At 73.5% G+C, this 55,653-nt stretch carries 50 protein-coding genes, 2 tRNA genes and 7 pseudogenes (1 of these 59 only partly in view); 28 read left to right on the forward strand and 31 right to left on the reverse strand.

Annotation, left to right across the window (positions count from 1 at the left end):
* The 3 genes and pseudogenes from VSR01_RS37840 to VSR01_RS18965 all read right to left on the reverse strand — a co-directional run.
* Positions 1–560 (reverse strand): annotated as a pseudogene (locus VSR01_RS37840) (hypothetical protein); its annotated part reaches 13 nt to the left of the window's first position; the annotation flags it as partial.
* 1,360 nt (positions 561–1,920) lie between these two features.
* Entirely contained in the window at positions 1,921–2,541 is a 621-nt protein-coding gene (locus tag VSR01_RS18960) for a DUF6879 family protein (protein ID WP_326450391.1), read from the reverse strand.
* Entirely contained in the window at positions 2,534–2,803 is a 270-nt protein-coding gene (locus tag VSR01_RS18965) for a hypothetical protein (RefSeq protein ID WP_326450392.1), read from the reverse strand. Before VSR01_RS18965 ends, VSR01_RS18960 begins: the two co-directional genes overlap by 8 nt.
* A gap of 304 nt (positions 2,804–3,107) precedes the next feature.
* Between VSR01_RS18965 and VSR01_RS18970 the strand changes: the two are divergent.
* The 6 genes and pseudogenes from VSR01_RS18970 to VSR01_RS18990 form a co-directional block, all read left to right on the forward strand.
* A pseudogene (locus VSR01_RS18970) lies at positions 3,108–3,887 on the forward strand (NB-ARC domain-containing protein); the annotation flags it as partial.
* A 677-nt stretch (positions 3,888–4,564) separates the two neighbouring features.
* A pseudogene (locus VSR01_RS37845) lies at positions 4,565–4,696 on the forward strand (tetratricopeptide repeat protein); the annotation flags it as partial.
* Positions 4,697–4,783: 87 nt separating this feature from the next.
* Positions 4,784–5,404 (forward strand): tetratricopeptide repeat protein, encoded by a 621-nt coding sequence (locus tag VSR01_RS18975; RefSeq protein WP_442785686.1) that lies wholly within the window; start codon positions 4,784–4,786, stop codon positions 5,402–5,404.
* A 139-nt stretch (positions 5,405–5,543) separates the two neighbouring features.
* Positions 5,544–5,813: a hypothetical protein gene (locus VSR01_RS18980; protein WP_326450394.1), complete on the forward strand. Its 270-nt coding sequence runs from the start codon at positions 5,544–5,546 to the stop codon at positions 5,811–5,813.
* A gap of 120 nt (positions 5,814–5,933) precedes the next feature.
* Complete coding sequence (locus tag VSR01_RS18985; protein WP_326453710.1) at positions 5,934–6,428, forward strand: DUF6879 family protein; 495 nt, start codon at positions 5,934–5,936, stop codon at positions 6,426–6,428.
* Between the two features lie 128 nt (positions 6,429–6,556).
* Positions 6,557–7,192: a DUF6879 family protein gene (locus VSR01_RS18990; RefSeq protein ID WP_326450395.1), complete on the forward strand. Its 636-nt coding sequence runs from the start codon at positions 6,557–6,559 to the stop codon at positions 7,190–7,192.
* A 5-nt stretch (positions 7,193–7,197) separates the two neighbouring features.
* Here the strand turns inward: VSR01_RS18990 and VSR01_RS18995 are convergent, their stop codons facing one another.
* The 4 genes from VSR01_RS18995 to VSR01_RS19010 all read right to left on the reverse strand — a co-directional run bounded on the left by VSR01_RS18995 (position 7,198) and on the right by VSR01_RS19010 (position 9,507).
* Positions 7,198–8,040 (reverse strand): hypothetical protein, encoded by an 843-nt coding sequence (locus VSR01_RS18995; RefSeq protein ID WP_326450396.1) that lies wholly within the window; start codon positions 8,038–8,040, stop codon positions 7,198–7,200.
* 193 nt (positions 8,041–8,233) lie between these two features.
* Positions 8,234–8,341 (reverse strand): DUF397 domain-containing protein, encoded by a 108-nt coding sequence (locus tag VSR01_RS19000; RefSeq protein ID WP_326450397.1) that lies wholly within the window; start codon positions 8,339–8,341, stop codon positions 8,234–8,236.
* Between the two features lie 99 nt (positions 8,342–8,440).
* A complete protein-coding gene (locus VSR01_RS19005; RefSeq protein ID WP_326450398.1) occupies positions 8,441–8,644 on the reverse strand; it encodes a DUF397 domain-containing protein in 204 nt (67 codons plus the stop codon).
* Positions 8,641–9,507 (reverse strand): helix-turn-helix domain-containing protein, encoded by an 867-nt coding sequence (locus tag VSR01_RS19010; RefSeq protein ID WP_326450399.1) that lies wholly within the window; start codon positions 9,505–9,507, stop codon positions 8,641–8,643. Before VSR01_RS19010 ends, VSR01_RS19005 begins: the two co-directional genes overlap by 4 nt.
* Before the next feature lie 133 nt (positions 9,508–9,640).
* On the opposite strand from VSR01_RS19010, the gene VSR01_RS19015 reads away from it, so the two are divergent.
* The 3 genes from VSR01_RS19015 to VSR01_RS19025 are packed head-to-tail and all read left to right on the forward strand — an operon-like array spanning position 9,641 to position 10,598.
* The gene (locus VSR01_RS19015) at positions 9,641–10,075 is read left to right on the forward strand and encodes an ATP-binding protein (protein ID WP_326450400.1); all 435 of its coding nucleotides are present in this window, start codon (positions 9,641–9,643) and stop codon (positions 10,073–10,075) included.
* Complete coding sequence (locus VSR01_RS19020; protein ID WP_326450401.1) at positions 10,072–10,194, forward strand: hypothetical protein; 123 nt, start codon at positions 10,072–10,074, stop codon at positions 10,192–10,194. The genes VSR01_RS19015 and VSR01_RS19020 overlap by 4 nt, the downstream gene beginning before the upstream one ends.
* 50 nt (positions 10,195–10,244) lie before the next feature.
* Entirely contained in the window at positions 10,245–10,598 is a 354-nt protein-coding gene (locus VSR01_RS19025) for a hypothetical protein (protein ID WP_326450402.1), read from the forward strand.
* 62 nt (positions 10,599–10,660) lie between these two features.
* On the opposite strand, the gene VSR01_RS19030 is transcribed toward VSR01_RS19025, so the two are convergent.
* Complete coding sequence (locus VSR01_RS19030; protein WP_326450403.1) at positions 10,661–11,050, reverse strand: VOC family protein; 390 nt, start codon at positions 11,048–11,050, stop codon at positions 10,661–10,663.
* A gap of 187 nt (positions 11,051–11,237) precedes the next feature.
* Entirely contained in the window at positions 11,238–11,651 is a 414-nt protein-coding gene (locus VSR01_RS19035; protein ID WP_326450404.1) for a winged helix-turn-helix transcriptional regulator, read from the reverse strand.
* A gap of 144 nt (positions 11,652–11,795) precedes the next feature.
* On the opposite strand from VSR01_RS19035, the gene VSR01_RS19040 reads away from it, so the two are divergent.
* The 5 genes from VSR01_RS19040 to VSR01_RS19060 all read left to right on the forward strand — a co-directional run bounded on the left by VSR01_RS19040 (position 11,796) and on the right by VSR01_RS19060 (position 16,812).
* Positions 11,796–12,443 (forward strand): FMN-dependent NADH-azoreductase, encoded by a 648-nt coding sequence (locus VSR01_RS19040; RefSeq protein ID WP_326450405.1) that lies wholly within the window; start codon positions 11,796–11,798, stop codon positions 12,441–12,443.
* Between the two features lie 175 nt (positions 12,444–12,618).
* Positions 12,619–14,484, forward strand: a complete 1,866-nt coding sequence (locus VSR01_RS19045; protein WP_326450406.1) for a phospholipase C — start codon at positions 12,619–12,621, stop codon at positions 14,482–14,484.
* Between the two features lie 110 nt (positions 14,485–14,594).
* Positions 14,595–14,759: a hypothetical protein gene (locus VSR01_RS19050; protein WP_326450407.1), complete on the forward strand. Its 165-nt coding sequence runs from the start codon at positions 14,595–14,597 to the stop codon at positions 14,757–14,759.
* A 233-nt stretch (positions 14,760–14,992) separates the two neighbouring features.
* Positions 14,993–15,796 (forward strand): RNA polymerase sigma factor SigF, encoded by an 804-nt coding sequence (locus VSR01_RS19055; RefSeq protein ID WP_326450408.1) that lies wholly within the window; start codon positions 14,993–14,995, stop codon positions 15,794–15,796.
* A gap of 167 nt (positions 15,797–15,963) precedes the next feature.
* Positions 15,964–16,812 carry an RNA polymerase sigma factor SigF gene (locus VSR01_RS19060; protein WP_326450409.1) on the forward strand — a complete coding sequence of 283 codons (849 nt, stop codon included), beginning with the start codon at positions 15,964–15,966 and terminating at the stop codon, positions 16,810–16,812.
* A gap of 93 nt (positions 16,813–16,905) precedes the next feature.
* On the opposite strand, the gene VSR01_RS19065 is transcribed toward VSR01_RS19060, so the two are convergent.
* Positions 16,906–17,103, reverse strand: a complete 198-nt coding sequence (locus VSR01_RS19065; RefSeq protein ID WP_326450410.1) for a hypothetical protein — start codon at positions 17,101–17,103, stop codon at positions 16,906–16,908.
* Between the two features lie 75 nt (positions 17,104–17,178).
* Between VSR01_RS19065 and VSR01_RS19070 the strand changes: the two genes are divergently transcribed.
* Entirely contained in the window at positions 17,179–18,114 is a 936-nt protein-coding gene (locus VSR01_RS19070) for an aldo/keto reductase (RefSeq protein WP_326450411.1), read from the forward strand.
* A gap of 17 nt (positions 18,115–18,131) precedes the next feature.
* On the opposite strand, the gene VSR01_RS19075 is transcribed toward VSR01_RS19070, so the two are convergent.
* The 6 genes and pseudogenes from VSR01_RS19075 to VSR01_RS19100 all read right to left on the reverse strand — a co-directional run bounded on the left by VSR01_RS19075 (position 18,132) and on the right by VSR01_RS19100 (position 27,169).
* The gene (locus tag VSR01_RS19075) at positions 18,132–18,596 is read right to left on the reverse strand and encodes a PPOX class F420-dependent oxidoreductase (RefSeq protein WP_326450412.1); all 465 of its coding nucleotides are present in this window, start codon (positions 18,594–18,596) and stop codon (positions 18,132–18,134) included.
* Positions 18,597–18,784: 188 nt separating this feature from the next.
* Positions 18,785–20,338: an MDR family MFS transporter gene (locus VSR01_RS19080; RefSeq protein ID WP_326450413.1), complete on the reverse strand. Its 1,554-nt coding sequence runs from the start codon at positions 20,336–20,338 to the stop codon at positions 18,785–18,787.
* Between the two features lie 293 nt (positions 20,339–20,631).
* Positions 20,632–23,055: an ArnT family glycosyltransferase gene (locus VSR01_RS19085; RefSeq protein WP_326450414.1), complete on the reverse strand. Its 2,424-nt coding sequence runs from the start codon at positions 23,053–23,055 to the stop codon at positions 20,632–20,634.
* On the reverse strand, positions 23,052–24,467 hold the full coding sequence (locus VSR01_RS19090; RefSeq protein WP_326450415.1) for a bifunctional glycosyltransferase family 2/GtrA family protein: 1,416 nt from the start codon (positions 24,465–24,467) through the stop codon (positions 23,052–23,054). Before VSR01_RS19090 ends, VSR01_RS19085 begins: the two co-directional genes overlap by 4 nt.
* Positions 24,468–24,492: 25 nt before the next feature.
* A pseudogene (locus VSR01_RS19095) lies at positions 24,493–26,213 on the reverse strand (sensor histidine kinase).
* A 152-nt stretch (positions 26,214–26,365) separates the two neighbouring features.
* Positions 26,366–27,169 (reverse strand): response regulator transcription factor, encoded by an 804-nt coding sequence (locus VSR01_RS19100; RefSeq protein ID WP_326450416.1) that lies wholly within the window; start codon positions 27,167–27,169, stop codon positions 26,366–26,368.
* A gap of 218 nt (positions 27,170–27,387) precedes the next feature.
* On the opposite strand from VSR01_RS19100, the gene VSR01_RS19105 reads away from it, so the two are divergent.
* From VSR01_RS19105 to VSR01_RS19130, 6 genes are all read left to right on the forward strand, one after another.
* On the forward strand, positions 27,388–28,248 hold the full coding sequence (locus VSR01_RS19105) for an MEDS domain-containing protein (protein WP_326450417.1): 861 nt from the start codon (positions 27,388–27,390) through the stop codon (positions 28,246–28,248).
* 220 nt (positions 28,249–28,468) lie between these two features.
* Complete coding sequence (locus VSR01_RS19110) at positions 28,469–30,409, forward strand: sensor histidine kinase (protein WP_326450418.1); 1,941 nt, start codon at positions 28,469–28,471, stop codon at positions 30,407–30,409.
* 141 nt (positions 30,410–30,550) lie between these two features.
* Positions 30,551–30,964 carry a roadblock/LC7 domain-containing protein gene (locus VSR01_RS19115; RefSeq protein WP_326450419.1) on the forward strand — a complete coding sequence of 138 codons (414 nt, stop codon included), beginning with the start codon at positions 30,551–30,553 and terminating at the stop codon, positions 30,962–30,964.
* Between the two features lie 131 nt (positions 30,965–31,095).
* Positions 31,096–31,509 (forward strand): DUF742 domain-containing protein, encoded by a 414-nt coding sequence (locus VSR01_RS19120; RefSeq protein ID WP_431056553.1) that lies wholly within the window; start codon positions 31,096–31,098, stop codon positions 31,507–31,509.
* Positions 31,481–32,083: a GTP-binding protein gene (locus VSR01_RS19125; RefSeq protein WP_326450420.1), complete on the forward strand. Its 603-nt coding sequence runs from the start codon at positions 31,481–31,483 to the stop codon at positions 32,081–32,083. Before VSR01_RS19120 ends, VSR01_RS19125 begins: the two co-directional genes overlap by 29 nt.
* Before the next feature lie 14 nt (positions 32,084–32,097).
* Positions 32,098–32,658, forward strand: a complete 561-nt coding sequence (locus VSR01_RS19130) for a GAF domain-containing protein (protein WP_326450421.1) — start codon at positions 32,098–32,100, stop codon at positions 32,656–32,658.
* 174 nt (positions 32,659–32,832) lie between these two features.
* On the opposite strand, the gene VSR01_RS19135 is transcribed toward VSR01_RS19130, so the two are convergent.
* Together VSR01_RS19135 and VSR01_RS19140 are read right to left on the reverse strand one after the other, a co-directional pair.
* Positions 32,833–34,047: an acyl-CoA dehydrogenase family protein gene (locus VSR01_RS19135; protein WP_326450422.1), complete on the reverse strand. Its 1,215-nt coding sequence runs from the start codon at positions 34,045–34,047 to the stop codon at positions 32,833–32,835.
* Between the two features lie 311 nt (positions 34,048–34,358).
* On the reverse strand, positions 34,359–35,387 hold the full coding sequence (locus tag VSR01_RS19140) for an MBL fold metallo-hydrolase (protein ID WP_326450423.1): 1,029 nt from the start codon (positions 35,385–35,387) through the stop codon (positions 34,359–34,361).
* Between the two features lie 448 nt (positions 35,388–35,835).
* Here VSR01_RS19140 and VSR01_RS19145 point away from each other — a divergent pair, with 448 nt between their 5' ends.
* Entirely contained in the window at positions 35,836–36,138 is a 303-nt protein-coding gene (locus VSR01_RS19145) for a hypothetical protein (RefSeq protein WP_326450424.1), read from the forward strand.
* A 172-nt stretch (positions 36,139–36,310) separates the two neighbouring features.
* On the opposite strand, the gene VSR01_RS19150 is transcribed toward VSR01_RS19145, so the two are convergent.
* Complete coding sequence (locus tag VSR01_RS19150) at positions 36,311–36,478, reverse strand: hypothetical protein (protein ID WP_326454017.1); 168 nt, start codon at positions 36,476–36,478, stop codon at positions 36,311–36,313.
* 370 nt (positions 36,479–36,848) lie between these two features.
* Positions 36,849–37,262 (reverse strand): annotated as a pseudogene (locus VSR01_RS19155) (NAD(P)-binding domain-containing protein); the annotation flags it as partial.
* Between VSR01_RS19155 and VSR01_RS37850 the strand changes: the two are divergent.
* Positions 37,234–37,818 (forward strand): winged helix-turn-helix transcriptional regulator, encoded by a 585-nt coding sequence (locus tag VSR01_RS37850; RefSeq protein ID WP_442785489.1) that lies wholly within the window; start codon positions 37,234–37,236, stop codon positions 37,816–37,818. The pseudogene VSR01_RS19155 and the gene VSR01_RS37850 overlap by 29 nt on opposite strands.
* Before the next feature lie 150 nt (positions 37,819–37,968).
* On the opposite strand, the gene VSR01_RS19165 is transcribed toward VSR01_RS37850, so the two are convergent.
* From VSR01_RS19165 to VSR01_RS19180, 4 genes are all read right to left on the reverse strand, one after another.
* Positions 37,969–38,586, reverse strand: a complete 618-nt coding sequence (locus VSR01_RS19165) for a histone deacetylase (protein WP_326453713.1) — start codon at positions 38,584–38,586, stop codon at positions 37,969–37,971.
* A 158-nt stretch (positions 38,587–38,744) separates the two neighbouring features.
* Positions 38,745–39,545 (reverse strand): hypothetical protein, encoded by an 801-nt coding sequence (locus VSR01_RS19170; RefSeq protein WP_326450425.1) that lies wholly within the window; start codon positions 39,543–39,545, stop codon positions 38,745–38,747.
* An 86-nt stretch (positions 39,546–39,631) separates the two neighbouring features.
* Positions 39,632–40,288 (reverse strand): class I SAM-dependent methyltransferase, encoded by a 657-nt coding sequence (locus VSR01_RS19175; protein WP_326450426.1) that lies wholly within the window; start codon positions 40,286–40,288, stop codon positions 39,632–39,634.
* An 80-nt stretch (positions 40,289–40,368) separates the two neighbouring features.
* Complete coding sequence (locus VSR01_RS19180) at positions 40,369–40,764, reverse strand: hypothetical protein (protein ID WP_326450427.1); 396 nt, start codon at positions 40,762–40,764, stop codon at positions 40,369–40,371.
* On the opposite strand from VSR01_RS19180, the pseudogene VSR01_RS19185 reads away from it, so the two are divergent.
* The 3 genes and pseudogenes from VSR01_RS19185 to VSR01_RS19195 all read left to right on the forward strand — a co-directional run.
* Positions 40,751–41,226: pseudogene (locus VSR01_RS19185) on the forward strand (DUF6879 family protein); the annotation flags it as partial. The gene VSR01_RS19180 and the pseudogene VSR01_RS19185 overlap by 14 nt on opposite strands.
* Positions 41,227–41,241: 15 nt before the next feature.
* Positions 41,242–42,090, forward strand: coding sequence for a helix-turn-helix domain-containing protein (locus VSR01_RS19190; protein WP_326450428.1), 849 nt, complete (start codon positions 41,242–41,244; stop codon positions 42,088–42,090).
* A gap of 195 nt (positions 42,091–42,285) precedes the next feature.
* Positions 42,286–43,290 (forward strand): transcriptional regulator, encoded by a 1,005-nt coding sequence (locus tag VSR01_RS19195; protein WP_326450429.1) that lies wholly within the window; start codon positions 42,286–42,288, stop codon positions 43,288–43,290.
* A gap of 382 nt (positions 43,291–43,672) precedes the next feature.
* On the opposite strand, the gene VSR01_RS19200 is transcribed toward VSR01_RS19195, so the two are convergent.
* Both VSR01_RS19200 and VSR01_RS19205 read right to left on the reverse strand, forming a co-directional pair.
* Positions 43,673–43,745, reverse strand: a tRNA-Arg gene (locus tag VSR01_RS19200).
* Between the two features lie 212 nt (positions 43,746–43,957).
* Positions 43,958–44,051 (reverse strand) — tRNA-Ser (locus VSR01_RS19205).
* A 366-nt stretch (positions 44,052–44,417) separates the two neighbouring features.
* On the opposite strand from VSR01_RS19205, the gene VSR01_RS19210 reads away from it, so the two are divergent.
* Positions 44,418–44,849 carry a hypothetical protein gene (locus VSR01_RS19210; protein WP_326450430.1) on the forward strand — a complete coding sequence of 144 codons (432 nt, stop codon included), beginning with the start codon at positions 44,418–44,420 and terminating at the stop codon, positions 44,847–44,849.
* Between the two features lie 850 nt (positions 44,850–45,699).
* Positions 45,700–50,547 carry a response regulator gene (locus VSR01_RS19215; protein ID WP_326450431.1) on the forward strand — a complete coding sequence of 1,616 codons (4,848 nt, stop codon included), beginning with the start codon at positions 45,700–45,702 and terminating at the stop codon, positions 50,545–50,547.
* Positions 50,548–50,646: 99 nt separating this feature from the next.
* Here the strand turns inward: VSR01_RS19215 and VSR01_RS19220 are convergent, their stop codons facing one another.
* The 5 genes and pseudogenes from VSR01_RS19220 to VSR01_RS19240 form a co-directional block, all read right to left on the reverse strand.
* Complete coding sequence (locus VSR01_RS19220; RefSeq protein ID WP_326450432.1) at positions 50,647–52,302, reverse strand: long-chain fatty acid--CoA ligase; 1,656 nt, start codon at positions 52,300–52,302, stop codon at positions 50,647–50,649.
* A gap of 160 nt (positions 52,303–52,462) precedes the next feature.
* The gene (locus tag VSR01_RS19225) at positions 52,463–52,987 is read right to left on the reverse strand and encodes a SigE family RNA polymerase sigma factor (RefSeq protein ID WP_326450433.1); all 525 of its coding nucleotides are present in this window, start codon (positions 52,985–52,987) and stop codon (positions 52,463–52,465) included.
* 260 nt (positions 52,988–53,247) lie between these two features.
* The gene (locus tag VSR01_RS19230; protein ID WP_326450434.1) at positions 53,248–54,075 is read right to left on the reverse strand and encodes a DUF1906 domain-containing protein; all 828 of its coding nucleotides are present in this window, start codon (positions 54,073–54,075) and stop codon (positions 53,248–53,250) included.
* 190 nt (positions 54,076–54,265) lie between these two features.
* Positions 54,266–55,251 (reverse strand): annotated as a pseudogene (locus tag VSR01_RS19235) (ribokinase).
* Positions 55,252–55,336: 85 nt separating this feature from the next.
* Positions 55,337–55,645 carry a hypothetical protein gene (locus VSR01_RS19240; RefSeq protein WP_326450435.1) on the reverse strand — a complete coding sequence of 103 codons (309 nt, stop codon included), beginning with the start codon at positions 55,643–55,645 and terminating at the stop codon, positions 55,337–55,339.
* Between the last annotated feature and the right edge of the window lie 8 nt (positions 55,646–55,653).

A 55,653-nucleotide genomic window follows, 5' to 3' on the forward strand; every position in this document is an offset into this window, starting at 1 on the left:
AGGTCCCGGAGCATGCCCCCTTCGCTGCGTTCGTTGCCGGCCGAGCGGTGCATGGCCAGGGCCCTGTGCGCGGTCTCGCCCGCGGTGTGGAGGTCGCCTGCCTCAAGGCGACACGTGGCGAGGTTGGACAGGGCGATGGCCTCCCCCGCGGGCTGCCGTTCGCCCCGAAGAGGTCGGCGGCCTCCCGGAAGAGCCCGGCGGCACGGTCGAGTCGGCGGGCGCGCAAGTGGATCAGGCCGATGAGGTTGAGCGCGTCCGCTTCGTCGCGCACGTTCCCGAGCGTCCGCGAGAGGTCCAGCGCCGTGTCGAGGAAGCCCAGCGCCTGGTCGAGTTCGTTGGCACTCCGGTACGCCATGCCCAGGCAGAGGGACAGAAAAGCCCGCGCTTTGCTGTCCCCGGCCCGCTCGGCCGACGCGAGTCCGGTACGGCCGGCATCGATCCAGTCGCCGAGCGCGGCAGAGGGGGGCAACGCGTTCCACGCCACTGCCGCGAGTTGCCAGGCGCGCCTCGCCCACGCGGCTGACGCCGCGGCACCGACGGTCCGCAGGACGTTGCCGCATTCACGCTCCGCCCAATCCACGGCCTCGTCGTAGCCGGTGAAAGCCAACGGTTGCACGCCCGGTTCCGGCGGGCTGAGCGGAAGCCGTTCCTCCTCGGGCTCGATCCAACTCTGGGCCGCGTCGGCGGTGTGCAGGTACCAGTCCAGGACACGTCGCAGCGCCAGGTCCCCTTCCCCTGGCGGCGTCTCCTGCCGTGCCTGGTCGGCCGCGTAGGCACGGAGGAGGTCGTGGAACTGGTAGCGGTCCGGAGCGGTTTGCTCCAGCAGATGTGCGCCGACGAGATCGTCCAGGAGTTGCCGGGTCCGACCGTGCGGCATGCCTGACAGGGCCGCTGCCGCATGGAGGCAGAAGTCGGGTCCCGGGTGCAGGCCGAGGAGGCGGAACAGACGGGCCGCGGGCCCGGACAGCGCGCGGTAGGACCAGGCGAAGACGGTCCGGACGGCGTCCGCCTCCCCCTCGTCCCCGGTGCTCAGGGTGTCCCAGAGAGCTGACCCGTCCCGCAGATCGGCGATGAGGTCGCGGAGCCGCAAGTGCGGTTGCCCGGCGGCACGTTCGGCCGCGATGCGCAAGGCCAGTGGAAGGCGGGCGCACAGTCGTGCCAGTTCCTTCAACGAGGCTTCGTCGTCCTCGGGCCGGTAGCCGCTCGTCGCCGCTCTCAAGAGGGCGACCGCTTCCGGCTCCGGCAGGGTGCCCAGAGTCAGCCGGCGAGCACCGTCGCGAACGGCGAGACCCGCCAATCGGCTTCGGCTCGTCACCAGGGCCAGGCTCCGCCCGCTGCCGGGCAGCAGCGGTCTCACCTGGGCCGCGGTAGCCGCGTTGTCCAGCACGATCAGCACGCGCCGCTCGGCCAGGAGCGAACGGTAGAGGGCGGAAGCGGTGTCCGTGTCACCGGGGATCTCGGCAGCCGGTACGCCCATGGCGCCCAGGAACCCGCGCAGCGCCTCACGCGGGGAAACGGGCTCGCCCGGGTCGTAACCGCGCAGATTGACGTAGAGCTGGCCCTCGGGGAACTCGTGCTTGACGTGATGGGCCCACCGCAGCGCCAGCGAGGTCTTCCCTGCGCCGGCGGTTCCGGCGATGACATAGACGCTCACCACCAGCCCGCCGCCGTCCCGGCCGGGCACAATCGCGTTCAACTGGCCGAGTTCGCTGGCTCGGTTGACGAACAGGCTTATGTCGGCGGGCAGTTGTCTCGGCGCGGTCCAGGCTTCACGGCGGTTGTCCGACGCGGCGTGGTGGAAGTGGATGCCTCCCGCGACACTCCCGGCTTGCACGACATCGTGCGAGGTGCCCGACAGGTCGTTCGACGAGTCCCGTCCACGGGCATCGCCTCCTCCCCGCTCCGCGTCCCCCGTCCCGCTCATACCGGCGGAGGGAGCGGGGCCACGTCGCGGTCGAAGTAGGCGTCCAGGTCTTCCGCGGCGAGGTAGAGACCGCGCAGATAGGCCGTCCACGAGTCGACGGTGGCGCGGTCGGTGAAGCGGACCGCGCCGTCCGGTACGCCCGCGTCGGTGTACACCACGCGGAACATGGCCGCCGCGCCGAGGATGGTCAACTCAGGGAGCTGTCCGGCACTTTCAGCTCGACTGATCGCCCCGGCAGCCAGGACACGGATCTTCTCCCCCGCGTACCGCACCCGGTTGCGGTGCGAGTGCAGTTCCCACTGGATGTACGGGGTCAGTGGTTCCTCGACCACGCGGACCCGGTGAAAGGTGACGCCCTGCCTCTGGTCAGCCACCGCTTCCTCGTGCAAGGCGTCCCGCCGTGCGTCGAGCAGGCGGAGGGCTTCCGGCCAGTCCCCGCGGCGAAGCGCGTCACGGCTGGCGTCGTCCGTCTCCTCGAAGTGCTGCCGCCGCTCCAGCTTCCAGCAGTCGGCATCGCGTAGCGCGGCGTAGCGGCGCCCGAAGTCCGAGCCGTACTCGGCGCGGGAGAGGCGCTCACCCTCCCCGGCGTGGAGCTCTGGGGGATGGGCGTCAAGCATCAGGAATGTCCGCCTTCGCCGCGCTGAGCATGTTGCCGGGGATGACGACCAGCCGCTCGTCCTGCGCAAGACTCACGCCCGCGGGCAGCCGCGAGGCGTATGCGGCGGTCAGGTCGCGACCGATGACGGCGATGTCGCCGTTGTCGAGCTGCCAGATGTCCGGGCACTCCTTCTTGTCCCCGGAGTTGCCCAGTTCCTTCGCCGACCGGCCCAGTCGCCTGACGAACAACGCCGACGGATCCGCTTCCCACGCGCGAGCCATCACTGTCCCCCACTTCGCTACGGACCGTTGCCTCCCACGATACCGAGGGTGGCGCACGGGCACAGGACGACTACGCGCCGACATCTCCTGCGGGACGCGCTCGGCTCGGCGTGAGTGCGTTGGCGTGGATGCGCTGCGTACAGGGTCCTGTGCGCGCTGTACCGTTTTCGTGTGACCGTGCGTCACAGGCGTGGTGACGGCGCGGGCGGCGCTGGCGAAGGCGGAGGTGGGTGTGTCCACGGGGAATCACGATGCGCGGAACGATCTGTCGGGGTCCTCGCGCGATGTCGTGCAGGCCGGGAGCGTGACCGGGGACATCCACTTCCACCACACGCAGCCCGCGGCCGGACAGGGCACGGCTCCACGCCAACTGCCCGCCGACGTCCACGCCTTCGTCAACCGCAGCACCGAACTCGGCCAGCTCGACGCCGCGCTCGCCGGCCACGACGACGCACAGACCGTCGTCTGCGTCCACATCGTCGCCGGGACCGCCGGCGCGGGCAAGACCTCACTCGTCCTGCACTGGGCCCACCAGGTCAAAGACCGCTTCCCCGACGGGCAGCTGTTCGTCAACCTGCGCGGCTACGACCCCGGACAGCCCGTCACCGCGCAGCAGGCGCTACGCCGCTTCCTGCGCGCCCTCGGCGTCCCCGCCGCGGACATCCCCCACGACACCGACGACGCCGCCGCCCTCTACCGCTCCCTGCTCGCCCAACGCCGCATGCTCATCGTCCTGGACAACGCCGCCACCGCCGCCCAGGTCCGCCCCCTGCTGCCCGGCAGCGGCAACCACCTCGTCCTGGTCACCAGCCGCAGCCGCCTGTCCGCCCTCGCCGTCCGCGACAACGCCCACCGCCTCACCCTCGGCACCCTCCCCGAACCCGAAGCCGTCGCCCTCCTGCGCACCATCACCACCGGCTACCGCCCCCACGACGACGACCACCACCTCACCGAACTCGCCCGCCTGTGCGCCCGCCTCCCCCTCGCCCTGCGCATCGCCGCCGAACGCGCCGCCACCCACCCCCACCTCCACCTCCACGACCTCATCACCGACCTCCGCGACGAATCCGCCCTCTGGAACACCCTCAGCACCGGCACCGACGACGACACCGAAACCGTCCGCACCGTCTTCACCTGGTCCTACCGCGCCCTGTCCCCACCCACCGCCCGCACCTTCCGCCTCCTGGGCCTGCACCCCGGCCCCGAGTTCGGCCTCCCCGCCGCCGCAGCCCTCACCCACCACACCATCCCCCACACCCGCCAACACCTCGACGACCTCGTCGGCGCACACCTCCTCGAACAAACCGCCCCCGACCGCTACCAGTTCCACGACCTCCTCCGCGCCTACGCCACCGACCAAGCCCACACCGAAGAACCCCCACACGAACAGAAAGCCGCCCTGCGCCGCCTGCTCGACTGGTACCTACGCACCGCCGACGCCGCACAGGACAGGATCAAGCCCGCAGAGGTCCGCGTCCCGCTGCCGGCCCCGCGACCGCCGTTCCGACGCCGGCCTTCGCCGACTACGACGCGGCGGTCGACTGGTCCGAGAGCGAGCACGCGACGCTGCTCCGGCTCGCGCCGGTCGCGGCGTCCGCGGGATTCGACACGCTCGCCTGGCAACTGGCCGAGGTGCTGTGGCACATCCGCTCCCATTCCTCGCCGGCCACCGACTGGACCCCCACGGGACGGGTCGGAGCGGAGGCGGCGCAACGCGCGGGCGAAACCGCCGCCCAGGTCCGGCTGCTCGGTTATCTCGGCATGGCGTTCCGGCGGGGCCATCGCTTGGACGAAGCCCTGGAATGCCACGAGCAGTCACTGGACCTCGCTCGGGCGAGCGCCGATCGGCTCGGCGAGGCGCGCTCGCTCAACCTCATCGGCCTCGTCTACTTGGACAGCCGCCGCCTCGACGCGGCCGCTGATCAGTTCCGGCGCGCGGCAGCCGTCTTCCAGGATCTGGACGAGCCGCACCGCGCGGCCATGGCTCTGGCGAACGCGGCGAGCACCCATCTAGAAGCAGGCCGCCTCCCCGAGGCCGGGACCGCGGCCCGGGAGGCGCTGGCCGCCCACCGGGCCCTGGGCAACCAGCGGAGCGTGGGCAACGCCTTGTACATCACCGCCGAGGTCAGCCGCGAGCAAGGAGATCTCGCGGCAGCCCGGGAGGCGATCGACGAGGCGATCGCCATCGCCCTCGCGCTTCGCAACCACACCCTGGAAGGCTTCTGGTTGATCACCCTCGGCAACGTCCAGCGAGCCCAGGGCGCGTACGGTGACGCGCTCGCGTCCTACCAGCGGTCCGCGATGCTGCACCGACGCCTCGGCGACCGCACCCGCGAAGCACTCGCCTGGCGCGGCACCGGACAGACCTACGCCGCCATGGACCGCGAGGACGAGGCCGCCGCGTTCCACCGACAGGCCATCGCCGTCCACCGCGACCTCGGCGACACCTGGGAACTCGCCGTCGAGTCGGAACACCTCGCCGCCTGCCTCCAGGCCACGGACCCCGACGCCGCCCGCGCCCTGCGCGCCGAAGCCCTCACCCACCTCACCGAGTACACCGACCCCCGCGCCACCGCCCTCCGCACCCGCATCGACGGATAGGCCACCGCCAGTACGTCACCGCCAGCAACCCGCTGTTCCCCCGGACTCGGCGCGAATGTGTCACATACAAGGCCTTATGCATAAGGTAACTTATGTGCTGACGGTCCGTCATATAGCGGGTACACGGAGGTGTCACGTCATGGCCGACGTATGGGAAGCCGATCTCTCAGCGTTATTCGTCAAGCGGCTGGGCAAGTCGGCCGCGGAGTTGGGCAACTCCGAGGAAGAGGACGACTGCCCGGACATCTGGCAACTCGACAACGGCGACATCGCCGTCATCGGCCGTGACCTCACCGAGCACTACGGCTCGCGCCTGCCGCAGGGCGTGACGCTCAGGGCGGATGAGCGCCTGATCATCATCCCGGGCAACATGCTCAGCGCGGCGAAGGCGGACATTCCTGATGCTTGATCTCCGTGCCCCGGCGCTTCCGGTCGACCGGGGGAGCCGCTGGACGATGACGCCTATGTCGCCGACTTCCGGGCGCGGCGGGGGGCCATCCGGAATGGTGAGTCGTGGAAGCTGGAGCGGCTGCAGCACTTCGAGGAGGAGGGCAGCGCCAGCCGGGACGCTCTGCGCCAGGGTGATTGGGCGGAGGCGCTGCGGCTGTTCGAGGCCAGGCGCGACGACGCCCACGAGGCTGCGGAGACCGATCGGCTGCGCAGCGCGCCGTTCCGACGCCTCCGCATCGTGGAGGAGCCGCTGACGCCCTACGTGCAGTGGGAACTGCACTGGCTCCACATGCGCGCTCAGGTCGGCCACCCCGTGCGCGTGCTCCCCGCCAAGGAAGTCGCCGCCGACGAGATTGACGGGCTGCTGCCAGAGATCGTCGTCCTGGACAACCGGACGCTGTACGAGATCCTCTACACCGAGGCCGGAGCGTACGAAAGCTCACGGCGCTACACCGACCCCGAGATCATCGAGCCGTGGGTGGCGTACATCAGTCGCGCGTACGCCGTCGCCGAGGACATCCAGGACTACTTCGCGCGGGCCGTCGCCCACCTGCCTCCGCCGCCGGCCGCCTGAAACGGCCCCCGTCACCACTGCGTGACAGCTGAACTTGGCACATCCGTGACGCGTGCAGGGCCCCTACGCCTCACGTACGTTGCATGGTGACAAAGGGTCGTCACACGGATGCACGGAGGTAGTACGCCATGAGCATGGGCGAGCTGGGCCAGTTGCACGCTCCCGCGCTTCCGGAGGAATTGGGCCAGCGCCTCGAACGGCCGGGCTACAAGCGGGACTTCCGCGAGCGGCGCGAGGTGATCCGCGACGCGGAGTCCTGGAAGCTGGAGCGGTTGCAGCACTTCGAGGAGGACAGTCCCGCACGGGACGCTCTGCGCCGGGGTGATTGGGCGGGGGCTCTGCGGTTGTTCGAGGCCAGGCGTAATCAGTTTCGCGGCGCCGCGGAGACGGACAGACTGAACAATGCGCCGTTCCGCCGCCTTCGCGTGGTGGAAGAACCGCTGACGCCGTACATGCAGTGGGAACTGCACTCGCTCCATGTGCGCGCCCAAGCCGGCAACCCAAGCCGCGTGATCTCAGCGAAGGACGTCGCCGCCGCCGAGACCGACAAGCTGCTGCCCGAGGTCGTCATTCTCGGCGGCCGGACGCTGTACCGGGTGCTGTACAGCGAGGCCGGTGCGTCCCTCGGCGCGATCCGGTTCACCGACCCCGAGATCATCGAGCCGTGGGTGGCGTACATCAGTCGCGCGTACGCCGTCGCCGAGGACATCCAGGACTACTTCGCGCGGGCCGTCGCCCACCTGCCTCCGCCGCCGGCGGCGTAGGGGGGTCAGGACAGGGTGCTCGTGTCGTAGAAGATGCGGAGGGGGCCCGCCGGGATGCCGGCGGAGGTGAAGTCGGACGCGAGGCCCGCGACGCCGGTGGACTCGTAGGCGAACGCGACCACGAGCGCGGGGAGTTCGCCCGCCTGCTGGTCGATCTTCGCGTTGTCCGCAGCGACCCGGCGGCGGAACTGCTCCGCGGTCTCCTTGCCGGTCTGCGCCTTGAGCTCGACGATGACGGTCTGCGACAGCAGCAGGTCCGCCTTCAGCGGGGACGCCGCGCCGTACGGGAACTGGCGGCTGACCTCGATGTCCGCCGCGTGCAGGGCGAGGAACAGCTCGACCTCCAGCCACAGTTCCCAGCCCCCGTCGCTGGCGAACGCGAGGTCGACGCGGTCACCGTTGGCCGCGGCCCACGTGGCGGCCACGCGGACGAACTCCCGCACGGCCTCCTCGACTTCGTCCAGCTCCGCCTCCGAGCCGGACTGCGACCGCGACTGCGACGCCTCCGACTCCTCCGCGCTCCCGCTGCCGTTCCCGGACGAGCCGGCCGACGACTCCTCGCCGCTCCACGTGTCGTCGGACTCCCGGCCCCAGTCGATGATCGGTTGGCCGTCGGACCCCTTACGGCGCTTCTTCGCCGACGTCGCCCCGCCCTTGGCCGCCCGCTTCGTCCCCGCGCTGCTGCTCCCGCTGCTACTGCCGCTCCTGCTGTCCTCGCTTCCGCTGTCCTCGCTCCCGCTGTCCTCGTCCTCGTTCTCGTCCTCCTCCTCGGAGACGAACGGCACGTCACCGCCGTCGCCCTCGTCGCTGCCCGAGGAGTCGTCCGACGAGAAGCCCAGGTTCGACATGCGGTGTCCCTTCGCGGTGGAGGTCCCCGACATCCTCGCCGCGCACCGGGCCGCTGTGACGACCCGATTCGGTCACATCATCCGCTTTGCCCACCGCATCACGTTTCCCCGGAGAACCACCCCTCTCGCCCCCGGCACCGCACCCCCGGTCAACGCCCCCCGCACCCGGCAGATCCGGCTGGCCCGAAACCGGTCAGCCCGGGAAGCGCCCCGCCTTCACGTCCGCGACGAACGCCGCCCAGGCCGCCGCGGCGAACACGAGGGCCGGGCCCTCGGGGTCCTTGCCTGGTACGTCCAGCACACCAGGCACGCCGCCGCGCGACCAGAGCGCGAACTCGCCACGCGCACGGCAAAGCCCCCGGCACCACATACCGGCGCCGGGGTCCTCGTACCGTTCGGGTCAGGCGGAGAAGCGGCCGGCCTTCACGTCAGCGACGAACGCGGTCCACGCGTCCACGCCGAACACGAGGGCCGGGCCCTCGGGGTCCTTGGAGTCGCGGACCGGCATGACGCCGGGGACGCCGTCGGCGACCTCGACGCAGTCCCCTCCCTGGGGACCGCTGTACGTGCTCTTCCGCCAGGTGGCACCCGTCAGGTCGATCATGTGGTGTATCCCTTCAAGGCGTCGCGGATCATCTCGAAGGACTTGTCGCGCGGCAACGCGGCAGCCTGCAGCAGATCGTATGACAGCCGAGCACTCTCCAGATCCGCCGGCTTCTCCACGATGCTCGCGGTCAGAAGCCCCTCGACGTACAGCACATCACCCCGGTCCTCGTACGACCAGAGAATAAAGGGGCCGTCTCCCCCGGGGTGAGCGCCTGCGGAGAACGGCAGGATCTGGATCATCATGTTGGGGTTTTCCTCTTCCGCGAGCAGGCGTTCGAGCTGCTCGGCCATTACTTTCGGCCCTCCTACGGGGCGGCGAAGGACCGCCTCGTCCAGGATGAGCCAGAAGTAGGGCGGAAACTTGCCCGTAAGGATTGACTGGCGGGCGAGTCGTGCCGCGAGAAGCGTCTCGGTACTCTCCCCAGACGGCCGCGGCGGTGCGGATCGCAGCAGTGCGCGTGCGTACCCCTCGGTCTGCAACAACCCATGCACCACCTGCGGCTGGTAGGTCCGGATGCGGATCGCCTTCGCTTCCTCTCGGGCGGCACCCTGGAACCAGTACGGCAGCGCGTCCGACAGCACCCGCCGCAGCAGGCGCGTGAACCTCCCGCCGGTCTCCAGCGCCTCGTCCACCTCCTTCACGAACGCCTCGGAGGGTGTGCGGCGGCCCGCCTCGACGTTGCTGATCTGCTGGTACGAGTACGAGGTGTGCGCGGCCAACTGGCGGAGCGACCTGCCGCGCTGCTCGCGCGCGACGCGCAACTCCTGGCCGAGATAGGCCAACCAGGAGACGGGCACGATGCCACCGCCCGTCTGCTCGGCCTCACGTCCGAAGCTGATGCGCTTCTCGACAGATTCCATGGCGTGCCCTCCCGTTGGCCGAACGTATTCAGGCCGTTCCGAATACGCGCAGTGTCTGTTACTCGCCGTGCCTAGGTCCCAACCTAGAGGAACCGCTACTAGCGCGGGACCGAAACACGGAAAGGGCGACGCCATGCCTGTCGCGAGCACCCGGAACGCCGCCATGGCGGCCAGCGAGCCGCATATGCACGCTTGGCCGCAGGCGGCGGCGTCGGTAGGACGGGCGCGGCGGGCGTTACGGGCCGCGCTGACCGGGTGGGCGCTGCGCGAACTAGCGGACGTGGCGGAGCTCGTGCTGTCCGAGTTGATGACCAACGCGGTGCAGCACGCGCGGAACCCGGCGGGGACGGTCGAGACGCATTTCAGCCTGTTGCCCGGCGGCGACGGCGTGCGGCTCGACGTCTACGACGCCGACCGCGAGCGGTGGCCGCGGATGCGGCCGGCCACGGCGGACGACTTCGGCGGGCGCGGCCTGCACCTGGTCGACGAACTGACCCGGCGGCGCTGGGGAGTTCACCTGCGGCCCGACGCGCCCGGCAAGACCGTCTGGGCGGAGGTGTCCCGGTGAGGCCGCTGCTGCGCGCACTCGGCCGCTACGCAGGACCGCTCTACGTCGCCCTGCTCGCGACCACGGCGCCGGTCCTGGCCGCGCTCCTCCACCAACTCAGTCAACTCCACGAAAGGTGAACGGCGGAACCGTGAACGCATCACGAAGTGACGTAAGGGATGTACCGGGCGTGAGGGACGGCGAGGGCGCCGCGCCGGCGCAGTGCGAGGAGACCACCTACCTCACGCCGCGCATGCGGGCCGAAGTGGCCGTGCTCTACCCCGAGGTGGACCCCGACCTGGTCGCCGACGACCTCATGTGCCACCTCGGACAGCACACCGAAGGCGAGCACTACGCCATCGTCTACGACCACCTGCCCGGAACCAACGCCGGCGCCCTGTGGACCCGCTGGACCGACGACTTCCCCACCACCGTCCTGCTGCGCCCCGACTGCCCCAGCCACTCCCCCGAACTCCACGTCCCCTGCGGCCACTTCGCCGCCCACCCCGGGCCGCACTCCTGGCAGACCGAAGGCCGGGCATGACCACACCGGCCAACCCACCCAACCCCGCGGGCAACGGCGGCGCGGCGCGGCCCAGGTTCGCCCTAGCTTGAGGTCGCGGGGGCGGTTCCGCTGTCGCTCTCGCCGTTCGCGCCGCCCTCCTCGATGTACTCGAACACCGAGCCGTCGGGGTGGGCGGCGATCAGGCGTCGGCCGTTCGGGCCGGGAGCGGGGCCGTCCACGAGGTCGCCTCCGGCGCGGGTGATCGCGTCCGCGACCGCGTCCACGTCGCGGACCAGGATCGTCGCCACCCGGTCGCGGAAGGGCGCGGTGTCGCCGCTCAGCAGGAGGAAGGGGCCCACGCGGGCCAGCTCGACGCCCTTGAACGCGAAGCGCTGCGCGGGCCGGCCTCCGGCCAGGTCGCGGTACACGGGGAGGGCTGCGTCGAGGTCGTCGACGAAGACTCTGGCCAGGACACCGATCACGTTCTCCACGCTCCGCCAACCGCTGAGGTCCCGCCCGATATTCCCGGCTGCCCCGGGCTCGCCGCGCCCGCCTGCGGGTCCGCGGCCTCACGCACGTGGAAGTGCCTTTTGTAAGCGTTTCCTTACTCACTCATGATGGGGTTACACACCAGCAGTGAGGTGAGGAGGGACCATGGTCGCACCGCGCACGATCCGGCTAGGCGCCGGCCGCTGCCTTGGCCCGGCCGACGCCGGTCAGCTCGCTGGCCGCGCGGTTGGCGGCGATCTCACGGTGGTGCGCGGCGGCCCAGCCGGCCATCGCCATGACCGCCTCCATCAGCGAGCGGCCCAGCTCGGTGAGGTCGTACTCCACCCTCGGCGGGACCTCGGGGTACGCGGTCCGGGTGATCAGCCCGTCGCGCTCGAGGTGCTTGAGCGTCTGGGTCAGCATCCGCTGGGAGATCCCCGGAATGCTCGCCTGCACGTCGGAGTAGCGCAGCGGACCGGCGCTCAGCGTGCTGACGATCAGCACGGTCCACTTGTCGCCGATGCGGTCGAGCACCTCGCGGATGAACGCGCTGTCCTCCGGCCAGGTCCGGCACGGCCCTGCGATCTGTCGCGCTGGCGTCATCCCTTTGCCTCTCATCTGGTGCGTAACCGCACCACCAGTATGTGACGCCTCCGGGCCGTCACGCCACTCCTCCGCACGATCCCCGTGCGGGCCCGCTCCCGGACCGGCGGAGCGCGCCCACCACCACCTCCGAAGGACCGACCCATGTCCTATCTGCTGCACATCGACTCCTCCTCGCTCGGCACGGCCTCGGTCTCGCGCCAGGTCGCGCGGTCTTTCCTGGACGGCTGGAGGGGCGAGGTCGTCCACCGCGACCTGGCTGCTTCGCCGGTGCCCCATCTGTCCGCGGCCGGCATATCCGCCCGCGCCACCGCTCGCGCCCGGTACACGGCCGAGGAAGCCGAAGCGGCCGCGACGCAGGACGCGTTGATCGAGGAGTTCCTCGGCGCGAGCGCCTACCTCTTCACGGTCCCGATGTACAACCTGACGATGCCGTCGGCGTTCAAGGCGTGGCTGGACCAGATCATGGTCTTCGGCCGCACCCTGGAATTCCAGGCCCCGGCACCGGCCGCCGGCCGCCCGGCGGTGGTGGTCTCGGCGCGCGGCGGCGGCTACGGCCCCGGCACACCCAAGCACGGGCTGGACTACGTCGTGCCCGTCCTTGAGACCCTGCTCGGCCGCCAGGAGATGCTGGGCCTCGACGTCACCGTCATCGTTCCCGAACTGACGATGGCGCCCCACGCACCGGCCATGGCCGACCTGCTGCCGAAGCACGAGGCGTCCATGGCCGAGGCCCACCGCCGGGCGCGCGAGCTCGCCGCTGCGATGAACCACGGCGCGGCCGCCGCCTGACCCCGGGCCGGGGGCGGGGGCGGCCCTACCCGGGTGACCCTGGGCGGGCGGGGCGGCACGTCGGGCGGGGGCGGCCACGGGAGCGTGGAAGGGTCCCGGTGATCCGACGGAACGGTCCGGGGCGGCCCCACGTGCCCCCGGCGCCGCGCCCCGGCACGAGGAGAGGACCTCCCCCATGCACCATGCCCTGCCCGCCGCGCTCGCGGCCACCGCCCTGGCCGCCGCCGCGGCACTCGCCCCCGCCCCCGCCTCCGGCGCGGACCCCGCCTCCGCCTCCGGCGCGAACCCCGCCTCCGCGCGGAGCGCCACCGCCCCCGCGCGGAGCGCCACCGCCTCCCCCATCAAGCACCTGGTCGTGCTCTTCGACGAGAACGTCTCCTTCGACCACTACTTCGGCACGTACCCGAAAGCCGCCAACACCGACGGCACCCGCTTCACCGCCGCGCCCGCCGCCCCCGGCGCCGCCGCCCCCGTGAACCTCCTCAGCGACCACGCCCGCCTGCTGACGCACAACCCGAACCAGTACCAGCCCCGCCGGCTGACCCCGGCCCAGGCGCTGACCTGCGACCAGAACCACAGCTACACCCCGGAGCAGCAGGCGTTCGACGGCGGCCGGATGGACCGGTTCGTGGAGCACACGAGCAGCGACAGGTGCTCGGGCGAGTACGGCAGCCCGGGGCTGACCATGGACTACTTCGACGGCAACACCGTCACCGCGCTGTGGAACTACGCCCAGAACTACACGCTGGGCGACAACAGCTTCGGCGACGTGTTCGGCCCGTCCACGCCGGGCGCGCTGAACCTGGTCGCGGGGACGACGTACGGCGGGGTCACCGTCGACCCGGAGACGGGCGCGCACCTGCCGCCGGACCGTTCCACCACCGTGGGCAGCCCGGACCCGAAGACCGGCGTGGGCACGGTGTACGCCGACTCCGACCCGGCGTACGACGACTGCTCGGACGCCAACCGCACCGCGCAGGACCGCCTGACCGCGGTGCGCGGCCGGACGATCGGCGACCTGCTGACCGCGAAGGGCGTGACGTGGGGCTGGTTCCAGGGCGGCTTCGCGCCGACCTCGACGCCCGGCGGAAGGGCGGTGTGCGGCTCCGCGCACACCAACGTGGGCGGCGCGCGGGTGCTGGACTACTCGCCGCACCACGAGCCGTTCCAGTACGTCGCCTCGACGGCGAACCCGCACCACCTGCCGCCGACCTCGACCGCGATGATCGGCCGCCAGGACCGGGCCAACCACCAGTACGACCTGCGGGACTTCGACCGCGCGCTGGCGGCGGGCAACCTGCCCGCGGTGTCGTACCTGAAGGCCGCGCAGTACCAGGACGGCCACGCCGGCTACTCCGACCCGCTGGACGAGCAGCACTTCCTGGTCGCGCACATCAACGCGATCGAGAAGTCCCCGCTGTGGGCGAGCACGGCGGTCGTGGTGGCGTACGACGACTCGGACGGCTGGTACGACCAGGCGATGACGCCGGTGACGAACGGCTCGACGGACGCGGCCGCGGACACCCCGATGTGCCGGCGCGGCCCGGCGGCGCTGGGCGGGCAGCAGGACCGCTGCGGGCCCGGTCCGCGGCTGCCGCTGCTGCTGATCTCGCCGTACGCGCGGCGCGGGCACGTCGACCACACGCTGACCACGCAGTCCTCGGTGCTGCGGTTCGTGGAGGACAACTGGGGGACCGGGCGGCTGGGCGGCGGCTCGTTCGACGCGACGGCGCACCGGCTGGACGGGATGTTCGACTTCGCGCACCCGCAGCGGCGCGCGGTGCTGCTGGCCGCGGACGGCTCGGTGGCGGCGACGCCGCCCGTGCGGGTCGCGGCCGGGCGGATGACCGCGCTGCCGGACGCGGACCGGGTCGCGCCGGCCGCGGCGTACGCCTCGGCGGGCGGCGGCGGACTGCCGGGGGTCGGCGGCGGGCTGAGCGGCGGTCAGGTCGCGGCCGGGGGCGCGGCGGTGGCGCTCGCGGCGGCCGGGGCGGGCGCGTGGCTGCTGCGGCGACGGCGCCGCGCACCTCGGTCGTCTTAACCGATGATGGCCCTGACCAGTCGTCTGATTACGCTGTCCGGAGGATAGACTTCACCGATTGCAGACTTGTGACCGCTGGTGCGGAATCGCGGCTGGGGAGGGCAAGGAGCATGGCACAGGCGAAGAAGGTCACCATCTACATCCTGGTGATCTTCGTGCTCTACACGATCATCGATCAGCCCGCCCGCGCCGCCGACCTCGTCCAGGTGGGCTTCGAGGGCATATCCAACGCCGCGAAGAGCATCGGGAAGTTCATGCACGACCTCGCGAACTGACGGCCGTTCCGGCCGCGAGGAGCAGCCCCTGCCGCACCCGCGGCGGGGGCTTCGCCGTGCCGGGGGCGCCCCTGTTCGTACAACACGGCAATATGCGGTGCTTGCGCAACGGACACATGAATTGTGATGCTATGACCGCTTTTGCGACATTCAACGAGGTGTTTCCGCCCGGCGGGGGCAGCGAAGGTCGACACGAAGCGTCAACGCAGAACGTCAACGCAAAGGGGTGTGGTGTGCCGGTGCCGGCCCGTACCAGGACACGGACGCCCAGTGCCAACGCGGCGGACGCGCGGGCGCTGACCCAGGTGCTCTTCGAGCAGATCGCCGAACTGGAGCCGGGCACGCCCGAGCACACCCGGGTGCGGGCCGCGCTGATCGAGGTCAACCTGCCGCTGGTGCGCTACGCCGCCGCCCGCTTCCGCAGCCGCAACGAGCCCATGGAGGACGTGGTCCAGGTCGGCACGATCGGGCTGATCAACGCGATCGACCGGTTCGACCCCAGCCGCGGCGTGCAGTTCCCGACCTTCGCGATGCCGACGGTGGTCGGGGAGATCAAACGTTACTTCAGGGACAACGTGCGGACCGTGCACGTGCCGCGCCGGCTGCACGAGCTGTGGGTCCAGGTCAGCGGCGCGATCGAGGATCTGACGGTGCTGCACGGGCGGTCGCCGACCACCGCGGAGATCGCCGAGCGGCTGAAGCTGTCCGAGGACGAGGTGCTGGCGTGCCTGGAGGCCGGCCGCGCCTACCACGCGACCTCGCTGGAGGCCGCGCAGGAGGGCGACGGCTCTCCCGGACTGCTGGACCGGCTCGGCTACGAGGACCCGGCGCTCGGCGGCGTCGAGCACCGCGACCTGGTCCGGCACCTGCTGGTGCAACTGCCCGAGCGGGAGCGGCGCATCCTGCTGCTGCGCTACTTCGGCAACCTCACCCAGTCGCAGATCAGCGCCGAGCTGGGCGTTTCCCAGATGCACGTGTCCCGGCTGCTGTCGCGCAGCTTCGCCCGGCTGCGATCCGCAAACCAGCTCGAAGCGTAGTCCTGCGGGATTAGGCCACCTGCGCGGATATGTCGACATGGCGCTACAGCGTGTTGCCGACATGTGACATTCTGCGGAGACCGCGTTTGTCGCGGGCGGACCTCCGGTATTCCAGAGGAGGAACAACCGTCGCTCGCGACACCCGTCCGCGACCTCAAGGGGGTGGCATGTCCGTACAGGTGGGCAGTCCCAAGGTGCAGAGCCCTGACGCGACCGCACCGAACGATGCTCCGCACGGCGTTCACGGCGAGGCCATCGACACCCGCACGCTGTCCCGTTCGCTCTTCCTGCGCCTGGCGGAGCTGCCGGTGGACAGCGCGGAGCGCACCTACGTCCGCGACACCCTGATCGAGCTGAACCTGCCCCTCGTGCGGTACGCCGCCGCCCGCTTCCGCAGCCGCAACGAGCCGATGGAGGACATCGTCCAGGTCGGCACGATCGGGCTGATCAAGGCAATCGACCGGTTCGACTGCGAGCGCGGCGTGGAGTTCCCGACCTTCGCGATGCCGACGATCGTCGGCGAGGTGAAGCGATTCTTCCGCGACACCTCGTGGTCGGTGCGGGTGCCGCGGCGGCTCCAGGAGCTGCGGCTGGCGCTCACCAAGGCCAGCGACGAGCTGTCCCAGCGCCTCGACCGCTCGCCGACCGTCGCCGAACTCGCCGGCAGCCTCGGGGTCTCCGAGGAGGACGTGGTCGACGGCCTCGCGGTCGGCAACGCGTACACCGCCTCCTCGCTGGACTCCCCGCCGCCGGAGGACGACGGCGGCGAGGGCACCCTCGCGGACCGCCTCGGCTACGAGGACACGGCGCTGGAGGGCGTGGAGTACCGCGAGTCGCTCAAGCCGCTGCTGGCGCAACTGCCGCCGCGCGAGCGCCAGATCATCATGCTGCGGTTCTTCGCGAACATGACGCAGTCACAGATCGGCGAGGAGGTCGGCATCTCGCAGATGCACGTCTCCCGGCTGCTCACGCGGACCCTGTCGCAGCTGCGCGAGGGGTTGACGGCGGAGGCGTAGGGAAGGGGCGCGCGGGTCGCTGCCGCGCGCCCTGGTCCGGCTGGGCGTCCGCGCCCTCGCCCGGCCGCGCCCCTGCCCGGCGGGGGTGCGGGGCTACTTCATCGCCAGGGCGATCGCCCCGACGATCACCAGCAGGACGATCACCGCGCCGACGACGACGCCCGCGCGCACCTTGGTCTGCGCGCGCTGCACCTCCGCTGCGGGGGGCTGCTCGTCGACGAAGGCACGGAACATCTGCGTGCTGCCGGCCGGGTCGTAGTTGTGGTCCGGCTGAGGCGTGTGGTTCGACATGCCGCCTGACCTTAGCGTGTCCCTGTGAACGGCGGCACCCCCGCCCGCGGGGGAGAGCGCCGTAGGCTCGTGGGCATGGCACGCATCGGAACCTCATCTCTCGACGTCTTCCCGCTCTCCCTGGGCGGCAACGTCTTCGGCTGGACCGCTGACGAGGACCAGTCCTTCGCCGTCCTGGACGCCTTCACGGCCGCCGGCGGCGACTTCATCGACACCGCGGACGCGTACTCGGCCTGGGTCGAGGGCAACTCCGGCGGCGAGTCCGAGACCGTCATCGGCCACTGGCTGGCCAAGCGCGGGCGGCGCGACGACGTGGTCATCGCCACCAAGGTCGGCTCGCACCCGCAGCTGCGCGGGCTCAGGGCCGACACCATCCGGCGCGGCGCCGACGCGTCGCTGGCCCGCCTGGGCACCGACCACATCGACGTCTACTACACCCACCGGGACGACCCCGACACCCCGGTCGAGGAGATCGTCACCGCGCTGGACGCGCTCGTGAAGGCCGGGAAGGTGCGGGTGCTCGGCGCGTCCAACATCTCGCCGGAGCGGCTGGCCGCGTCGCTGGACTTCGCGGAGCGGGAGGGGCTGGCGCGGTACGAGATCGTGCAGCCGCACTACAACTTGGTGGAGCGGGAGGCGTACGAGGGGGCGGCTGCCGATCTCGTGGCGGCGCGGGGGCTGTCCGCGGCGCCCTACGCGGGGCTGGCGGCGGGGTTCCTCACCGGGAAGTACCGGGTGGGCACGCAGGTCGCGAGCGCGCGGGCGGCGGGGGCGTCGCGGTATGTGGGGACGGAGCGGGGGGAGCGGGTGCTGTCCGCTCTCGACGAGGTGGCGGGAGCGCGGGGGGTCGAGGCGGGCAGCGTGGCGCTGGCGTGGCTCCTGGCGCAGCGGACGGTGGTGGCGCCGATCGCCAGTGCGCGGACGCCCGAGCAGCTCCCGGCGCTGCTCGCGGGGGTTCAGCTGACGCTGACCCCCGAAGAGCTGTCCCTGCTCGACCACGCCTCGCGCTGAGCGCCCGCCGCCGGGGGCTACTGGGCGAGCCGGGCTGGAAAGCCACCCGTGGCGATGGGGCTCCAGCGGGTCGGGGTGACGCGGATCAGGGACTTGCCCTGGCGGATCATCGCCTCGCGGTACTCCGCCCAATCGGGGTGCTCCCCGGAGATGTTGCGGAAGTACTCGACGAGGGGCTCGACCGCCTCGGGGACGTCGAGGACCTCCGCGGTTCCGTCGACCTGGACCCAGGGGCCGTTCCACTCGTCGGACAGGACGACCACGCTGACGCGCTCGTCGCGCCGCGCGTTGCGGGTCTTGGCCCGCTCGGGGTAGGTGGAGACGACGATCCGCCCGGAGTCGTCCACCCCGCAGGTCAGCGGGGACGCCTGCGGGCGGCCGTCCGCGCGGGTGGTGAGCAGGATCGCCCGGTGCCGGGGCCGGACGAAGTCCAGCAGCTCGTCGAGCGAGACGGTCGTGTTCGTGGCGATGTTGGGAGCCATGCCCGCAGCCTACGTCGCGCGGAAGCGGACCGCCGTGTCCGTCCCTGGTCGCGGCGGCCGCCTCCTGTTCGGGTCCCGGCGGCCTCGCCTCGGCCGTCCCCTGCCTCGGCTGCCGCCAGGACCCGTATCCCGGTCCACCCGCCTGGACCTCTCCGCTGCGGGAACAGGCAGGTGGCACGGGACTTCTTCTACGCCCCCGTGGGACGGACGCCTTCGGCTTCCGCCGAACGGCCTGTACCCGCGGTGGCCTGCTGCAAACCGTTTCGGTTGCGCAGGGCAACTTCTTTGATGAAGAGCACCAGTATGAAGGCAACGAGCGCGCACGGCGCGGCGTACAGGAAGACGTCCGCGACGCCGTGCCCGTACGCGCCCTCGACCACGCCCCGCACCGGCGCGGGGAGCGTGTCCACGTCGGGGATGCCGCCGCTCGCGCCGGCCGCGTGGTCGATGTGCAGCCGGGCCAGGCCGTCGGAGACGAAGTGGGTGACCCGGTTGCCGAGCACCGCGCCCAGCGCGCTGACGCCGACCGCGCCGCCGAGCGACCGGAAGAAGGTGACCAGCGAGCTGGCCGCGCCGAGGTCGCCCACGGTGACCTGGTTCTGCACCGCCAGCACGAGGTTCTGCATCATCATGCCGATGCCCAGGCCCAGCAGCGCCATCCAGACGGCCACCTCGGGGTACGGGGTGCCGGCCCGGATCGTGCCCAGGGTCACGCTGCCCGCGGTGACCAGCAGGCCGCCGCCGACCAGGAAGCCCTTCCAGCGCCCGGTGCGGGTGATGATCCGGCCGCTGATCATCGAGGACAGGAACAGCCCGGCGATCAGCGGGATGGTCATCAGACCGGACATCGTCGGCGTCTTGCCGCGGGCCAGCTGGAAGTACTGGCTGAGGAAGACCGTCCCGGCGAACATCGCCACGCCCACGAAGAGGCTGGCCAGCGAGGTCAGGGTGATCGTGGCGTTGCGGAACAGCCGCAGCGGCACGATCGGCTGCGCGGCCCGCGTCTCGATCACCACGAACACCGCGCCGAGCACCACGGCCAGCGGCACCATCACGGCGGTCTGCCAGGACATCCACGCGTAGGTGTCGCCGCCCAGCGACACCCAGATCATCAGCAGCGAGACCGCGGCGGTGATGAAGAACGCGCCCGCCCAGTCGATCTTCACCTCGCGCCGGACGGTCGGCAGGTGCAGCGTCTTCTGCAGCACGATCAGCGCCACCACGGCGAACGGCACGCCGACGTAGAAGCACCAGCGCCAGCCGAGCGAGGAGTCCACGATCACACCGCCGACCAGCGGGCCGCCGACCGTCGCCACCGCGAAGGTCGCGCCGAGGTAGCCGCTGTAGCGGCCGCGCTGCCGCGGCGAGATCATCGCGGCCATGATCACCTGGGTGAGCGCGGACAGGCCGCCCGCGCCGACGCCCTGCACCAGCCGGCAGGCGATCAGCATCCCCGGGCTGGTCGAGAACCCGGCGACCACCGACCCCAACACGTAGATCACCAGCGCGAGCTGGATCAGCAGCTTCTTGCTGAACAGGTCGGAGAGCTTGCCCCAGATCGGGGTGGTCGCGGTGACCGCGAGCAGCGACGCGGTGACGACCCAGGTGTACGCGCTCTGCCCGCCGCCGATGTCGGCGAGGATGCGCGGCAGCGCGTTGGACACGATCGTCGACGACAGGATCGCCACGAACAGGCCGATCAGCAGGCCGGACAGGGCCTCCATGATCTGCCGGTGGGTCATCGCCGGGGTCTCGGCCCCCGCGGGTACCGCGGGGTCTCCCCCGATTGCCGGGTTCGTTGCGTTCGCCGCGTTCTTCGCGTTCGCCGCGTTTCCCGGACCTGACTCTGCCGCTGTTGCCGCCACGGGCCTCGCGCACCTCTCCTATGGTTGCCTAGAGCAACCATAGCGCGAATAGTTGTAGAGTGCACGTGCTGTGAGGCGGCTGAGACATAAGACACACCCCTCCCCGGGGGTGGGAGGGGTGTGCCGTCCGGGCGCCCGGCGGGTGGGCCGCGGGCTCGGTCAGGGCGAGGTCAGGACGCCGGCGAGGTCAGGTCGTAGACCGTGGTGCTCCCCACGGTCTTGGACGTGAAGGTGGCCTCGACCCAGGTGCTGATCTGGGACGCGGTGCCGGAGCCGCCCATGCCGCCGCCGGGGAAGCCGCCGCGGCCGGTGCTGCCGGTGGACTCGGTGGTGGCCGCTGCTGCCATGCCGCCCATGCCGCCGGCGATGAAGTAGTGGATCTTGCCCTCGGCCACGTACTTCTTGAACTGGGCGAGGGTCGGCGAGGGGTCGCTGCCGTTGAAGCCGCCGATGGACATCACCGGCTTCCGGGTGGCGAGCTGGTAGCTGGCCTGGTTCTGCGAGCCGATCGCCGCGGCGACCCAGGTGCACTTCGACGCGTCGTCGAGCAGCAGCGACCTCATCGCCGAGCTGACCTGGGTGCCGTTGAGCAGGCCGCCCATGCCGCCGCCCTGGCCGCCGCCGGCACCGCGGGTCCCGCCGCCGCCCTGGCCGGGGAAGCCCCCGCCGGGGAAGCCGCCGGCGGGGAAGCCGCCGGCGCCGTTCTGCGTTCCCGTGCCGTTGCCCGCGGTGCCGCCGGTGGTGGTGCCGCCGCCCTGGCCGGGCATGCCGGGGAAGCCGCCCGCGCCGGTGCCGCCGGTACCGCCGGGGAAGCCGCCGGTCGGGGCCTGGCCGCCGCCGGGGAAGCCGCCGCGCCGGCCGCCGCCCGGGAAGCCGCCGAAGCCGCCGCTCGTGACCGCGGGGCCCGCCGTGATGATCGAGCCCTGGTGGCCGGTCGAGACCGTGTCGAGGGTGTACGCCACCGGGCCGCCGAGCGCCGCGGCCAGGCCGACGACCGCCGTCACCACCGCGATCCTGGCGCGTACCCGCCCGGCCAGGGACGTACCGGCCGCGCCCAGCAGCAGGCCGACCGCGGCGGCCAGGCCCGCGACCACGACCGCGGTGCGCAGCCACGGGTGCCAGTCGGGCGAGCGGCGCAGCAGGTCGTACGACCACAGGGCGGTGCCCGCGACGACCACCGCGAGGGCGGCCGCGGCGGCGATGTGCGCGCGCCGCCGCCACAGCATCGAGGCGCCCATGCCGACCAGCGCCGCGATGTAGGGCGCGAGGGCGATGTTGTAGTACTGGTGGAAGATCCCGGACATGAAGCTGAAGGTCCCGAAGGTCATCAGCAGCGCGCCGCCCCACACCAGGAACGCGGCGCGGGCGGTGTCCGCGCGGCGGGCCCTGCGGGTCAGCCACAGGCCGGCGGCCAGCAGCGCGAACGCCGCGGGCAGCAGCCAGGCGATCTGGCCGCCCATGTCGCTGCCGAACAGCCGGCCGATGCCGGTCTGGCCCCACTGGCCGCCGCCGCCCGGTCCGCCGCCGCCTCCGACGCTGCCGGTCTCGTTGCCGGTGATCCGGCCGAAGCCGTTGTAGCCGAAGGTCAGGCCCAGGAAACTGTTGTCCTGGGAGCCGCCGATGTACGGCCGCGAGGACGCCGGCCACAGCTCGACGATCGCCACCCACCAGCCGGCCGACAGCAGCATCGCCAGCCCGGCCCAGGCCAGTTGGCCGATCCGGCGGGGCAGCCGGGCCGGCGCGCACACCGCGTAGACGACCGCCAGCGGCGGCAGGATCAGCCACGCCTGGAGGGTCTTGGCGAGGAAGGCCACGCCGAACGCGACGCCCGCCAGCACCAGCCACCTGGTGCGCGCGCCCTCCAGCGCGCGCAGCACGCAGTAGACGGCCGCGACCATCAGCAACGCCAGCATCGCGTCGGGGTTGTTGAAGCGGAACATCAGCGCGGCCACCGGCGTCACCGCGAGCACCGCGCCGGCCAGCAGGCCCGCGCCGGCGCTGAACCGGCGGCGTACCGCGCCGTAGAGCAGCGCCACCGACGCCACGCCCATCAGCGCCTCGGGCACCAGGATCTGCCAGGAGCCGAGGCCGAACAGGCGTACCGACAGGGCCATCGGCCACAGCGAGGCCGGCGGCTTGTCCACGGTGATGGAGTTGGCGGCGTCGGAGGAGCCGAAGAACATCGCCTTCCAGCTCTGGCTGCCGGCCTGGACGGCCGCGGAGTAGAAGGAGTTGGCGTAGCCGGAGGCGCTCAGGTCCCACAGGTAGAGCACCAGCGTGCCCAGCAGCAGTGCGAGGAAGGCGGGCCGGGCCCACGCCGGGTCCTCCGGCCGGCCCCGCCACACCCGCTGCCGCCAGGGCAGCGGGGGCGCGGCGGGCGGCGCCGACCGGTCGCCGGACGGGAGTTCGGCGGGCGCGCGACCGGCGTCGTCGGGGTGGCCGGCGTGCGGGTGGTCCGCGGGTACGGCGGTCGCCGTCGGCGTGTGGAAGTCGGCCGCGACCGGCGTACGGACGGCTGCGGGCACGATCTGCCCGGTCGTCGGCGGGGTGTCCGAAGGGCCCGCGCTGTGCGGGGTGTTGCTCGGCGCGGTCATCGCGCACTCCTCGTTCGGGGGGCGGTTGCGTCGGGGGTTGTGGGCCGCGGGTCGGAGGTCGGCGCGGCCGGGTTCGGCGCGGCGCCGGGAACGGCCGCGCGGGCATCGGCGGTCGGGTCCGCCGCGCCGGGCGCCGGAGTCGGCGCGTCGTACGGGCCGGGGAAGAGCCAGGCGCGGAAGAGCAGGAAGCGCAGCACGGTCGCGGCGAGGTTCGCGGCGATCAGCGCGGCCAGCTCGGTGGTGTGGCCCGGGTGCGGGGTGGCCGCGTGCAGCGCGGCGAGCGAACCGCTGGTCAGCGCGAGGCCGATGGCGAACACCACCAGGCCCTGCGCCTGGTGGCGCATCGCCCGGTCGCGGCCGCGCACGCCGAAGGTGAGCCGGCGGTTGGCGGCGGTGTTGCCCAGCGCCGACAGCAGCAGCGCCAGCGCGTTGGCGCTCTGCGCGCCCAGCCCCAGCCGGAACAGGAAGTACAGCGCCAGGTAGACCAGCGTGCTGAGCGCGCCGACCGCGCCGAAGCCGACCAACTGCCGTGCCAGGCCCGGCGGCACGCCGTTCAGCTCGCGGTCGCGCGGGTCGTCGCCGAACGGCCTGCGCAGCCGGTCCAGCGCCAACTGCCCGGTGGCCAGGGCCCGTCCGACCCGCCACACGCCGCGCAGGTCCTCGGCCGCGGTGCGCACCACGTCCACGCTGCTGTCCGGGTCGTCCACCCAGTCCACCGGCACCTCGTGGATGCGCAGCCCGGCGCGTTCGGCCAGCACCAGCATCTCGGTGTCGAAGAACCAGCCGGTGTCCTCGACCATCGGCAGCAGCCGCTGCGCGACGTCGCCGCGGATCGCCTTGAAGCCGCACTGCGCGTCGGAGAAGCGCGCGGCCAGCGAGCCGCGCAGGATCAGGTTGTAGGCGCGCGAGATGAACTCCCGCCTGGCGCCGCGCACCACCCGCGAGGAGCGGGTCAGCCGGGAGCCGATGGCCAGGTCGGAGTGGCCGGAGATGAGCGGCGCGACCAGCGGCAGCAGCGCGTTGAGGTCGGTGGACAGGTCCACGTCCATGTACGCGAGCACCGGCGCGTCGGAGGCGGTCCACACGGTGCGCAGCGCGCGCCCGCGGCCCTTCTGCTCCAGCCGGAACGACGCGACCTCGGGCAGTTCGGCGGCGAGCGCCTTGGCCACCGCGGAGGTCAGGTCCGTGCTCGCGTTGTCCGCGACGGTGATGCGGAACGGGTAGGGGAAGGTGTCCGACAGATGGGCGTGCAGCCTGCGGACGCAGGGCTCCAGGTCGTCCTCCTCGTTGTACACGGGGATGACGACGTCCAGGACCGGTGTGCCGGCGCGGGGGCCGGTGCCGGTGCCGTGCGCCGCGGCCGTGACCGGCAGGTGCTGCCGGGCGGGCAGGTCGCCGAGTGAGGTTCGCATGGTTCGACACTCGGCAACCGCGCTGTCACGACGATGTGCTGAGGCTGGGGCTGGGCTGTGAATGCGGGGACGGGTGCGTGGGGAGGTGCGGGTGCGCGGGGAGTTCCGGGTGGGCCGGGAGCGCCGAGGCGGGCTGCGCGCGGCGGTCCGCGGACGCGCCCGCGGACGGCTCGTCGGCGGCGGGCAGGGTCACGGTGAAGACCGTACGACCGGGCACGCTGTCCAGCGTGACGTCGCCGCCGTGCGCGGCCACCACCGAGTGCACGATGGCCAGGCCCAGGCCGGTGCTGCCGGAGGCGCGGGAGCGGGAGGCGTCGCCGCGCGCGAACCGCTCGAAGACGTGCGGCCGCAGCTCCTCGGGGACGCCCGGCCCGTCGTCCTCCACCTGGAGCCGCACGTCCCGGCCGGCGGGCGTCACGCGGGCGGTCACGGTGGTGCCGGGCGGGGTGTGGGCGCGGGCGTTGGCCAGCAGGTTGGCCAGCACCTGGTGCAGCCGCTGGGCGTCGCCGCGCACGGTCGCCGGGCGGTCGGGCAGGTCCAGCCGCCAGTTGTGGCCGCGGCCGGCCGCGCGGGCGTCGCTGACCGCGTCCACGACCAGCGGCGACAGGTCGGTCTCGGCGAGGCTGAGCGGGCGGCCCGCGTCGAGCCGGGCGAGCAGCAGCAGATCCTCGACCAGGGTGGTCATCCGGGCCGCCTCGGACTCGATCCGGCCGAGCGCGTGCCGGGTGCCGGGCCGGCGGCGTACGCGGGGTCCTGGCCGGGGCTCGGCGCGGGGTCAGCGGAACCGTCCGGGGAGGTGTCCGGGCGGGTGTCCGGGGAGGTGTCCGGGGCGCCGAGTGCCGTGCCGCGGCGGGTGAGTTCGGCGTAGCCGCGGATCGAGGCGAGCGGGGTGCGCAGCTCGTGGCTGGCGTCGGCGACGAACTGCCGGACCCGCGTCTCGGACTCCTGCCGGGCGTGCAGCGCCGAACCGACGTGGCCGAGCATGCGGTTGAGCGCCGCGCCGACCTGGCCGACCTCGGTGCGCGGGTCGGTGAAGGAGGCCGGGACGCGTTCGTGCAGCGCCACCTCGCCGCGGTCCAGCGGCAGTTCGGAGACGCGGGTGGCCGTCGCGGCGACCCGGCGCAGCGGTTCGAGCGCGATCCGCATCAGCGCGGCGCCGGCCAGCCCCGCGGCCACCAGGCCCGCGGCGGTGACCGATACCTCCACCCAGATCAGCGTGGACAGCGTGTCCTGCACGCCCGAGGTGCTCATGCCGACCAGCACGGTGCTGCCGTCGGCGGCCGGGCGCGCGGACTCCACGCGGTAGTCCCCGAGGTCCGGCACGTGCAGGGTGTGCGGCTTGCCGTCGCGCGGCACGTCGGCGAAGGCGGCGGCCTGCCGGGCGCTGAGGTCGTCGGCGACGAGCTGGCCGCCGTCGGAGTCGGCCGCGCTGACCGCGGCCTGGGTGACGACGCCGGCCGGTGAGACGCTCGCGCCGACCGTCTCGCCGGGCTGGCCGCCGCCGACGAGGAAGACGAAGGGGATGTCGCCCGCACCGGGCAGGCCCGGGCCCGAGCGCGGGCGCCGGTCGCCGTCCTGGCCGGCGCCGTTCCGGCCCGCGCCGCCCGCGCCGTCCTGGCCGGCGCCGTTCTGGCCGGCCGGCGGGCCGCCCGCGCGCATCGCGGTGTCGTGCACCTTGTTGTCCAACTGCCCGTAGAGGAAGTCGTGCAGGGCGAATATCGTCACGCCGCCGATCACCGTGCACACGGCCGCGACCAGCGCCACGCAGGACGCGACCAGCCGGCGCCGCAGCGACCAGGACCCGCGGCGGCGCGGCGCCCAGGACCCGCGGCGGCGCGGCGGGCCCGGTCGGCGGGGGCGCGACAGCGGCAGCCGCCGCCGGACGGCCGCGGGGCGGGTCACGCCGGTTCGCCGGGCTTGATCAGGTAGCCGGCGCCGCGCCGGGTGTGGATCATCGGCGGCCGGCCCACGTCGATCTTGCGCCGCAGGTAGGAGATGTACAGCTCGACCACGTTGGCCTGGCCGCCGAAGTCGTACGACCAGACGCGGTCCAGTATCTGGGCCTTGCTGAGCACGCGGCGCGGGTTGCGCATCAGATAGCGGAGCAACTCGAACTCGGTGGCGGTCAGGTGGATGTTGTCGCCGCCGCGGCTGACCTCGTGGCTGTCCTCGTTGAGCACCAGGTCGCCGACCACGAGCAGCGACTCGTTGCGCACCGCCGCGGCGCCGGAGCGGCGCAGCAGTCCGCGCAGCCGGGCGACGACCTCCTCCAGGCTGAACGGCTTGGTCACGTAGTCGTCGCCGCCCGCGGTCAGCCCGGCGATGCGGTCCTCGACCGCGTCCTTGGCGGTCAGGAAGAGCACCGGCACGTCCGGGGTCTGCCGGCGCAGCCGGGCGAGCACCTCCAGACCGTCCATGTCGGGCAGCATCACGTCGAGCACGACGGCGTCCGGCCGGGACTCGCGGGCCGCGCGCAGGGCGCTCGCGCCGTCGGTCTCGGTGCGGACCTGCCAGCCCTCGTAGCGCAGCGCCATCGACAGCAGGTCGGCCAGCGGCGTCTCGTCGTCCACGACGAGCACGCGCACCGGGGAGCCGTCCGGGCGCGACAGGTCGCCGGCCGGCACCGCGGGGGTCGCGGGGGTCGCCTGGGGGACCGTCGCCGCCGGGCTCGTGGAGGAAGCAGCAGAAGAGGTGGTTGCCATGGTGGCCACTCTGTGCGCTCGCTATGAAAGGAATCTTGGCCGATTCTGTGAAACGTCTGAGAATCTCTGAGAATCCGGACGTCACGAAGAGCGCCCGGCCGGTCACCCGACGCTTCCGAGCGACTGTTTCCGGTCATTCCGGGTCGGGCCCGGTCACCGGTGGGGGAGAAGTGATCCCGCGCGCCTGACCGGGCCGCCCCCGGCGTACGTTCGTCGGCATGGCGATACGGGTCTGCGCCGAGCGGACACCGCGCACGGCCGCCGTCGAGCGGCTGTCCGCGGGCGACCACGCCTGCCTGGGCTTCGACAGCGGCGCCGACCGGTGGGCGCTGCGGGCCGTCTTCACCGCCGACGGCCTGGCCCGCGGCGAGCGGGTACTGCTTTTCGGCGGGCTGCCGGCCGGCGAGGGCCCGGACGCGGGCCTGGCCCGGCTCGCCGCCCACGGGCTGGCCGCCGGCCGGGCCGCCGCCGAAGGACGGCTGGAAGTCGTCACCGGCGCCTCCCCCGGCCACGACCCGGCGGGCGGCTTCGACGCCGCCGCCCGCACCGCCTACTGGTCGGCGGCGACCGGCGACGCCCTCGACCGCGGCTTCGCCGGGCTGCGGGCGGCCGGCGACATGTCCTGGACCGGCCAGGACGGCCTGGACGCGGCCGAGTTGGCGGCGGTCACCTCCTACGAACGCGACGTGACGCGGCTGTTCGACCAGATCCCGCTCACCGGGATGTGCGAGTACGACCGCCGGGCCGTGCCGCCGCGGCTGTTCGAACAGATGCTGAGCCTGCACCCGCTGGCCGTCCTGCCGGAACCCGGTGCGCTGCACGCCGAACGGGACGGCGACGTGCTGCGGTTGGCGGGTGATGCGGACCTCGCGACGCGTGCCGCGTTCGAATTCGCCGTCACCGAATCCGGGCTCGCCGTGATCGATCTCACGGGGCTGGCGTTCATCGACGCCTCATGTGCGCGCGCACTGCTGAGACTGACCGGCGAAGTGGTGCTGGAGTGCACCGAGATGCAGGCGCGGATCCTCGCGCTGTGCGGGCCGCGGCAGGACGAGGGGGTGGTGGCACGAGTGCGCTGAGCTGCGGTTCCGCCGCGTCCCCGCGCCTCCGCATGACCGCCGAGTGAATGTGCGCGTGGCATTCAACTCACTTCCTGTGCAAGGCTGTTGCCCGCGCACGCTCGAACCCGGCGAGATGGTGGAGATGTTCCGGATCGAAAGATCCCGCTATCTCCGAACATGCATAATCGGTTACCAGTGTGACGGTTGATGCCAGTCACCCATTGTGCTGAGGACGTTGATGACCACACTCTCATCCGGCCGACACGGTTCCGGGTCAGCCGTCCCCAATCTCCAGCGCGTGGTGCTGCTGCCCGGTGCGGTCCTGATCCTGCTCGGCGCCGGGTGCGCCGCGTGGCTGGCCGCGGCCGACCCCACCGGGACGCGCCGGCTGGCCGGGCTCGGCGCCGCCCTGGTCGTCGCGCTCGCGGTGCTGCTGGCCGGCGCCGCGAGCGCGCGCAGCGCCCAGCGCCGGCTCACCGGGTCCGCCTCCGAACTCGACCGCGCCGCGGCTGACATCGCTGCCAGCGTCTCGTACGGCGACGCCCAGCTGCGCCGCGCGCTGGAGGACCTGCGCCAGGGCCGCGCCCCCGAGCAGCCCGCTCCGCCGACCGAACTGCGCGACGCCACCGGCCGGTTCAAGCCGCTGCTGGAGCAGCTGGAGTACAGCAGGCTGACCGCGTTCACCGCGCTGACCGAGGCCGCCGACCTGCCCGCGCCCAACGGCGCCGCCTCCCAGCAGGTCACCGTCCTGGTCAACCTGGCCCGCCGGCTGCAGTCCCTGGTCCACCAGGGCATCCGCATCCTGGACGAGCTGGAGCAGCAGGTGGAGGACCCGGACCTGCTGCGCGGCCTGTTCGAGGTCGACCACATCGCCACCCGGATCCGCCGCTACGTGGAGAACGTCGCGGTGCTCGGCGGCGAGGTCACCCGCCGCCAGTGGCGCAAGCCGGTGCCGCTGGCCTCGGTGGTGCGCTCGGCGATCGGCGAGGTCGAGCGGTACTCGCGGGTCAAGCCGGTGCCGCCGATCGACGGCCGGCTCGACGGTGCGGCGGTCGCCGACGTGGTCCACCTGCTGGCCGAGCTGATCGAGAACGCCACCGCGTTCTCGCCCCCCGGCACCCAGGTCTACGTGCGCACCCAGCAGGTCACCACCGGCATGGTCATCGAGATCGAGGACCGCGGCCTGGGGCAGCAGCCCGAGGACGAGCGGATGCGCAACTCGCTGCTCGCCAACCCCGAGCGGGTCGAGCTGGGCGCGCTGCTCAAGGACGGCCGGGTGGGCCTGTACGTGGTCGCGGTGCTGGCCCGCCAGCACAACATCCGGGTCGAGCTGCGGCGCAACCTCTTCGGCGGCGTCACCAGCCTGGTGCTGCTGCCCAACCCGCTGCTCAGCGCCGACGCCGGCGACGACGAGCAGGGCTCGGTCCCGGCCGAGGACAGCCACGCCAGGGCCGCCGAGCCGATCGTCGACCGGCGCGCGCAGGCTCCGGCCGCGGGGTACGCCCAGGCGCCGGCCGCGGTGAGCGCTCCGGCGGCGGCGTCAGCGGCGCCGGCCCAGCCCCAGGCCCAGGCCCAGGCCCAGGCCCAGGCCCAGCCCCAGGCGCCGGCTCCGGCGCAGGCGCGCACCGCGCCGCCCGCGGCGGCGCGGCAGTCGTCCGTCCCGCAGTCGGCCGTCCCGCAGTCGGCCGTCCCGCAGTCCGCCCTGCCGCAGCAGCAGGCCCCCCGGCCCGGCGCCGAGCCGCAGTCGCCGTACCGGCAGCGGTCGGCCCCCCAGCACGGAGCGCCGCAGCACGCGACGCCCCAGCACGCAGCCCCGCAGCACGCGGCACCGCAGCGCGCCGAGCAGCCCGCGGCGCCGCAGTCGCCGTACGGCGGCGGGCTCGGCGGCGGCGTGATGGGTGCCGCCCCGGCGGGCGGCCGGCCGCCGCTCCCCCAGCGCACCCAGCAGACGCACATGGCGCCGCAGTTGCAGCGTCCCCCGGCCGAGCAGGGCGCGTCCGGCGCCGGCGGCTACGGTCAGCAGTCCGACGACGGCGAGTTCACCCCGGCCACCCCCGGCCTGATGGGCGCCTACCGGCAGGGCGTACGGGCGGCCGAGGAGCAGGCCGTGCAGCCCGGCTACTCCGAGCGGCCCGAACGGTCCGAGCGGTCCGGACAGCCCGGACGCCCCGGCCACTGACCGCAGGAGGTGAGCGGGACCCCCACGCCGTACACCCGCTCACGCCGTCCCCACGCCCCCACGCCGTCCCCCCAGATCCGCTCCTGATCCGCCCCCCCCGATCCGCGTTTCCCCCGCGTTACGTCCTTAGGAGTTCCACAGATGGCGAGCGACACCACCGGCAGCGACCTCGGGTGGCTGCTTGAGGATCTCGTCGGCCGGGTCCCCTACACCCGCGCCGCCGTCCTGCTCTCGTCCGACGGCATCAAGCGGGCCGTGCACGGTCTGGACGTCGAGGGCGCCGACCACCTGTCGGCCGTGGCCTCCGGGCTGTGGTCGATCGTCCGCAGCGCCGGCAAGCACTTCGGCAACGGCCCGCTGGCCCGGCAGGTCGTCGCCGAGCTGGACGGCGCGCTGATGTTCGTCTCGGCGGCCGGCCAGGGCAGCGTGCTGGCCGTGCTGGCCGCGCCCGAGGCCGACGCCGGCGTACTCGGCTTCGAGATGAGCCGGATGATCCAGCAGGTGACCAAGAGCCTCGAGACGCCTGCCCGCAACGCGGCGTCCGTGGCCCGGTGAACCGGGCGGAGGGGCGGGGCCGCGCCGGCGGTTCCGGCAGAGAGGGCCACGACGGCCGGTTCGGCCGCGACGGGTTACTCGGCGGGCGGGACGCGCTGTCCGGACGGGAGGGGCTGTCCGGACGCGACGCCCTGCTCGGCCGGGAGCGGCGTTCCGCCCAGGAGCGCCGGGACGGCCGCACCGACGCCGACTGGCTCGACGCGGACGCCGGACGGCTGGTCCGCCCGTACACCGTCAGCGGCGGCCGCACCAAGCCGACCGTGGCCCTGGACCTGCTGTCGATGGTCCGGGCCACCGGCCGGGCGCTGAAGGTCGACCTCAGCCCGGAGCACAGCCTGGCGCTCGACCTCAGCCGCGCCCCGGTGACCGTCGCCGAGATCGGCGCCCACCTCAAACTGCCCGTCGCGGTCGCCAAGATCCTGCTGTCCGACCTGATCGACCAAGGGGCCGTGACGGCCCGTCCGCCCGACCCGGCCGCCGACCCCGCGGACCGGGACATCCTGCAGAGAGTGCTCGATGGCCTACACAAACGACTACTGCAGTGACGACGCCGACTCCTACCCGCAGCCGCTGAAGATCCTGGTGGCCGGCGGGTTCGGGGTCGGGAAGACCACCTTCGTCGGAGCTGCCAGCGAGATCGAGCCGCTGAGCACGGAGGAGACGGTCACGGTGGCCAGCGCGGGCACCGACCGTCTCGACGGCGTGTCCAACAAGACCACCACCACCGTCGCGATGGACTTCGGCCGCATCACGCTGGACGACCAGTACATCCTGTACCTCTTCGGCACGCCGGGCCAGGACCGCTTCTGGTTCATGTGGGACGAGCTGTCCAACGGCGCGCTCGGAGCGGTGGTCCTGGCCGACACCCGCCGGCTCGTGGACTGCTTCGACGCCGTGGACTTCTTCGAGAGCCGCGGCATACGGTTCCTGGTCGCCGTCAACGAGTTCGACGGCTCCTACACCTACACCCCCGACGAGGTGCGCGGCGCCCTCGCGCTGGCCCCGCACGTGCCGGTCGTGCTCTGCGACGCCCGACAGGCCAGCTCCTCCACCCACGTGCTGATCGACCTCGTCACGCACCTCCTCCAGGCCACCGCCGTGGCACAACCCGCCCACTGACCGGAAGCGCCGCTATGACATTCGACCCGGCCAACCGCATGGCCATCCCCGAAGAAGACCCGGCCGCCGCGCAGACGCGCAACGAGCGCCTGCGCGCGATGGGCGTCACCGACCAGCCGTTCCCCGAACTGGACGCGATCGCCGAGCAGTTGAGGGAGATCACCGGTGCCTCGTACGCCATGGTGAACTTCGTTATCGACGGCCGGCAGTACTTCGCCGGGCTGTCCACCCCCAGCGGGCCGCAGACGCTGGAGACCGGTGGCGCGGAGCCCGGCCGCGAGATGGAGCTGGACCAGGGCTTCTGCCCGCACGTGGTCAGCCGCGGCACCGCGCTGCCGCTGGCCGACGTGTGCGCGTACCCGCGGTTCGCGGGCAACCGGGTCGTGGACGAGCTGGGCGTGCGCACCTACCTGGGCGCGCCGGTCAAGGACCCGTCGTCCGGGGTGACGCTGGGCACGGTGTGCGTGATCGACACCGAGCCGATCCCGTGGACCAAGCAGGACGTGGAGAACATCAAGGGCGTGGCCGAGCAGGTCACGACGGTGCTGCAGCGCCACGAGCGGGGACAGGCGTAACTCCCGTCCCCGCGGGGTCGGTTCGCGCCGCAGGCTGCTCCGCGCCGCGGGCCGGTCCCGCGGGGCGGTTCGCGCCGGGTGCCGGGCGGAGTGCGGTCCGCCGGGGGCCCGGCGCGTTCTCGCGAGCAGGGTCGGCGGGGCGGGGCCCGGCGTGGCCGGCGGAGGCCGGGCGGGTCAGAAGGTGAGGCCGGCCTTGACGGAGTCGTCCAGGCGGACCAGGTCGGACAGGCGCTGCGACCACTGGCCCTTGTCCAGGCCGAGCGCGACCTCGCCGAGCCGCAGCAGCTGGACGTCCGAGGTGCCGGCCGGCGCGAAGATGTGGTGCGCGTCGCGCAGGTAGCGCTCCACCGGGGTGTCGGTGAACAGCCCGCTGGCCGCGTGCACCTCCATCGCCGCCCGGGCCGAGTCCAGCGCCAGCTCCACGTTGATCAGCTTGGCGTTCATCAGCTCCGCGTCGCACGGCTCGCCTTCGTCCAGCAGGTGCGCCGCGTGGTACGCCGCCAGCCGCGCGGTCATCAGCCGCGACTGCATCTTGCCGATCTTCAGCTTCACCGGCCCCACGTCGTACAGCGGCTTGCCGTAGCGGTGCCGCTCGGAGACGAACGTCGCGGTCTCCTCGACCAGCGCCTGGTGGATGCCGAGCGAGACGGCGGTGAGATTCGGCCGTCCGTACAGCACGCTGGAGGAGTACGCGACGGGCAGGCCGTCGCCCTCGCGGCCGAGCAGGTTCGCGGCCGGGACCCGGCAGTTGTCGAAGATCAGTTCGCCGAAGCTGAAGCCGTGCAGGCCCATGGCCGGTTTGTGCTCGCCGAGCGAGAAGCCGGGGCGGTCGGATTCGACCAGGAAGGCCGAAAGTCCCTTGGAGCCGGGGCCGGTTCGCACCACCACGCCGTGCAGGTCGCCGACGTGGCTGTTGCCCACGAAGACCTTGCTGCCGTTGAGGATGTAGTCGTCGCCGTCACGCACCGCGGTCGCCGCCATGCCCAGCACATGGCCGCCGGAGCCGGTCTCGGTGACCGCGATGGTCGGCAGGCAGTCGCCGGAGGCGATCCTGGGCAGCCACTGCCACTTCTGCGCCTCGGAGCCGAAGTGCACGATCTTCGCCACACCGAGCTGCGAGGCCTGCACCATCGCGCCCATCGCGCCGCTGACCCGTGACAGCTCCTCGATGATGATGGTCTTGGCGAGGTGGCCCATGCCCATCCCGCCGTACTTGCGCGCGATGGTGACGCCGATCCAGCCCTGCCGGGCTATCCGGCGCGAGAGTTCGTACTCGACGGCCTTGGCGGCCTCCATCTGCGGGATCAGCGGGCGGACTTCTTCCTCGGCGAATACCCGGACTTCCTGTCGGAGTCGATCGTGACGCTTCGTGGTGAAGTACCCGCTCACACTATCTCTCCCTATTTGTCCACCTGCCCGCCACGGGTTCTGCGAGCAGTCAGCCACCCCCGTCGCCACCCGGTCGCGCGGACCCGTTCTGGCTGGAACAGGTCGACCCATCAATGGTGGTGACTCCATCAAGTCGATACAAGATCGCTCAGCGGATTGGCTGGATCTGGGCGAATCAGTGCGTGATTAGGTTCAAGTTCTGATTATTGCGGGCGGCGGTTCGAGGCGTGTGTTTCGGGGGCGGGACGCGCGAATTCGAGCAAAGGTTCGAAAAAAGTGGGTGGGCCGCAATACAGTGGGGTGGGCCGCATTCAGCGTGCCGTGAGGGGGCGCAGGGCGAGTTCGAGCGCGCGGCGGGCACGGTCGCGGCGGTTCCCGCGGCGCAGCAGCCGGGCCATGTCCCGCTCCGAGGGCTCGACGTAGAGGACGAAGTCGCGGTGCCGGAAGACCCCGGACCGGCCGGCCACCTCGCGGACCGCCTCGCGGACCGCGGTGAGCCGTTCGGGCGCGAGGGCGAGCGGCGCCTCGCGCGGCTGGTGGCGCGCGCCGATGGGGTAGTCGCGGCCGTCCCGGCGGGTCATCTCCACGTGGGCGCCGAGGACTTGGGTGATCTTGCGGTGCCGGGCGAAGTCGACCATGCGGTCGAGCGAGGCGGCGAACGCCGGGGCGTCGTCGATGTAGAGCCGCCCCGGGAGCACGGTGTCGCCGGTCAGCAGGAAGCCCGTGCGCGGGTCGTACAGCGTGATCGCCGACTCGTGGTGCCCGGGTGTGGCCAGAACCTCCAACCTCCGGTCGCCGAGTTCGAGTTCGGCGATCGCGGTGGGCCAGGGGACGCCGCCCGGGCCGAACCCGAAGTACTCGCGGACCGCGTCCGCGTCGCGCCCGACGACGGTGGTGCCCGGCCAGGCGAACTGCCCGTCGCCGGCCACGTGGTCGTTGTGGCCGTGGCTGTGCGCGACCACGAGTCCGTACGGCTGGGCGCCGCGGCGCGGATGACGGTCCAGCCAGTCGTCGATGAGCGCGTCGACGGTGGCCCGCAGCGGGAACAGGCCCGGGTCCTCGGTCGCGCCGGTGTCGAGCAGCAGCGCGCGGTCGTCGCCGAAGAGCAGGTAGAGGAACGGCGCCTCGTAGGTCAGGACCTTGCTCTGGCGGAGTACGACGGTGTGCTCGTCGTGACGGTGCACCTGGATCGGCGGCTCGGGCCGCGGTCCCCCGGGACGCCGTCCGAGCAACGGCCGCCGCCACGCGGCCACTCCGTGGTTCCAGCGGACGTCGAGAGCGTCCGCGGTGGATGTGCCGGCGGCGTGGGCAAGTGGGCCGTGAGCGTCGGGGAGCGGCATGGGCGGGCTCCTCCCGGGCGCGGGGTGGGCGGGTGCGGTACGGGTGGCGGTGGTGCGGGTGGCGGTGGTGCGGGTGCGGGTGGCGGCGGTCGCTCGGTGTCATCAAGGGTGGCGTGCGTTCGCCGGTGCAGCAAGTGCCGTGTGAGCCGAACGCGGCGCCGGACCCGGCGTACGCGGCCGACGGGACGACGTGGACGCCGCGTTGGGCCCGGCGCCCGGCGGAGGGGCGGTAGCCGCACGGGGCCGACGGCGGGGAGCGGCGTACGGGAGCAGCCGCACGGGCAGCCGCGCAGAAGGAGTCACAAGTGGGTGCTCTCCCGGCCAACTGCGCCCGGTTGACCGGAATATGCCCCCGGCCCAGCGTGGGATCTGCTGTGATGGCGCCTGCACGAACCGTAACCGGTGCAGCCGCGACCGGAGCAGCCGGAGGAGCTGGAGGAGCCCTCGCATGGACCGGGAAGACGACCGCCGCCTCACCTCGCTCGCACCGGACATATCGCGGGTCACCGTCGATCTGCTGCGCCGGACCGTGGGCCTGGAGCCGGCCGAGTTCATCCCCCAACGCGCCCTGGACACCGCCGATTCCGTGCTCGCCAGCCACGGCACGGACGGCCTGCGGGTGCTCGCGATCAGCCTGGCCGGCTGGACCGCCGTCCTGATCGAGCAGAACGCCGCGCTGTCCGGGCGGACGCAGGAAGCGGTGCTGGACGACATCGACCTGACGTGCATGGAGGCGAACTCCGTGGAGTAGGACGCGGATCGGCTGCGCTCGGGGTGCGGCCCCGGACCGAGCTGACGGGTGGCGCGCAAGACGCGTCCGGGGCGCGCTCAGACCGCGTCCAGCCGGCGCTCAGGCCGCGTTTGCCGCGCAGTGCCGGGACCGCGCAGCCCCGGCCCCGGTCGCGGCTGCGTCCGGCCGGCGCTCAGGCCGCGTCCGCCGGTGGAGGGAAGTGCGGGATCGCGGTGCTGGGGTCGGTGCCGTTCAGCGCGAGGGCGATCACGAAGCCGGCGACCTCCTCCAGTTGGCGGGCCCGGTCGAGTCCGCCGAGGACCACCGGGCGTGCGCCGACGTCGCGCACCAGTTGTGCCACGGTCTCCAGCGCGGCGGGGTCGTCGCCGGCCAGGACGACGCTGACGGTGCGGGCGGGCGCGGGCGGCGCGTCCGGGGCCGCTCCCCGGGAAGCGGCACGTCCGGGGCCGCTCCCCCGGGACGCCGCCGGGGCCTCCGCCGGGTCCTCCGCCGGACCCGCTGCCGGCTGCGGGCCGTTCCGGCACCCACTGCGCGCTCGGGAAGAGGTGGAACCCCTTGACCACCCGCGCGCCCGGCGCCCACTGCGCCACGTACTGCGCCGCCGACCGCCCCTCCTCCGGCAGCAGCACGCCGACGCCGTGCTCGACCGCGTTCGTCAGGTCGATCAGCGGGACGCCCTCGAACGCGCCCCGCTCCGCGCCCGCCGCCCGCAGCGCCTCGGGCACGCCCTGCCACGCCACCGCGAGCAGCACGGCGTCCTGCCCGCCCGCGACCTCCTCCAGCCGTACGGCCTCGGCACCGCCGCCGATCCGCGCGGCCGCGGCGACCGCGTTGCCGTACGACCGGCCCCCGATCCGTACCGCGTGCCCCGCGCCCGCCCACGCCGCGCCCAGCGCGACGGCCATCCCGCCCGTACCCACGATTCCGATGCGCATCGCGTACCTCCGAGTGTTCGCTGCTTGCTGATCGCCGCCTGCCGCGCGCAGATCCCTGACCCGCCGATCCGCGGCCCGTGCGGCGTCCCCGCCGGGGCGGCCACCGTAGGCAGACCGATACGAACCGATCGGTAGGCGCGGGGTCGGGGAGGATGGGGGCATGACCACGACGACGACCGCTACGACCATCGCGACGAGGGCGGGGCGGGGGCGCGGGGCCGCGGGGGAGTCCGGGCGCGGGGCTGCGCGTGACGCGGGGCGCGAGGCGGCGCGTGAAGCGGCGCGCGGGGCCGCGCGTGAGGCGGTCGCGCGCGGGCCCGTACGCGGGGCGGCGCGCGGGCCCGCGGCGGCCGGGATCAGCGTTCCCGGGCTGACGCCGGCCGCGCACGGGGTGTGCGAACACGTCCTCGTGGACTGCCGGTTGCGCGCGGCGACCGAGCTGTTCGCGCACGCCTGGGACCCGTTGGTGGTCGCCGCGCTGTCGAACGGACCGCTGCGGCGCCGCGCCCTGCTCGCCTCGACCGGCGGCATGAGCGACAAGGTCCTCACCGAGACGCTGCGCCGTCTGCTCGCCAACGGCCTGGTGGAGCGCCGCAGTTACCCCGCGGCGCCGCCGCGCGTCGAGTACGGCCTGACGCCGCTGGGCGCGAGCCTCGCGGCCGGTCCACTGCGCGCGATGGCCGACTGGACGACGGCGCACGGGGAGGAGCTGCTGGAGGCGCAGGAGCGGGCGACGCGGGGGTAGCGCGGGGCGCGGTCGGCGCGGTCGGCGCGGTCGGCGCGGTCGCGGGGGTGGCGTACGACCGGGCGCGTACCGCCGTACGACCGGGCGCGTACCGCCGCGCGAGCCCGTACCGTCCGGGGGGGACCGTACCGCTCGGGGGGACCGTAGCCTTCAGGCGGCCGGCGCGGTGAGGGCCGCGACCTGCTCGGTCGTCCAGCGGCCGGCGCCGCCCGGCCGGGCGGCGAGGTACGCGGCGATCTGGTCGGCGGTCCACGCCCCGGCGTCGCGCAGGCCGGCCGCGAGGTGCGCGAGGTACGGCGCCGAGGGCACGGTGTGCTCGACCCCGTCCACGCCCCACGGCGCGGTGAACGTGAGCAGCGGTACGCCGTCGAGCGCGCCCGGGCAGACCACCGTCTCGTAGCGGCCGGGTCCGAGCCGCTGCCGCCCGGTCCGCAGCGCCTCGCCGAGGTCGAGGTCGCGGCCGGGCGCCCGGTACATCTCCTGCGCCACGATGTCGCCGAACTGCTCCGCCGTGATCAGATGGGCGCGCGCCCACGCCCGCCCGGCCGCGCCCGGGTCGTAGAACGCCCGGCCGCCCGCCCAGACCGGGGAGCGGGTGGCGAAGTAGACGGTGCCGGGCAGTTCGACGGCGACGGACTCGCGCGGCATCCGCGGGTCCCGGCAGCCGGGGTAGGCGCGGGCGCCGCCGGAGTCCGTACCGCTCGGGTGGTGCGGGTCCGCGGCCGGAGCGCCTCCCTCCACGTACCAGCGCAGGCGGTCGCGGTGCATGTTCGAGCCGTACGCGGCGTACCAGACCGGTCCGGCTGCGGCGGCGGCCGACGCGACGCGGGCCTCCGCGCGCCGCACCGAGTCGCCCACACCGCCCACACCACTTCCGCCGGTCACACCACTCCCGCTGCTCACACCGCTCCCGCCGCTCCCGCCGTTCACACTCCCGAGTATCGCCCGCGGGGGGCCGGGGGGTCGGTCAGGCCGTGCCGCAGCGGCAGCACGGCGAGGTCCATGTCGACGCGGAAGCCGATGTCCTTCAGGAGGCGGGCGTCCTCGGGGTCGCCGACGTGGTCGCGCGCCCAGGTGCTGCCGATGTCGCGGAAGATGCGGTTGCTCGCGCGGTCTATCAGGACCCAGTGGGTGCCGTAGGTGTACGGCCGTACGTGGTCGCGCATGACCGCCCACAGCCGGTCGAGGAAGTCGGCGACCGTCGCGCCGTCGCCGAGCGGGAACTCGGTGCGGAAGTCGCGGAAGTCCGGGTGCACCGCGCTCAGGTCGACGGAGAGCATGCGGCTGGCGATGCCCTCCCGGGCGCTGGCGACGGCCTGGTCCACCAACTGCGCGACCTGCTGCGGGGTGACGAACCGGGACAGGGTGGTGGGGATGACCTCCTCCAGTGTGTCGCGCACCACCGACTGCAGGAGTTCGGCGTTGCCGGCCGAGCCGTGCCGCATGCCGTCCACGTACGCGGTGACCGAGACGTGCTCGGGGAAGTCGCCCGGCGCGTACAGCACTTCGGGCTTCTTCCACAGCACGGCGAAGAACGCGCCGGAGACCAGCACGGGAAACGTGACCGCGAAGGCGGTGAGCGTGCCCTGGACCGCGCCGCTCGACAGCGTGGCGGCGATCCCCACGGTGGTCTCGGACACGCCGAGGAAGAGGGAGATGATCCACAGGGGGTTGAGCACCCTCGGCAGCGGATGCGCCGGGCCCGGGACGTCCTGCTCACTCGACATCCCGCCAGCATCGCAGTTCGCGGCCACCCACGAGGCGGTTCCCCGACCGCTGTCAAGCGGTGAGGCGACAGGGCCGCCGGATCAGGTCACGCCGCGACGGCGCGGACGAGGAGCGTCCCGATGTGCTCGGGGTGAGGCGCATCGAGGATCTGGGCCTCGGCGGTGGCGAACCCGGCCCGGATCAGCAGGCGTTCCCACACGGCGGGGCGGTAGCTGTAGCGGTAGGTGAACATCGCCCTGCCTGCGAAGCCCCCCTTGTACATGCCCTGCGGCCCGTACGCGCCGGGGATGGCCGGGGGTTGGGAGAAGACGAAGACGCCACCGGGTCCGAGGCGCCGGCGGACGAGGGGGAACAGGCGCCCCGGGTCGGTGAACCACGCGGCTCCGAAGATCGAGTAGACGGCGTCGTACGTCTCCTCGTGCGTGCTCAGGTACTCCAGGACCTCGGAGCAGACGAACTCCGCGCCGCTGCCGGACCACTTGGCGGTGGTCTTCTCCACCATGACAGGAGAGAGGTCGACGCCTCGTGCCGTGATGCCGCGTCGAGCGAGATGGGCGAGGGCACGGCCGGTGCCGCAGCCGATCTCCAGCGCCGAGCGCGGATCGCCGAGCAGCTCCGCGCCGGGCCCGTGCCCGGCGTACTGGGTCCAGCAGAAGCTCGGCTCCGCGTCGTCCCGAAAGGCGGAGGCGGCGAAGACGTCCCACAGTTCCGTCTCGGCGGCGATGTCGTGCTGTGCGGGCAAGGCGGTTTCCTCTTCGAGAGCGAAAGGTCCGGCCCCTGCCCTCCCGGGGGGCGTGGACAGGGGCAGCGCCGGGCCGTTCATCAGTGGCTGTCGGGGACCTTGTTGTCGCAAGGCGAGCAGTCCGTTCCGTCGATCGCCCACAGCTCCTCGTCGACCTCGAAGCCGATGGACTTCAGGAAGTCCGCTGTGCGCAAGCACAGTCCGTCGCTGCGGCGCTCGATGAACGGGGCGTGGTGCTTGTATCGACCCTGGTTGTACACCTCGCACAGGGACCACCACACCGGCGTGTCGAGGATGAGCTGGTGCACGCCGATGTCGACGAGCTTGCCGACGCCCAAGTGGACCTCGGGGTGTTCCATGCAGCCGATGGTGTACATGACGGCGTTGCCGAGGATGCGCTCGGCCATGTCGCGGACCATCGTGTGGTCGCGGAGCAGCAGGGCGGCCTCGCGGTCCCAGAGGGGGCGAGGCCCCATCGTCGTGCCGCGCGAGCTGCTGGTCGACTTCGGCCCGAAGGAGGTCGTTCGCGTGCCCGACATCATCGGCCTGGAGGAGTTCGACCGGCTCTTCACTCAGTTCGAGCACACGGCGTGGCGGCTGGAGACGCGTCGGCGTTACGCGTCGGACGAACTCACGGACACCTACGCGCAGTTCGTTTGGGGCGAGCCCCACGCCGTAACAGCGCCGTTGGAGAGACGATCCTCAACCTGCGGCGAGAGGAAGCCGAGCGGCTCGATCTGCCCGCCGAGGACTTCTGGATCTTCGACTCCCGGCTGGTCGCGCTGCTCGACTTCGACGAGGCCGACACCCTCGTCGGCGTCGAGCTGATCAGGGAGCCCGCCGCGGTACTGCGGTACGCCATGGTGCGCGACGCAGCACTGCATCATGCTGTCCCCTACCAGGAGTTCGCGGCTCGGCTGACCGCGGAGGAGGGCTGAGGCAGGTGCGTACCGGTGAGCACGGACTACCAGCAGGCACGGGAGGCGCTCGGAGCACGCCTGCGGGAACTCCGGCTCTCCGCCCACGAACGTCGGCTCACCGGCGGCGAACTCGGCGAGCAGTGCGGGTGGAACAAGTCCAAGGTCAGCAGACTGGAGAACGGCAAGCAGACGCCGACTCCCGATGACCTGCGCAAGTGGGCGCAGGCGACCGGCCGGCCGGAAGCGTACGGCGAACTGCTCGCGCGCCTCCGGGGCTTCGAGTCCCACATCAGGTCGTGGCGGCGCCAGCTGGCCTCGGGACACAGGCCGGTCCAGGACACCCACCTGAACGCCCACACCGACGCTTCGGTGTTCCGCGGCTGGGAGTCCTCGATGGTCTTCGGGATCCTGCAGACTCCGGACTACGCCCGGGCGATCTTCACCAGGTACGCCGAACTCCAACGATCGCCACGCGACACCGAGCAGGCCGTGTTGTCCCGCACGAAGCGGCAGGAGACGCTGTACGACTCCTCGAAACGCTTCCACCTCCTGCTGTGGGAGGCAGCCCTCCACGCGTTGATCTGTCCGCCGTCCGTGCTCGCGGCCCAGCTCGACCGGCTCGCAGGAACCGTCGGTCTCGAAACGGTCGAGCTGGGGATCGTTCCGCTGTCCGCCCCGCTCAGGATTCCTCCGGCCACCGCCTTCTGGATCTACGACGACCGTCAGCTGATCGTCGAAAACTGGCACGCCGAGTTGTGGATCGACGACGAGGCGAGCGTCGACGTCCACCTGCGGGCGTGGAAAACGCTTTGCCAGTCCGCGGTGTACGGAGTCGACGCGCAGAATCTCATCACCGCGGCCAGGCGAACGCTGCGCTCCTGACCTCGGCGAGCCGGCGCCCCGCCGCGCCGTGCGTGTGCGCGCCGACGCCGGGCCGCACCCCGCCGGTCAGCGGTAACCACGTGGCGGCTGGAGGCCGACTCGTAGGCCCCTCCAGGTGAGGTCTCCGGTCTCAATGCGCCCTGGACGCTGACGGGTACCGTGGCCGCATCGGAGGATCTGGTCAGGAGCGCACACATGGACCGACGTGGATTTCTCACCATCGCCGGGGCTTCGCTGACCGCGCTCGGCGTGAGCTGGGCCGAGGCACCGGGTGCTGTCGCCGCTGTCAGCAATGGAGAACGCGTCACGGATCGGCGCGTGACGGCTCTGGAGCAGCGCGTCGAAAGCCTTCGGCAGATGGACGACGAGATGGGTGGGGCGCGGCTGTTGGAGTACGCCCAGAGCGACCTGTCCTTGATCACGATGACCATCAAGAACGGCACGTACACCGACGCCTTGGGTGCCCGTCTCCACTCGCTGGCGGCGCAGGTGGCGTACCTGGCCGGGTGGATGGCCTACGACAGCGGGCTGCACTCCCTCGGGCAGCGGTACTACGTGGCGGCGCTGCGGGCCGCGCGCACGGCCGGCGAACACGACCTCGGCAGCTTCCTGCTCGCCGAGATGGGCGTCCACGCCTCGGACGGCGGATACAACCGCGAACGCGTCAGCCTCCTGCGCACCGCCCTCGACCAGAGCAAGAAGGTTCCCCTGGCGACCCGGGCCTACCTGTACCTGCACCTCGCCGCTGCGCTTGCGCAGCAGAGCGAGCACCGGGAGGCGGCCTCGGCACTGCACACGTCCGAGAAGTTGTACGACCGGTCAGGGGACAGCCGGGGCGAGTGGCTCAAGTGGTTCGGCGAGTCGCAGATCAACAGCACCAGGGGCAAGGTCATGCTCTGGGCCGGCGACTCCGAGGTCGCCACTGACTACCTGGCCGCTTCGGTGCAGTCGTCCGTGCCCCGTGACAAGGCGGTGCGGGTCGGCCGCCTCGCCGAGGCGCACCTGGCCGGCGGCGACCTCGACGGCGCCCTCACGGCAGCCAACCATGGCGTCGACCTCCTGGAGCGCAAGGTGTCCTCCCACCGGGCGGTGGACCGGCTCAGGAACTTCAGCGGGAAGCTCGCGGCCTTCTCGACGGAGACGGCCGTGAAGGAGTTCCGCGAGCGGCTGAAGGCCCTCCCGGAGATGGCTGCGGCCTGATCGGCGTCGGCATGACTGCCTCGGGCATCGAACTCCGTCACTTCCGCGACGTCGAACCCGTCTGGGACACCCTCATCGACATCTACGCCGAGGTGCGGGCCGACCGGCTGCACGATCCCCGCTACTCGGTCGAGCGCTACGCCGAGCGGCTCGCCCGCCACGCGTCCGAGCCCGGCTGGGAAGCAGCCGTCCCCGGACTCACCCGTTCTGACGGCCATGGTGCGCGAGCTGGCCACCGGCAACGCCGCAACGACCTGACCCGCCTCAGCCGACGCACCGCCCGGGCCCGGCGCACCCACAGCGGGGAGCGCAGCCCGGCGCGCCGCGGGCACGGAAAAGCCGGAGGCCCAGTGGATCGCTCCACTGGGCCTCCGGCCTGCTGTGCACTCGGCAGGATTCGAACCTGCAACCTTCTGATCCGTAGTCAGATGCTCTATCCGTTGAGCTACGAGTGCGGGCGTTGCGGCCCTACGGGGGCCGGTCGGCGTTGCGTGGACAACATTACATGAGGCGGCGCGGGAGGTGAAATCGATACCGCGGGGGTGGGGTGAGCTGGGGAAACGCGTGGTGGGGCGGGTTCGGGGCGGGGCGGCGAGGGGCGCGCGGGCAGGGGTGGAACGCGGAGGAGCCCCGGCCGGGTGGGCGGGGCTCCTGAGTGGGGTGGTGATGGCGGAGGCGGAGGGATTTGAACCCTCGATGGACGGTAAAGCCCAAACCGCATTAGCAGTGCGGCGCCATAGACCGGACTAGGCGACGCCTCCTGGGTACGTGCCCCGTGGTGCGGGCGCGTGGGGGAATGATGGCACAGCCGGGAGGGCTGCGACCAATCCGAGAATACGGTACAAGGCCGTGGCTGGGCAGGGCAAAGGGGTTGGCCGGCCCGGCAGGTCCCTGGCGCTGCCTGGTGGCGCTGCCTGGTGGCCATGGCCCCCGGGTTGCGCGAGTCCTCCCGGTCACGGTGATCCCCGGTCCAGGCGGTCCGCGCCCGGCCCCGGTGGTCCGCACCCGGCCCGGTGGCCCCCGCTCGGCCGGACGGCCCAACGTCACCCCCGGTGTGGACCGGCGACGCGCCCACGTACGGGTGACGTACCCCCGCGCACGCCCGGGCGCGCGGTAAGAGGTGCGGCATGACGCGTACCACTCTCGCGGCCGCCGCCACCCTCGCCGCCGCCGCATTCGCCGCGCTGCTCGCGCCCGGGGCCGCCGCCCACGCCGTGGGGGTCCCCCGGACCTTCGACCGGCTGACCGTCGCGTACGACGACGGGTCCGGCCACCCCGTGACGTACCGCATCACCTGCGGCATCCGGCGGGAGGACGCCGCGTGCTCGCACCTGGACCAGCTCGGCGGGCCGCTGCCGGACGTGCCCGCCGGGCAGGCGTGCTCGATGATCTACGGCGGGCCGCAGACCGCCCGGCTGACCGGAAGTTGGCAGGGGCGGCCGGTACGGGAGACGTACCGACGCACCAACGGCTGCGAGGTCGCCCGCTGGCACCGGATGGAGCCCGCGCTCCCCGACCCCCGGCACCGGCCCGGACAGATGCACCCGCTCGCCGCGTAGGCCGGGGCGAGACGCGGTCGGCCGGCCGGTCGCCGCGCACCCCGGCGGTACGGTCCGCCTCGCCCCGGCGGTACGGACCGCCTCGCGCCAGGGCCCGCGCCCCCGCCGCGCCGGCGGTACGGACCCGGTCGCGTCGTACGCGCCCGCCCGGACCCGTCCCGCGGCCCCGGCACCCGTACGGCCCGCCCGCCCGTACCGGTTCCGTGCAGGCCCCGCGCACATCCGGTGCGGCTCCGGTGCGGGTCGCGCGCAGATCGCGCGCAGATCGCGTACGGGCCGCGCGCAGACCGCGCACGGGCCGCGCGCAGATCGCGTACAGCTCCGGCACGGGCTCCGCACCGCCTCGCCCCCATCCCCGGGCGCCGCGCCCACCCCGCGCCCGTCCCGCGCCCAGCTCCCGCCCCGCCGACCCCTCACCCCCGTGACGTACACCACACCCTCCGCGTACAACCCTCAACCCCCCGGCGCCCAGCGCCACATACGCATCCACCGCCCCCGCGCGGAACCCGACCCGTACACTCGGTCTAGTGACATGGCCCGGGGGCAACGGCAAGATGGGCGGCCCGTGACGACGGCGACCGCCGGCCGTACCGCGTGACCGCATCACGTGACCGCTCCGGGTGACCGAACGTCGCCGCGGGCACGCGAGGTGCGCCGCGCCGGCGCGGCGCGGGCCGCCCCCGGCCCAGGGAACCGCGGTCACCTCCCCGGCGTCCGCACACCGTGAGCAGCACCGGGCCCGGACCGGCCCACGGACCCGCCCCGGTCCGCGCCCGGATCGACAGCACCACCCGCACCACCCGCACCACCGAGCACCACGCAACATGCGGTCACAAGGAGGACGCGTCCCGTGAGCAGCAGGCCATCCCGAGGCGCTGCTCGCCTCGCCTCGATACTCGACGCCCTCCCGGACGCACTGCTCCTGGTCAACGCCAACGGCACGGTGGTGAACGCGAACGCCATCGCGCTGGAGACGTTCGAGACGCCCGGGACCGCGCTGGTCGGGCGCGGACTGCTGGACCTGCTGCCGGAGTTCGACCCCAAGCGCATCCCCGGCTCGATGCGCAGCCCGCGCGAGGCCGCGCAGGACACGGACACCCGGACCAAGCCGACCCGGATGACCGCGCACCGCACCGACGGCAGCGCCTTCCCCGCCCAGGTGACGAGCGCGAACCTGGAGGACGCCCGCACCCCGTACGCCGACTTCGGCGACGGCATGCCGCACTACACCGGCGACGAACTGCTGATGCTGGTGGTGCGCGACCTGTCCGGCACGGTCGACACCGAGGCCGAACTCGCCCGCCAGCAGCGGCAGACCGAGATGATCCTGCGGGCCGCCGCCGAGGGCGTGGTCGGCGTGGACACCGCGGGCAAGGTCGTGCTGGTCAACCCCTCGGCCGCGCAGATACTCGGCCACCGCGCGACCGACCTCGGCGGCAAGGAGCTGCACCCGCTGGTGCACCACTCGCGCCCGGACGGCTCGCCGCTGGCGTACGAGGAGACCCCGCTCGCCGACACGCTGCGCAGCGGCCGCAAGCACCGGGTGCGCGGCCAGGTGCTGTGGCGCAAGGACGGCAAGCCGGTGCCGGTGGACCTGACGACGGCGCCGGTGCGCGACGGTGACCAACTGGTCGGCGCGGTGATGACGTTCACCGACCGCACCCAGTACGACGCGCTGGCCGCGCGCGCCGCGCAGCTGCGGGCGCTGCTGGACAGCTCGTTGCGCGGGCCGCTGGCCGAACTGCGCGGCGAGCTGGGCGGGTTGGCGGCCGACCCGGCCGGGCAGCTGTGGCCCGAGGCCAACCAGATCCTGCACCACCTCACCGCCGGCTACGCGCGCATCACCACGCTCATCGACAACGTCCTGGCCTTCCAGCGGCTGGACCGCGGCGAGGACAAGCTGCGGCGCGAGCCGGTCGGCCTGGACGACCTGGCCGCCGCGGCGGTCGAGGGCGCGGTCGAGCTGATCGGTCCCGGGCGGGCGCAGTACGCCGTGCACGCGCCGCAGACCGAGGTGTCGGTGGACGGCGAGCACCTGGCCAGGGCGCTGTCGCACCTGATCGCCGACGTGGCCGGCGTGGACTCCGCGGGCAACGCGATCGCGCTCGGCGGCGACTCCACGATCGTGGTCGCGGCGGCCCGGCGCGGCGACGTCGTCCGCATCGACGTGCACGGCCCGAGCGCCGGCGGCGACCCGGTCCACCTGCCGCTGGCCCGCGGGGTGGTCGAACGCCACGGCGGCGTCCTGCAGACCCACGAGGTGCCGGGGCAGGGCAGCGCGTACGTCCTGGAGGTGCCGGTCGGCCCGGAGGACGCGGGCGAGACCGCTTCGGGCGCGGCGGGAGCCGCAAGGGCCGCGAGCGCGGCTGGCGGTACGGCGTCCCCCGCGGGTGGGCGCTCGGGTTCCCACGGACGCGGACGCGCGGCGGCCGGCGAGGACGCGGGATCGGATACGAGTGCGGGCACGGGCACGGGTGCGGGTGCGGGCGGCGGTACGGGCTCGGCCGGCGCTACGGGCTCCGGTCCGCGCGGCGGTGCGGGGTCCGGGGCCGGTACGGACGCGGGCGGCGGTGCGGGCTCGCACGGTCGCCGGGGCGCGGGCAGGGGCGCCGGCGGGCGCTCGGGCTCGGCGGCGGAGGACGCGAGTCCGGTTCCTGGGCCGCGCGACCCCTCGGAGGACACCGGCACGGTCGTCGCGCCCTGGGCGGTGCCGGCCGTGACCGATCACGGCGACCAGCACGGCGACCAGTTCGGCGGCCCGCACGGTGACCAGTACGGCGGCCCGCACGGTGACCAGCGCGGCGACCAGCAGGAGGCCCCGAGCGGGCGGCGGCGCGCGCTGCGCCGGCCGCGCGAGGAGGGCGAGCCGCAGCAGGGCCGGCAGGCTCCGGCGCTGCCGGGCGGTTCCGGTGAGCGCGACGGCGCGGCGTTCTCCGCGGGCGCGGACGGTCCCGCGGCGCACGGCGAACAGCCGTCGGGGCGCCGGGCGCGGCGCGGGCGGGCGGCCGAGGAGGAGCAGCCGCCGGCCGCGCAGATGCCGGCCGCGCAGGTGCCGGCCGAGCAGGCGGGGCGGGCCGAGCTGCCCGCGCCGCCCATCCCGAACGCGCTGCCGCCGGCCGGTTCCGGCGGCGGGCCGACGGGCCGCCGCGCGCGCCGCGCCATCGAGCCCGCGAACCCGGTGGGACCGGTGGGACCGATCGCGGTGCCGCCGCAGGGCGCCGGGCCGCAGGCCGCGTGGCCGGCGCCGCAGGAGCCGCAGCCGGGCCTCCCGGCGGTCCGCCACCAGGAGCCGGCGGCGCAGGCGGCGGAGTGGCAGGACGCCCAGGGTGGGCAGGATGCCGCACCCGGACGACCCGCACTGCGCCGACCCGGCACCTCCGCGCCGAACGCGGAATGGCAGGACGCCGGGAGCGGCCAGGACCCGCAGGCCGCCGGAACCGGACGACCCGCACTGCGCCGACCCGGCACCTCCGCGCCGAACGCGGAATGGCAGGACCCGCAAGCCCCCGCACCAGGCCGACCGGCACCGCAGCGACCCGGCACGACCGCGCCCGCCGCCGCGGAATGGCAGGACGCCGGGAGCGGCCACGATCCGCAGGCCGCCGGAACCGGACGACCCGCACTGCGCCGACCCGGCACCTCCGCGCCGGGCGGCCGGGGTGGGCGGCCGGAGGTTCCGGCGCCCGCGGAGTGGCCGGGGCCGCACGATCCGCGGACGCAGAGCCCGCAGGCCGCTCCCGCGCAGCCGGGCGCGCAGCCGGCGGTTCGCCGTCAGGGCCCGTCACCGCAGGCGGCGGAGTGGCAGGACGCCCAGGGTGGGCAGGGTGCCGCACCCGGACGACCGGCGCCGCAACGCCCCGGCACGACCGCGCCGGCCGCCGCGGAGTGGCAGGACGCCCAAGGCAGCCACGACCCGCAGGCGGCAGCGGCCGGACGACCCGCACTGCGCCGACCCGGCACCTCCGCGCCGGGCGGCGCATGGCAGGACCCCGACGGCGCCCAGGACCCGCGCACCGATCCGCGTTCGCAGGGCGGCGACGCCCAGGAGCCCGGTGGGCGGACCGGGCGGCGGGCGGCGGGCGAGCGGCCGGGGACGTCCGCGCCGGGGGAGCAGCCGGGGGCGTCCGGCGCGCCCGGTGGCTGGCCGGAGCCCGGCGGCCAGGGCGGCGCGACACAGTGGCCCGGCCCGCACGCCGCAGAGGGCGGCGGGAACTCCGCCGACGCCTGGGGCCCGGCCGCCGCCGCGGCGCAGGCCGGCGACGCGCACGATCCGCGTGACCCGCACGCGCCGGAGCAGGGCCCCGGCCACGACCAGGGCCAGGCACAGGTCCGGCCGCAGGCCCAGGCCCAGGCCCACCAGGCTCAGGCCCACGCGCAGGCCCAGGGCCCGGCGCACGGGCAGAGCCACGGGCGGGCGATCAGCGTGCGGACGCTCGGCCAGGGCGTCGTCCCCTACGCCGGCCAGCCCGAGCTGCCCGCGCCGGGCGGGTCCGGCGGGTCCGGCCGACGCCGCAGGCTGGGCGCGCCGCAGCAGAGCAACGGCTCGATCCTTCCGCGCGTGCCGAGCCAGCCGGTCCCGGCGGGCCAGCCGACGCCCGGCGGCGAGACGCAGGCGCGGCAGCACCCGCAGGCCGATCCGGACAGCGGCCAGCTGCCCGTACGCCCGCCCGTGCCCCCGGCGCAGTCGCAGCACCCCGCACCCCCGGCGGGGGCGCCCGGCGCGCCCGCCGCCCCCGTACCGCCGATGCCGCCCGGGCCGCCGCCCACCGTGCCGCCCGGCGCTCCCGCGGCCGGCAACGACCCGCAGACCGCGCTGCTGCGGCCCGTGCGGGCCGCCGACCCCGGCCGCGGCCGGTCCTACGCGATAGGCGCGCCGGCGGCGGGCGCCGCCGAGGGGCCGGAGCCGCTGGACGGCCCGAACGGCGCGGTCGACGTGACCGACGACATGACCGCGGGCGGCCCCGGCGCGGACGACCGGCAGGAGGAGCCGCTGGAGGAGCCGCGGCGCCTGCTGGTGTGGCCGGAGCCCGACGTGTCGACCCGGCAGGCGCTCACCGACCGCGGCTACCGGCCGGTGATCGTCCGCTCGCGCGAGGAGGTCGACGCGCAGGTCGCCGAGCCGCCCGCCGCGCTGTTCGTGGACCCGCTGACCGGCCCGATCACCAGGACCGCGCTGCAGTCGCTGCGGCAGGCCGCCGCCGCGGCGCAGGTGCCGGTGCTGGTCACCGCCGGGCTCGGCCAGGCGACGCGCGAGGCGGCGTACGGCGCGGACCCGGCGGTGCTGCTGAAGGCGCTGGCGCCGCGCGACAGCGAGCAGCACCCGCCGCGAGTGCTGCTGGTGGAGAGCCACGAGCCGATCGCGCAGGCGTTCGCGGCGACGCTGGAGCGCCGCGGGATGCAGGTCACCCACGCGTCGTCGGAGACCGACGCGATGACGCAGGCCGCGCAGATCCACCCGAATCTGGTGGTGATGGACCTGATGCTGATCCGGCGGCGCCGGCAGGGCATCGTGGACTGGCTGCGCGGGCACGCGCGGCTGGACACCACGCCGCTGGTCGTCTACACCTCCGCCGACATCGAGCCCTCCGAGCTGCCGCGGCTGGCGTCCGGCGAGACGGTCCTGTTCCTGGCCGAACGCTCCACCAGCAGCGACGTGCAGGCGCGGATCGTGGACCTGCTGGGCAAGATCGGCGCGTGAGGGCCCGGGGCGGCGTGCGCCCCTGGGTGGGTCGGCGTGGGTCGGCCGGGCGGCGACGTGCGCCCCGGGGTCGGCCCGGCTGCGGTGTGCGCCCCGGGGTCAGTCGCGCAGCTCGGTGACGTCCAGCGCGCCGTCCGCGTAGGACCTGCGGATGACCTTCTTGTCGAACTTGCCGACGCTCGTCTTGGGCACCGCCTCCAGCACCGCCCAGCGCTCGGGCACCTGCCAGTGGGCGACGCGGGTCTCCAGGAAGGTGCGCAGGGACGCGTAGTCGGCGGTGGCGCCCTCGCGCAGCACCACGGTGGCCAGCGGGCGCTCGCCCCAGCGCTCGTCGGGGACGGCGACGACCGCGGCCTCGGCGACGTCCGGGTGGGCCATCAGGTGGTTCTCCAGGTCGACCGAGGAGATCCACTCGCCGCCGGACTTGATGACGTCCTTGGCGCGGTCGGTGAGGGTGAGGTAGCCGTCGTCGGAGATGACGCCGACGTCGCCGGTGCGCAGCCAGCCGTCCGGGCTGAACTTGTCCTCCGGCCGCAGCGGCTCCTCGCCGGCGCCGCCGTAGTAGGCCGCGGCGATCCACGGCCCGCGCACCTCCAGCTCGCCGGCCGAGCGGCCGTCCCAGGGCTGCACCGAGCCGTCCGGGCCGATCAGCCGGGCCTCGACGGAGGCCGGGAAGCGCCCCTGGGTGATGCGGTACGCCCACTCCTCCTCGCCGCTGACGCCGGCCGGCGGCTGGGCGACGGTGCCCAGCGGCGAGGTCTCGGTCATGCCCCAGGCGTGCCGCAGGGTGACGCCGAGCTGCTCGTCGAACGCCTTCATCAGCGACGGCGGGCAGGCCGAGCCGCCGATGGTGACCTCCTTCAGGCAGGAGACGTCGCGCGGCTTTGCGGTCAGCTCGGCGAGCAGGCCCTGCCAGATGGTCGGCACGGCGGCGGCGTGCGTGGGCCGCTCGGACTCGATCATCTCGGCGAGCGGGCCGGGCTGCAGGAAGCGGTCGGGCATCAGCAGGTTGATGCCGGTCATGAAGGCGGCGTGCGGCAGGCCCCACGCGTTGACGTGGAACATCGGCACCACGGGCAGCGTGGTGTCCTTGCTGGTCATGCCCATCGACTCGGCGGTGTTGACCTGGAGGGAGTGCAGGTAGACCGAGCGGTGGGAGTAGACCACGCCCTTGGGGTCGCCGGTGGTCCCGGAGGTGTAGCACATGGCCGCGGCCTCGCGTTCGTCCAGCTCCGGCCAGTCGTAGCGGTCCGGGCGGCCGGCCAGCAGCTCTTCGTAGGCGTGCACGGCCGGGCGGCAGCCGTCCAGCGCCGACCGGTCGCCGGGGCCGACGACGACCACGTGCTCGACCGGGTCCATGGCCGGCAGCAGCGGCGCGAGCAGCGGCAGCAGGGTGGCGTTGACGAGGATCACCCGGTCGGCGGCGTGGTTGACGATCCAGGTGAGCTGGTCGGCGGGCAGCCGCAGGTTGAGGGTGTGCAGCACCGAGCCCATGGACGGGATGGCGAGGTACGCCTCCAGGTGCTCGGCGTTGTTCCACATCAAGGTGGCCACGCGGTCGCCGCGGCCGACGCCCAGTGTGTCGCGCAGGGCGGCGGCCAGCCGGGCGGACCGGGCGCCGACCTCGCGGTAGGTGCGGCGGTGCGGCTCGCCCTCGCCGGTCCAGGTGGTGACCACGGACCTGCCGTGGACCTGGGCGCCGTGCTGGAGGATGCGGGTGACGGTCAGCGGAACGTCCTGCATGGTGCTGAGCACAAGGGCCTCCGGCGACGGCGACGGCAGTGGCGGGTCGTAGCCGTGATTCTGCTGGCATACCAGGTGGTATGTCACTACCCCGCGCCGGATCGGTCATGTCGTGAGCGGTCGCGGCGACCGTTTCCGGCCGCGCGGCCCGGGCGGGCCCGTCGGCGCCCGCTCAGGCCACGCACAGCTCCAGCTCGGGGTCGTCCCGCAGCTTGCCGAGGGCGCGGGAGACCGCGCTCTTGACGGTGCCGACGGAGACGCCGAGGACCTCGGCGGTCTGCACCTCGCTCATGTCCTCGTAGTAGCGCAGGACGACCATCGCGCGCTGCCGCGGGGGGAGCCGGGCTATCGCGCGCAGCAGGGCGTCCCGCTGGGCCTGCTGCTCGGTGAGGTCGACCTGGCAGGCGGCGGCAGGCTCGGGCAGCTCGTCGGTGCTGAACTCGTCGACCTTGCGCTTGCGCCACTGCGAGGTCCGCGTGTTCACCAGGGTGCGGCGCACGTACCCGTCGACGGCCCGGTGGTCGTCGATGCGGTCCCAGGCGAGGTACGTCTTGGTGAGCGCGGTCTGCAGCAGGTCTTCGGCGTCCGAGGGGTTGGGGGTCAGGGCGCGCGCGGTGCGCAGCAGCGTCGGGCCCTTGGTCCGGACGTAGGCCGTGAACTGCGTCGTGTTGGCGCTGGTGCACACTGGCGTGGTCATGGCTCCACGGTAGGAGCCGGCGGGGTCGTCGCGGATCGGCCGCAAGTGCCGAAACGGGATCACCCTCAGGTCGTACTCCGGGGGATGTCCCCACCTCCCGAGGGGTGACCCGGGGGGCCTGTTCCCGCAGGGGATGCACCTGGGGGATGACCCCGGACCGACCCCGAGTACACCCGGGGTCGGCGTCGGCCCGCACTGCCTGGGCAGCAGGTCGCGGCGGGGTCTGCGGCGGACGGCGTGCGCGCGGCCGTCCGCAGGGCTCAGCCGACGACGGCGACGGGCGCGTCGATCAGGTCGCGGTCGACGTTCAGCGACTTGCCGCCGTAGGACTCGGTGACGCTGCCGGTGTACTGGTGGATGCGCGCGTGCGGGGTCCAGGCGGAGGGCGCGAGCGACGGCTCGTCGGTCAGGGTCGGCGTGACGCCCCAGCGGGCGTACCAGATGACGTCCGGCAGCGAGCCGGCGCTGGCCAGGCGCGAGCGCTCCATGTGCCGCACCCCGGAGTCGGCGCTGCTGTAGAAGCCGGAGAGGTAGCCGGCCGCGTGCACCTGCTTGTCCCACGCCTGCACGTACGTCAGCGTCGCGTCGGTGCACGAGGCGTTCGAGATGTCGTACGCCTCCATGTCGAGGTAGAGCGCGCTGCCCGGTTCCAGGCCCAGCGCCTCGGCGCTGCTCACCGCGTCCTTGCCCTCGTCGGAGCCCTGCCCCGAGGGGTCGTGGGTGTCGATCAGGTACGGGTTCTTGTTAGTGCCCGAGACGCAGGGGCTCTGGGAGCCGACGTAGATGGGCAGCAGGCTCCAGCCCGCCGCGGTGGTCTGCCGCACCCAGTCGCGGGTGAGGTTCTTCTGCGACGCGCAGGCCCGGGCCCGGCCGCCGAAGTAGATGCCGGCGGCGCGGTAGGAGGAGTGCGCGCGCCAGGCGCTCATCGTGTCGAGGTCGGGGGCCTGACAGGTGTCGAACCCGGCGCCCTGGAACACCCGCGGCGTGTCGGCGTCGGCCGCGTCCGCCGCGGCGGCCGGGATGAGCAGACCGGTCAGCGTCAGCGCTCCGGACAGGACGAAACGGATGAACATATTTCTTTCGGTCATTCCGTGAGTCAACGATGACCGGGCCCGCGCACCCCGCAGACACGCCGCCGCGACGCCGAGGCCGCACCCATCAGCGCAGCAGGGGCGTGGGGACGCCGGTCCGGCGGCGGGGCGCGGCGGGCGGGGCCGGCCGCCCGCGGGCCGCGCCCCCTCACTCCCCGCGCTCACTCCCCGCGCGCGGTCCCCACGCTCACTCCCCGCGTGCGGCGGCCAGAAGTTTTCCACAGGCTGTGGACGACAGTTGCGCGCCGCTCTCCCCCACCGCCGCGGCTCCGACCCGCACCGCCCAGGCCGCCGCGGCGAGCAGGCCGTCGCCCTCGGCCAGCCGCCAGGCCAGCGCGCCGGTGAACGCGTCGCCCGCGCCCGTGGTGTCCACCACCGGCACCCGTTCGGCCGGGACCCGGGTGGTACGACCGCCCGCCTCGACCACCTCCGCGCCGGCGCCCCCCAGCGTCACCACCGCCGAGCGCGGGCCGAGCCGCAGCAGCTCCCGCGGGTCCGCTCCCCCGGCCCCGCGGCCAGCAGCGCGCGCATCTCGTGCTCGTTGACCACCAACGGGTCGGCGCGGGCCAGCACTTCGGCCCGCTGGTCCGACGGCAGCGCGCCGAGCGCCTCCGGCGGCGAGGGGTTGAGCACCAGGCGCGGCGCGTGCAGCGCCGCCGCCCGCACGGCCTCGGGCGGCACCTCGCACTGCACGGACACCACGCGCACCCCCCGCGCGACCCCCTCCCGCACCGCCGCCGCGACGTCGTCCGCGGTCAGCCGGGCGTTGGCGCCCGGCGCGACGACGATCGTGTTCTCACCGTCCGCGGCGACGGTGATCAGCGCGACGCCGGTCGGCTCCGCGGCGTCCACGGCCAGCGCGGCGGTGTCGACGCCCGCCGCGCGCAGCCGACCGGCCAGCAGGTCGCCGTGGGCGTCCCGCCCCACCCGGCCGCAGAACCCGGCCCGGGCGCCCAACCGGCCCGCCGCGACGGCCTGGTTGGCGCCCTTGCCGCCCGGGTGCACCGCGAGGCCGCCGTCGCCGAGCACCGTCTCGCCGGGGTCCGGGTGCCGCCGGACCCGTACGACGAGATCGGCGTTCGCCGACCCCACCACCAACAGCGTCGGCCCCTCCCCACCCGGACCCGCCGCGGTCTCCCCCTGCTGCTGCCCCTTGTGCGTCACGCCCCCCATCCTCCCGCGGCCGGGGCGCCCGGCGGCGACGTGCGCCACCGCGCGCCCCGGCCCCGGCCGTTTCAGCCCAGGGACCGCCGCCGGGTCACCACAGGCGCGTGAAGTGGACGCTCACGTTGTCCTGGTGGATGGCGGTGAACGCGGAACCGGCCACGCTCGCGGTGTTGTTCTGGTTCGAGGCGCCGGCGCCGGTCGCCGCCTGCTGGGTGGTCGTCACGTTGCCAAAGTTGCCTCCCCCGACGTTGCCACCGGAGTTGCTCACCACCGTCGCGTTCGAGTCGCCACCCGCGAAAGCGCCGTCGTCGGCCACGGCGGTGCCGGCGAAGAGCACCGCCGCGACGGGCAGCGCTGCCGCGGCGACCAGAACACGGCGGACGGTACGGATGCTTGCCATGGTGTTCC

Source organism: Actinacidiphila sp. DG2A-62, assembly GCF_035825295.1.
Classification (GTDB): domain Bacteria; phylum Actinomycetota; class Actinomycetes; order Streptomycetales; family Streptomycetaceae; genus Actinacidiphila.

Bases quoted from the DNA above. Each gene is read 5' to 3' on its own strand.
- VSR01_RS19165 (WP_326453713.1), bottom strand. From the start codon at position 38,586: ATGCACCGCGACCGCCTGCGCTGGTACGTGGAGGGAGGCGCTCCGGCC.
- VSR01_RS19005 (WP_326450398.1), bottom strand. From the start codon at position 8,644: ATGATCGACCTGACGGGTGCCACCTGGCGGAAGAGCACGTACAGCGGT.
- VSR01_RS19230 (WP_326450434.1), bottom strand. From the start codon at position 54,075: ATGACCGAAAGAAATATGTTCATCCGTTTCGTCCTGTCCGGAGCGCTG.
- VSR01_RS19075 (WP_326450412.1), bottom strand. From the start codon at position 18,596: ATGGCTCCCAACATCGCCACGAACACGACCGTCTCGCTCGACGAGCTG.
- VSR01_RS19145 (WP_326450424.1), top strand. From the start codon at position 35,836: ATGGACCGGGAAGACGACCGCCGCCTCACCTCGCTCGCACCGGACATA.
- VSR01_RS37850 (WP_442785489.1), top strand. From the start codon at position 37,234: ATGACCACGACGACGACCGCTACGACCATCGCGACGAGGGCGGGGCGG.
- VSR01_RS19080 (WP_326450413.1), bottom strand. From the start codon at position 20,338: ATGACCCACCGGCAGATCATGGAGGCCCTGTCCGGCCTGCTGATCGGC.
- VSR01_RS19170 (WP_326450425.1), bottom strand. From the start codon at position 39,545: ATGTCGAGTGAGCAGGACGTCCCGGGCCCGGCGCATCCGCTGCCGAGG.
- VSR01_RS18995 (WP_326450396.1), bottom strand. From the start codon at position 8,040: ATGTCGAACCTGGGCTTCTCGTCGGACGACTCCTCGGGCAGCGACGAG.
- VSR01_RS19040 (WP_326450405.1), top strand. From the start codon at position 11,796: ATGTCCTATCTGCTGCACATCGACTCCTCCTCGCTCGGCACGGCCTCG.
- VSR01_RS19130 (WP_326450421.1), top strand. From the start codon at position 32,098: ATGACATTCGACCCGGCCAACCGCATGGCCATCCCCGAAGAAGACCCG.
- VSR01_RS18965 (WP_326450392.1), bottom strand. From the start codon at position 2,803: ATGGCTCGCGCGTGGGAAGCGGATCCGTCGGCGTTGTTCGTCAGGCGA.
- VSR01_RS19050 (WP_326450407.1), top strand. From the start codon at position 14,595: ATGGCACAGGCGAAGAAGGTCACCATCTACATCCTGGTGATCTTCGTG.
- VSR01_RS19035 (WP_326450404.1), bottom strand. From the start codon at position 11,651: ATGACGCCAGCGCGACAGATCGCAGGGCCGTGCCGGACCTGGCCGGAG.
- VSR01_RS19110 (WP_326450418.1), top strand. From the start codon at position 28,469: ATGACCACACTCTCATCCGGCCGACACGGTTCCGGGTCAGCCGTCCCC.
- VSR01_RS18975 (WP_442785686.1), top strand. From the start codon at position 4,784: ATGGCTCTGGCGAACGCGGCGAGCACCCATCTAGAAGCAGGCCGCCTC.
- VSR01_RS19100 (WP_326450416.1), bottom strand. From the start codon at position 27,169: ATGGCAACCACCTCTTCTGCTGCTTCCTCCACGAGCCCGGCGGCGACG.
- VSR01_RS18980 (WP_326450394.1), top strand. From the start codon at position 5,544: ATGGCCGACGTATGGGAAGCCGATCTCTCAGCGTTATTCGTCAAGCGG.
- VSR01_RS19115 (WP_326450419.1), top strand. From the start codon at position 30,551: ATGGCGAGCGACACCACCGGCAGCGACCTCGGGTGGCTGCTTGAGGAT.
- VSR01_RS18990 (WP_326450395.1), top strand. From the start codon at position 6,557: ATGAGCATGGGCGAGCTGGGCCAGTTGCACGCTCCCGCGCTTCCGGAG.
- VSR01_RS19045 (WP_326450406.1), top strand. From the start codon at position 12,619: ATGCACCATGCCCTGCCCGCCGCGCTCGCGGCCACCGCCCTGGCCGCC.
- VSR01_RS19210 (WP_326450430.1), top strand. From the start codon at position 44,418: ATGACGCGTACCACTCTCGCGGCCGCCGCCACCCTCGCCGCCGCCGCA.
- VSR01_RS19180 (WP_326450427.1), bottom strand. From the start codon at position 40,764: ATGGGGCCTCGCCCCCTCTGGGACCGCGAGGCCGCCCTGCTGCTCCGC.
- VSR01_RS19065 (WP_326450410.1), bottom strand. From the start codon at position 17,103: ATGTCGAACCACACGCCTCAGCCGGACCACAACTACGACCCGGCCGGC.
- VSR01_RS18960 (WP_326450391.1), bottom strand. From the start codon at position 2,541: ATGCTTGACGCCCATCCCCCAGAGCTCCACGCCGGGGAGGGTGAGCGC.
- VSR01_RS19070 (WP_326450411.1), top strand. From the start codon at position 17,179: ATGGCACGCATCGGAACCTCATCTCTCGACGTCTTCCCGCTCTCCCTG.
- VSR01_RS19225 (WP_326450433.1), bottom strand. From the start codon at position 52,987: ATGACCACGCCAGTGTGCACCAGCGCCAACACGACGCAGTTCACGGCC.
- VSR01_RS19010 (WP_326450399.1), bottom strand. From the start codon at position 9,507: ATGGAATCTGTCGAGAAGCGCATCAGCTTCGGACGTGAGGCCGAGCAG.
- VSR01_RS19240 (WP_326450435.1), bottom strand. From the start codon at position 55,645: ATGGCAAGCATCCGTACCGTCCGCCGTGTTCTGGTCGCCGCGGCAGCG.
- VSR01_RS19105 (WP_326450417.1), top strand. From the start codon at position 27,388: ATGGCGATACGGGTCTGCGCCGAGCGGACACCGCGCACGGCCGCCGTC.
- VSR01_RS19085 (WP_326450414.1), bottom strand. From the start codon at position 23,055: ATGACCGCGCCGAGCAACACCCCGCACAGCGCGGGCCCTTCGGACACC.
- VSR01_RS19015 (WP_326450400.1), top strand. From the start codon at position 9,641: ATGCCTGTCGCGAGCACCCGGAACGCCGCCATGGCGGCCAGCGAGCCG.
- VSR01_RS19060 (WP_326450409.1), top strand. From the start codon at position 15,964: ATGTCCGTACAGGTGGGCAGTCCCAAGGTGCAGAGCCCTGACGCGACC.
- VSR01_RS19090 (WP_326450415.1), bottom strand. From the start codon at position 24,467: ATGCGAACCTCACTCGGCGACCTGCCCGCCCGGCAGCACCTGCCGGTC.
- VSR01_RS19195 (WP_326450429.1), top strand. From the start codon at position 42,286: ATGGACCGACGTGGATTTCTCACCATCGCCGGGGCTTCGCTGACCGCG.
- VSR01_RS19125 (WP_326450420.1), top strand. From the start codon at position 31,481: ATGGCCTACACAAACGACTACTGCAGTGACGACGCCGACTCCTACCCG.
- VSR01_RS19140 (WP_326450423.1), bottom strand. From the start codon at position 35,387: ATGCCGCTCCCCGACGCTCACGGCCCACTTGCCCACGCCGCCGGCACA.